Consider the following 57671-nt stretch of genomic DNA (forward strand, 5'->3'; position numbering starts at 1 on the left):
TTTGTTATTTTACCATTTTTTTGACTGCGACTGAAGTCGCGCGGGTCACTTTTCCGCCTCGCTCTAAAGAGACGAGGCTACCAAGTTTCCCGCTATTTTAGGGTGTTTTTAACTTGCACAATCTATCGTCAGGGCTGTTGACGGTTGACGGTTGACGGTTGACTGTTGACTGTTGACTGTTGACGGTTGACTGTTGACTGTTGACTGTTGACTGTTGACGGTTGACTGTTGACGGTTGACTGTTAACAGTCTTGATTAGTAGTTATGCAATTTAGACGCCTATTAGCTTACCTGTAGGGGCGAATAGCCTTTCATTGGTGTCAATTTAAGCTAAAAGCTATATACGGCGAGTGTTGTACAAAAACCCTCGCCCTCATCCCCTCACCCCTTCTCCCCCAGGAGAAGGGGAATTAAATCTCTTGCTCCCCTCTCCCTCAGGGAGAGGGGCTGGGGGTGAGGACATAACCTTTTCACCAAGCGGGTTTCACATTAAGTTGACACCAATGATAGCCTTTCGCCTGTATCGCACAATTTCCCAAATAACCAGCGTCTTAGGGACTTCCAAATAAAAAAACATCCCAATCATTAACTTACCAAGCCCGCAACTCGTAGGGGCGGGGTTACCCATACGTGTCAACTTAACGCAAAACCCCCATTCCATCTAGCTCCCATGCTCTGCGTGGGATCTGAGATTTATGAGGCTCTGCCTCAATTTATTAGAAGACGAGGCGGAGCCTCGCAATACGCATTTCCAGCCTCCGGCTGGAAACGAGATAGAAGCCTTGCAATCAGCCATCTGTGACTTAAGTTGACACCAATGGGGGTAACCCCGCCCCTACAATTTGGGATAATTTATTTTCTGGAGTTCCCTTATTCCTCTTGGGTTTCATCTGATTCCAGCAATTCCCAAATTAAAATGGCTAATTCAATCGCAATTCCTGAACCGGGGAACAATAAATCAGCAATTAGGGGAATCAGAAAAAATAAAACCGCCATTAACTTCTTAGCTGTCATTTGTTTTACCTCAAGCTTTGAAGCCAAGGTAAATTTGGGGTAATACTGGGAAGCAAAAACGGCTGTATATTGGCTGCGATCCGTGAATCTGCCAAGATTTGAGTTTGGGGATGCTAAATTGAGTTTAGGGAATCCCTAAACTTTGTCGCAAATTTGGGTAAAAATCAGCGATGGCGCGTGTTAGCTATGGTGATGATGTCAAAACGCGGGTAAAAATACTGTTAGAAAGCTTTTTGGCTTATGCTAATTACGAGTTAGAAAACCGAGATCGCTTTAAAATTGACGACAACTGGGAAACACCGCAGCAAGTAATAGTCAGAACACAGCTAAGAGTCTTAGGGGAACTTAGCGGTTTAACCACAGAACAAGTCCGAGACTCACTAAATGCGCTTAAGGATTTTCTGAAGATTCTCGAAGATTTACGCGAACACAAGCAAGGTTCGGCAGACTGGCACTTTCGGCTGAAATTTTGGCATGATAAAAGCGACAAATACGGGAATTTGCAGAAATTTGATGCTGAATGGCAAAGTAAACGAGAAGAATTACCCGGTGTACAGCGTGAGAAAGGTAGAAAAGCTCAACTTTCGCCTACCCGTTACGAGAATATTCCCTTGAGTGGGGTAACAAAGTTTGTCGGACGAGAAAGGGAATTGCAAGAACTCCATCGATTATTGCAGGAAAATCAACAAGTAGCCCTCATTGCTGCTATTGCAGGAATGGGTGGAGTTGGGAAAACAGAATTAGCACTGCAATATGCGAATTCGCACCGCGTCACTTATCAAGGTGGAATTTGCTGGTTGTCTGCATTACAGAATGTGGGGGTGCAATTAGTGCAGTTTGCTAGAACTTATCTTAATTTGAACCTACCAGAAGATTTAACAGAAAACCCTAACGAAAAATTACTCGCGCAAGTTAAATACTGTTGCCAAAACTGGTGTCAGGGTGAAGTTTTACTGGTAATTGATAACGTCACTAACTATCGAGACGAAGTTGGGTATTATTTAGAGTCTGTTCCTTCCCGGTTTAAGCAGTTAATTACCACACGGGAAAAATTACATTCGCCAATAGTGCGATTAGATTTAGATGTGCTGACACCACTAGCGGCGATGCAGTTATTAAAATCTATTATTGGTGAGGAACGACTGCAACGTGAGGCTTTAATTGCAGAAGAACTTTGTCAATGGCTGGGATATTTACCCTTGGGTTTGGAATTAGTCGGGCGTTATTTGTTAGGTGATGAGGAATTAACCCTAGCAGAAATGCTGCAAGACTTGGAAAATGAGCGTTTAAAGCATCAGGCTTTAGAAGAAGTTCCCCAAGAAATGAAAATTGAATTGGGTGTTGCGGCTGCTTTTGAGTTAAGTTGGCGACGGTTGCGAGAAAATGCTCAACGTTTAGGCTGTCTTCTGAGTTTATTTGCTTTAGCTCCGATTCCTTGGGATTTGGTGGAGAGTGTAACAATAAATAATGCGGCTCAAGATTGGAAAAAAGCTAGACGAGAGTTGTTACAGTTGCATTTACTCCAGCCCAAAGGTGAGGGAATGTATCAACTACATCCCCTGCTGCGGGAGTTTTTTCAAGATAAGCTTACAGGTTTAGAGCAGAGAGAGGAATTTAAGCGAAGTTTTTGCAGGGTAATGGTAGCAGTTGCTAAAAATATTCCTTACGCTCCTACACTTCAGCAAATTAAGGATGTTACCCCCACCATACCTCATATAGCTGAAGTGGCGAACAATCTCTTTCACTATGTCAGCGATGATGATTTAATTTGGCCTTTCATCGGTAACGCTTGGTTTTACAGTGGTCAAGGTTTATATGATAGGGCTATAGCTTGGTGTAAGCAGTGTTTAGCAGTTACTCAAAAACTTCTGGGTGAAGAACATCTTCATGTTGCAACCAGCTTCCACAACTTAGGGAGAATGTACTTATCTCAAGGTCATTGCAACAAAGCAGAACGTTTATACCTGCAAGCTTTAAATCTCAGGAAACGTCTGCTGATAGAGGAAAATCTTGATCTTGCTCAAAATCTTAACGACCTAGCATTCCTCTACTTTTTTCAAGGTCGTTATAAAGAAGCTGAACCTTTAGACTTGGAAGCTTTAAATCTCAGGAAACGCTTGCTAGGTGAAGAAAATCTTGATGTTGCTCAAAGTCTCAATAACCTGGCATTACTTTACTCTTCTAAAGGTAGATACAAAAAGGCTGAACCTTTATACCTGCAAGCTTTAAATCTCAGGAAACGCTTGCTAGGCGAAGAAAATCTTGATGTTGCTCAAAGTCTCAATAACCTAGCATTATTCTACAAATTACAAGAAAAATATAATAAAGCTGAATCTCTTTATCAGGAAGCTTTAAGAATCCAAATACACCTGTTGGGCGATCAACATCATACTATTGCTACTACCCTCAATAACTTAGCTGGACTCTACGAATCTCAGGGCAAATACAGCGAAGCCGAACCCTTGTATAAACAAGCTTTAGAATTACAGCAACACCGACTGGGTGAAGAACATCCTAATGTGGCACAAATCCTTAACAATCTTGCTGTACTTTACAATTTCCAAGGCAAATACAGCGAAGCTGAAACCTTGTTTATCCAAGCTGTGGATATTTTTGAGCAACAATTAGGAGTGAATCATCCCAATACTGTAACTGTACATCAAAACTTAGCAGATTTACGCGATCGCCTTAACTCACAACAGTAAAATTCAAGTTCCCAACCTCATCAATCAAGCTTTTATCTCCAAGTTCCAAGTTCCGAACTCGAAGTTTCATGTTCCAAACACGAATGTTCCTGTTTCAAACGAGAACGTTCTTGTTCTGAGGAGGAATGATGGTGTTTACAAGGCGAAAGTTCGTGTTCTGTGAGGGAATGATGGTGTTCACAGTGCGATCGCTCCTATTCTGAGGGGGAATGATGGTGTTCAGAGTGCGATCGCTTTTGTTCTAAGGTGAAATTATAGTGTTCAGAGTGCGATCGCTTTTGTTCTGAGGGGGAATGATGGTGTTCAGAGTGCGATCGCTTTTGTTCTCAGGGAGAATTATGGTGTTCAAAGTGCGATCGCTTTTGTTCTGAGGTGGAATCATGGTGTTCACAGTGCGATCGCTTTTGTTTTGTGGTGGAATCATGGTGTTCACAGTGCGATCGCTTTTGTTTTGAGGTGGAATCATGGTGTTCACAGTGCGATCGCTTTTGTTTTGAGGTGGAATCATGGTGTTCAGAGTGCGATCGCTTTTGTTTTAGGGTGGAATGATGGTGTTCAGAGTGCGATCGCTTTTGTTTTAGGGTGGAATGATGGTGTTCAGAGTGCGATCGCTTTTGTTGTGATACCAATTTCAATAATCTGCGACACATCAAAATATTCTAGAGGGCATGGCAGTGCCAGTGCCCCTACAATCTGTCGCATTCTTTTTTCCAATTGGTATGAGGTGGAATGATGGCGTTCATAGTGCGATCGCTTTTGTTTTGAGAGGGAATCATGGTGTTCACAGTGCGATCGCTTTTGTTGTGAGGTTAAATGATGGTGTTCAGAGTGCGATCGCTTTTGTTTTGAGTTGAAATGATGGTGTTCAGAGTGCAATCGCTTTTGTTTTAGGGTGGAATGATGGTGTTCATAGTGCGATCGCTTTTATTCTGAGGTGAAATCATGGTGTTGAGAGTGCGATCGCTTTTGTTGTGAGGGGGAATGATGGTGTTCACAGTGCGATCGCTTTTGTTTTGTGGTGAAATCATGGTGTTCACAGTGCGATCGCTTTTATTTTGAGGTGGAATGATGGTGTTCATAGTGCGATCGCTTTTGTTTTGTGGTGAAATCATGGTGTTCACAGTGCGTAGGCGTAGCCCGTCGAAGACATCGCTCGACTTAAATTGTAGAATGATGAGCGCTCTAGTAAAACATTACTCAACTAAATCCGGTATCATAAGTTGCACATCTTGAGTGCATCTGTAATTTCCATGTCAAAACCTGCTGATATCAGCACCAAACGCTTAATTAGCCTCGCACCTAACAATTGGGTAAAATGGGTAACACAAATTCCTGATATTGTTGCTGGAGAAATTCTTAATTCTGAATTTCAGTGGATCAGTAGAGAAAGCGATGTACTGATCCGCGCCGAAAGTCAAGAGTATGGGAAATTTCTCGTCCTTAATGAATTGCAATTGCGCTACAATCCCGAAATGCCACGACGAATGCGTGCCTATGCAGGGTTAGCAGAAGAAAAATATAAATTACCTACTTATCCTGTACTCATCAATATTCTCAAAACAAGTGATGTAGAAATACCCACAAAATACGAGTCCAACATTGCTGGGTTACAAGTACGCCAAGATTACCGCGTTATTAACCTGTGGGAAGTAGATGTTAGCATTGCCTTTGAACAACCCTTACCCTCGTTACTGCCATTTGTGCCAATTCTTAAAGGTGGTCAAAACGAGTCTACCATTCGAGAAGCATTGCGTTTATTACAAAGAGATGAACAATTAAATCAACTTGAAACTGTCTTGGCATTTTTTGCTACGTTTGTAATAGATAGTGCCTTAGTCCAACAAATTATGAGGTGGGATATGACAGTATTACGCTCTTCGCCTTGGTATCAAGAAATTATGCGAGAAGATAGGCTATCCAGCATCGAATTAACTCTAGAAGTAAAATTTGGCAATGAAGGATTGAATTTCATGTCAAAAATATCTCAAATATCTGATATTGAAGAACTCAAAGCCATTCAACGTTCCATACTCGTTGCCCAGAATCTAGACGAATTAAAGCAATTACTCGAAAAATAAGGAAATGACAATTAAATTTATTAATATGAATTAGTGAAAACCTAACGATGAATCCAGAACTGACTCAAGCGATCGCTTCGGAAATTCAGTTATTTCAGAATATCGAACAGAAAGAAAACTTTCTTTTTTTACTCGGTGCTTTAACTGCTAAAGTAATTAGCTTAAAAAAAGCTGCGGAAGTTATGCAGCTAGAACCAGCAGAATTACTCAAAATTCTAGACTTGATGGGAATTGAGTTTTCCTATCTCAGTGAAGAAGATGTTGCTTTGAATTTTGAATTTTGAATTTTGAATTTTGAATTGTTAATGATGCATAGTAGTTTGATAAACTTTAATCAACCGATTAATACCCTTAAAACTATAGCTTCCCATTTCTTGAAAATCTGAGGGTTGTGAAAGCATATTGTAAGTCACTTCACTAATTACACATTCACCAGGAGGACAAACTGCTTCCATCCTTGCAGCTAAGTTAATCGTACCGCCTAAAGCTGTATATTCAACCCGTTGGGAGCTTCCCACATCGCCAACAACAGCTTTACCGCTATTAATTGCAATGCGTAGTTGTAAAGGTTCTTGCCAAAAACTATTCATATTCAGGCGTTCTAGGCGAGTTAGCATCCCTTTAGCAGCAGCTGTGGCGCGTTGGGCGTGGTCTGCTTGTGGTTCTGGTGCGCCAAAAAACGCCATAATACAATCACCGATATATTTATCTAAAGTGCCACCATAGGCGAACACTTCTTGCAACATTTCTTCAAATAAATTATTGAGTAATTGCGCGATCGCAGTTGGTGTTACCCTTTCAGAAATAGCCGTAAAACCCACTAAATCTGCAAATAAAATGCTAATTTCACTTTCTTCCGGTGGTAAACGTCCATCTGGTAACCTACCTACAGATATTAACTGCTGCACTACAGCCGGAGAGTGATAGCGTTCAAGTCGGTGACGAATTACCTCTTCTTGTTTCAATCTATCTAATAATAACCAGCGTTGCACGCTGGAAGCGACAAGATTAGCTAAAGCCGAAAAAAAGCTGAGTTCTTCTTCACCTTCATTTGCCCAATGGTAAGAAGATAAATGTGCATCTGCATACAGTACACCTACAACTTTATTTTCATCCCATAATGGCACAGCCATGACGCTGCGAATTCCCTTAACTAAAACGCTGTGTTCGGAAGAAAAGCGTTCATCTTTATGAGTATCAGCCGATTGAATCACAACTTGTTCGTCAAATACCTTTTGACAAATACTCCGACTAATCCAACTACCATCAGGCGCTAAATATTGTTGTTGCGCAGCATTTCTCGTAGCTGCATTCATTAATTCTAAATTACCATTACTACTCACATCAATTAATAATGCCAAGCGGTCAATACTATCAAGATAGCGAAATACTACTTCTTGCACTTGCGAAAAAATCGCTTCTATGGATGTAGCGGCGCACAGATTTTTAGCGATATTTACTAAGTCTTTTAATCTCGCAATAGTTGTATCTTTATTACTAACTTCACCATCTTTACTATCAGCAGCTATCCATTGCTGTTGCAGTTGTTGAACGTTGCGTAAAATTGTTTTTTGTTCGCTATTATCTATTTCATTCTGCTGATTTGTTAGCTGTTTAGCAGGGTCGATAATAAACACCATTAAACTCACATTGCCTAACCAAACAATGTCACCGTGATGTAGCTGTTGGGGTTTTGTCAGTATGCGTTCATTAACCTGCGTGCCATTTTTACTCCCCATATCCTCAATATTCCACACCCCATCGGCTGTCTTGACAATTTTGGCATGGTTACGAGAAACACCACCAAAAGGTAAGTATAAGTTACATTCTGGTAACCTACCGATAGTAAATACATCTCGATCTACTGAAACAACGCTTTCAGTATCTCCATCTTGTAGACGTAGTTTAAGTTCAGTCATGAGTGTGAATTATCTGTCCTGGGATCTGGCGGTTCAACCATGTTTAAGCTGGGAACTACTCAAAGGATAATAGGACTTACGCAGTGTCAGATATTTTTCATGCTTTTTGTCAATGGTCAATAGTCCATAGTCCAAAAACTTGAATTTTGACCATTGACTTTTGACTTTTGACCACCCTTGTGAGGGTTTTTGTGTTCGGTGCGTAAATCCTGGATAAGTCTTTGGCTTTATCTTTATGACATTATCAATCGCATTTCGACAACTAGGAGGTAGTAATTATTACGGAACAATTATATTTAGATATACATCAGCCTTCTTATGAAAAACCTAACAAACTTTTTCTTTCAGGAAAAAGTGTATTCTAGTGAACAGTGAACCTCAGTCCAGCTATAAAATGATCGGCAGATTACTAGACCAACGTTACCAAGTAGTCGAGCTATTAGGCAAAGGCGGATTTGGTCATACTTATATAGCTCAGGATACTCGCCGTCCTGGGAATCCTGCTTGTGTGGTGAAACACCTCAAGCCGATTACTAGCGATCCTGAATTTTTGCCTTTAGCGAGACGTTTATTTAATAGAGAAGCCGAAACTCTAGAAAACTTGGGGCATAATGACCAAATACCCCGACTTTTAGCTTACTTTGAGGAGAATGAAGAATTTTATTTAGTCCAAGAGTTAGTGGAAGGACATCCATTATCCTGGGAAATGGCTCCCGGAACTCGGTGGAGTGAGGAACAAGTAATTCAACTATTACAAGAAGTCTTACCAATTCTGGAATTTATTCACAGTCATGGGGTAATTCATCGGGATCTCAAGCCGGATAATTTAATTCGCCGTGCTAGCGACAATAAAATAGTCTTGGTTGATTTTGGCGCGGTTAAACAAATTAAAAGCTACTCGCTGATGACTACAGAACAGCTAAAAAATGATACTTTGGCTGTAGGAACCCCCGGTTATATGCCAAGCGAACAAGGACAAGGTAGACCAAGACCTTGTAGCGATATTTACGCACTAGGGATAACTTGTATCCAAGCAATTACTGGCTTAAATCCCAAACAGTTAGGAGAAGATGCTGTTACCGGGGAAATATTATGGCAACATCACGCGCAAGTGAGCAATCAACTGGCAGCTATTCTCAATAAGATGATCCGCCATTATTTTAAATATCGCTATCAAACAGCCACAGAGGTACTGCAATCCCTCACTTCTATTACTAATGCCAGTACACCTGGGGTTGTAGCATCTGTTATGACTCAAATGGTAGGACACTATTTAAAAGATGGCTATGTGACAGCTACTAAAGTCATGCAATATCTGCAAGAATTAGCCAAGCCTTGTTATGTTCCCCCAGAGAATGGTACTAATTCTGATCCGACATTACCCCCATTAACTGCTGCTTCTACCCTACGCGCTTCTGAGGTAAAAAGTAGTATCTCAAATACTACAACTACAAATCCAATTGCTACGCGATCGCCTAGTAAGTTTCAAGTTTACATTCGTTCTATTCCCCAATCAAAACGCAAATCGCGATTACTCATTGGTGGGGGTGCAGCAATTGCGATCGCAGCTTTGGGAATTATGTCTGCGAATAACTCACAAAAACTTGCTTCTTCTTCTAGCACTCCGCAAAATGAAGTCAAGCCTGTAGCAACTACCCCAAGTCAACCCGAACAAAAAACAGGTTGTTTAACTGTTATTAGTTCCTCAAATTTACGTGCTGGATCTGGACAAAGAAGAACCGGAAAAGTAATTAAAGCCGGGACTCAGGTAACAACTACTGGTAGACTTGACGGTGGCTGGGTAGAAATTAGCGCTCCCGAAGTAGGTTGGATTTGGAAAAGTCGCACCAGAAATTCTTGTGCTAAGTAATTTGTCATTGGTCATTGGTCATTTGTCATTTGTCATTTGTCATTTGTCATTTGTCATTTGTTATTTGTCAGGGTTTCAGACCGATGTAATCCCAATTAAAAAAATAATGCCACAGATTGTAGGGGCATGGCAGTGCCATGCCCTCTAGAATATATTGATGTGTCGCAAACATTAATATAAGTAAAAAAAACGCTTCAACATCGTGTTGATTGTCGTCAAAGTTGTTTTGATTGTCGTCAAAGTTGTTTTGATTGTCGTCAAAGTTGTGTTGACTGTCGTCAGAGTTGTGTTGACTGTCGTCAGAGTTGTGTTGATTGTCGTCAGAGTTGTGTTGATTGTCGTCAGAGTTGTGTTGATTGTCGTCAAAGTTGTGTTGATTGTCGTCAAAGTTGTGTTGATTGTCGTCAAAGTTGTGTTGATTGTCGTTCAAGAATCAAGTTCATAGCCAGATTATCAGGGTTTTTGGGTAATAATTCCCTAGCGACATCTTGCAGATCATTACATCTGGCTAATTTTAATGCTGCTTCTTGCTCTTCCAATCTCCAGAGAATAACACCAGGCGCATTTAATCAAACACGCTTTAAAACCTGCATAATGGAGATTAACTTGTCAACGCAGACAAATTAATTAGCAATTAAAAATAAAAAACGAGCGCGGAGGGATTTGAACCCCCGACCCACAGAACCGGAATCTGTTGCTCTATCCACTGAGCCACGCGCCCTTGATTTTTTGTATTATAGCACATTTTTTATTGGGCATTGGGCATGGGGCATTGGGCATTGGGCATTGGGCATTGGGCAAAAGTCAAATAGAATTCTTAATTTTGAATTTTGAATTTTGAATTTTGAATTGTTTGTCTCCCTTGCCCCTACAAATAAGCCGCCGGATCTACAGGCGTACCATTGCGGCGGACTTCAAAATGCAGATGAGGCCCGGTAGATAAACCGGTGGAACCGACAGCCGCGATCGCTTGTCCGCGTTGTACTCCTTGTCCTTCAGAAACATATAATTCACTGGTATGACCGTAAAGTGTGGTAATACCGTCGCCGTGATCGATGATCGCAGCTTTACCATATCCGCCATACCAGCCAGCAAAAATTACTGTTCCCGAATCAGCTGCGCGAATTGTACTACCATAGCTAGCCGCAAAATCTAGTCCGGCATGAAAGCGCCGATAGCCTAAAATTGGATGTATCCGCCAACCAAAGGGGCTGCTAGTCGCTGCATCGCTGGGATAGGCTAACATTCCAGTTCCGCGAATAATGACGCTTTTACTGTTGCTGTTGGTTTTGGCTTGGGCTTCGGCTATTTTTTGTTGAATTAAGGCTTCTACATTTTTAGAATCTTGCTCTAGCTGATTTTGTGCTGCGGCTAACGCCAAGCGATCGCTATTGAGGCGTTGAATTAACTCGGCTTGCGATTGCGCTTGTAATTGATAATCGGATTTTTGCGCTAGTAATTGCTCTCTAATTAAAGCAATTTGATTTTTTTGCTGTTCTACTGCGGTTTTTTGGGCAATAATCTCCTGTGCTTGTGCATTGAGTTGAGTTAAAATTTTCTGGTCTGCTTGATAAACTAACTTGAGTTGATAACGGCGACTGATAAAATCGCTGATATTTTCACTTTGCAGTAAAATTGCCCAACCGCGATCGCCTGAAGATCGCTGCAAAAACCGCAACCTTGCAACGGTAGCTACCTGGCGTTGTTCATAAAAACGTTCCGCAGCTTCCAAATTAGCCTGTAACTGCTGAAGATTTTCGGTAGCTAGCTTTAATTGCGATTCGCTGTATTGAATATTGTTATTAGTAATTTGCAGATTTTTGTTAATCCCCGTGAGGCGATTTTGCGCACCCTGTTGGAGATTATTTAGGCGATCGCTTTCTTGAACCACATTTTGACGTTGTTGCTGAATTTGTTGCTGTTGTTGTCGTAAATTATCAATAGTTGCTGTAGGCGTTGCACCCACAGGTAACCATACCAGCAGCCAGCAAAGTATCAACAGCCAGCCAAACTTAATATATTGAGAAAATGGCGCTTTCATGCCGTTTCCGCCCAAGAATTTCAAGCATAACCAGCATTGTTCCCAAAACTTCGGCAGAACTAACAACAAATTAGTTGACTGTTGACAGTTGACTGTTGACTATTGACTGTTGACTGTTGCCTAAGTGTATTGACTCATCCTCCATAGAGATATACAATTTTGAATGAATAGAAGGGGAGTAGCTGCTGGAAATAAAAACCAGCCCATCTGAATCAACATACTGGCGATAAGCCTGGTTCGGGTGACAAATATTTAATAATCAGAAAATATTTGCAAAAATATTTGGAAGCGAGACCTTCACTAAGTTCACACAAAAAAGTGTGGAGCTTGGTGAGGTCTTTGTGCTTTCATCGAGCTTCACATCGGTAAACGATTCTTCAGGAGCTTGAGAGAGTGCTAACAGCTTTCACCGCAGGTTTGTTATTAATTACAGTTTCCGAATTAGGTGATAAAACATTTTTTATCGCCGTCATTTTAGCAATGCACCACTCACGGCGGTTGGTATTTACCGGGGTGGTAGCGGCTTTAGCGGCGATGACAATTCTTTCGGTAATTTTGGGACAAACGGTATCTTTGTTGCCCAAGGTGTATATTCACTATGCGGAAATTGCTTTGTTTATTGCCTTTGGTCTTAAGCTCCTGTATCAAGGTAGTAAGATGTCTGCTGCTAGTTGCGACAAAGAAGTAGTAGAAGAAGCGGAAGCGGCGGTAAAGCAAGCCGATTTAGAGTTACCCAAACGCAGAACACCACTGTCAATTTTAATTGAAGCCTTTGTTTTAACATTTATGGCAGAGTGGGGCGATCGCACGCAAATTGCTACCATTGCCCTAGCAGCCGGGAATAATCCCATCGGTGTGACTGTAGGTGCAGTTTTAGGACATGCTATTTGTGCCGCGATCGCAGTCATTGGTGGCAAAATGATTGCGGGTAGAATCTCCGAGCGTCAGCTAACTTTAATAGGTGGATGCTTGTTTTTGGTTTTTGGTATTGTTGCCGCAATTGAAGGAGCCTGATCGGTATCACAATTTCAGTATTCTAGAGGGCATGGCATTGCCATGCCCCTACAATCTGTCGCATTCTTTTTTCAAATTGCGATCGCAAGCAAACATGAAAATCCCTCTTCCCTCATCCCTAATCCCTAGCCTAAGCGCCCCTATTTCCCACTTTCCGGTGAAGGTGTAGCAGATGTCGCCGGACTAGGACTTGGGGAAGCTTGAGCAGCTTTATTAATTTCGTCTCTGTACTGAGCAGGTGCTAAAGCTGAGGCATTATTAAACAAAGTTTTCGCTTCTGCAACTTTACCTTGTTGCTTAAATAGCATCGCCTTAGCCAAAACGGGACGAAAATCTTTAGGATCTTTTTTCGCTGCTTGGTCGTATACAGAAATAGCTTGGGTATAACTTTTCTGAGTGGCGTGAACTGTGCCTAAAAGCACCTGTACACCCACCGTATCTACACTTCCAGGCTGGATTTTATTGACTTGGGATGCAGCCGTCAAAGTATCTTGTAATAAACCAATAGCGGCTTCTGGGCGTTTTTGGCTTAAAAGCAAAGATACCATACCTTGTAAAGCCTTGAGGTCACCAGGTTTTGTGGCTAAAACAGAACGGTAAGCTTGGGCTGCACCTTCCTTATCGCCCAGTTGTTGCTTGGCTTGCGCCAGCAGAACCGCATATTCTGTTTGATCGGGGTTGAGCTTGGCTAGCTTTTCTAGAGGTTCAATGACTCCCTGAATATCACCTTCTTTGATACTTAACAATTCTAACCTTGCCTGGAGCAAGCCTTTAAGGGCAGTTTGATTTTCTGGTTCCCGTTGCAAAACCAGCTGATAACCTCTAACTTCATCCTGCAATTTTGATTTCTGGTCAGGGGAAGCTGAATTACCCTGAGTACTGGCATTATTCTGGGGTGGGGTTTGTGTATTATTATTATTAAGTGCAGAAATTAAGGGAACCAGAGAAATTCCCACAAAGGTAAGAACTGCCAAAGCTAAGATGACCTTAACTATCCAGCTGCGCTGTTGAGACACAAGACTAATTTCTCCTGAACTTGAATTGACATTATCATCTACATAAATCTGATAAATCCGAAAGTTAAAAATTTCCAAAACTTTGCGGAATACTCTCGATTGCCTGTGAATTTTATAACAAATAACTATACACGCTGCTAAAGTAAGTGATGACTTTAGGAGGAGCCGTCAAGATTTAACCTATGATATGCTTCCCGAAACTAGTCTAAAGACGCTAAATTACACATTTAGTGTACAACTGTGTCTTGAGAATGCTTGAGAGCGCTCAGTCGTGGTGGGTTGAAAGCAAATATACTTTCATCAGCCGCACAAACGCTCTTTTCAGCTGCCTTCGTAAAATCCCACAATGGGATGTGTCTCCGCCGCAAGGAGTTTTTTATGAATTCCGACCTGATGCCGTCGCCCGAATCTTCCAATTCTTCTGCCTCTAACCAAGGCCAAATTACAGCAGAGTCAATCGCTAGTGTTCCTACAGTAGCAGCCCAGGACTCTGAACCAGAAAATTCCTCTGTTAACCCTAGCGAAACTGCCTCAAATGGGAACTTAGCTAATCGGCAACAACCGATTCCGCCTCCCAGCGAGCCGATGCAGTACCGTGCCATTGGGTTAGTCCGAGGTCGTTACCTTGCTAGCGATGAACAATTCACTCAAGGTAATCTGCTAACTAGTGATGGTGTAGAACTCAATGCCGTCCTGCTAGGCCGGATTATGAGTTTAGTTAAGAATCATTTAGATTTGCAACAAGAACATCTGTGGGTAGTTTATCCACGTACAAGACAAGAAAATGACACTTTGCACCTCCAAATTGTCGGGGTTTGGGAGCCAGAAAAACTGGCTAAACAGTTGACAGAGGAGGACGATCAAGATTCGGGATTAGAAGAAGTAGATATCCCGGATAATACTGTGTCTGACAGTGCCAAAGAATCTCTAAGCACCCTCAAACCCTCATCAGAAATTCCTGATGGTGGTTTTTCGGTGCGTGGTGAAGTAGTTTATCAGTCTTTTGATGCTAAGAGCTTAGTAGTCAAAATCAAACAGGCTCCGCGCAAACCAACAGACAAGCCCAAGTATTTTAAATTAAAACTGACAGGTGTGCTGACGACCAAAGCAGTAGGCAAGTTTTGGGACTTTCAAGTAAAGCGACAAGCTGACCTATTACTGATCGAAAGTGCAGAAGCGATCGCGGACTTACCCAAAAAGCGCAAACCGCCATTCAGAGGTGGCGGGCCTCGTGGTGCTGGCGGTGGTGGTGGTAGAAGACCATTCCCCCCCAGACGCGGCAGCGATACCCCACGCCCAGTCAAGAAAATCGGCGGTGGCGGCGATCCCTCAGCTGTATCAAAGCCTGTACCAAAAACGGCTCCTCCTAAGCCAATTAAGCGTCCGAAACCGACTCAGGAGTAGGGCATGGGGCATGGGGCATGGGGCATTGGGCATTGGGCATTGAAACAATTTTGGATTTTGGATTTTGGATTTTAAATTTTAGATTAGAATCCAAAATCGCAAATCTGTCTTGAAAAGTGACGCTCCTGCGTCGCTAACGCTGCGCTAACAGATCGCCGGAAGCCGGCGCTCCGACTTTTCGCAAAATCTAAAATTCCTTGTCTCCCTTGTCTCCCTTGTCCTCCTTGTCCCTCTTCCCTTGTCCTCTCAAATCAAAACTCTGTCCATCGGTCTTGAGGAAGAAATGAACGATCCATCGGAATTGGAGAAACTGGTTCAGTAAGGGTAAATTTCCCTGCTTCGATCCATTCTTTCAATTCCAAGGCGACTTGCCGCGAGAAAAACAAACTGGCTAGCGGTGCAACGCGCACTGTTCTGCCTTCAATGGTGACACGCCCAGACTTGAGTTGGGCGTAGCTCACCAAACCAAATGTGGGGCGCACGCGCCGGGGAATAGAAAAGTCTACAATAGGCGCGACTAATTCTTTATCTTGCACTGCACAATGTTCCACCACTTCGGCTGATAATACCGGTAGTGGTACGCCTACGCCCAGCATTAATGAAGGGCCATAGCTTTTGAAATAACATCCCCTCACCCACCTAGCATCCATTTGCTTGGCATCACCAATTAAAGCTAAAGTTGCAGACGGGCCAATGGGTGTATTATTAGCTAGGCGTTTTTGTAAGGGGAAATGTTGAGTACCTTCCCAAGCAACATAACCAATTCCCCCACCTAAAAAAATTCGCGTACCAATGCCAACTAGTTGTAAATTGGGGTCGTTAAGTAATGGAGAAATTGCGCCAGGGTTTGAGTAAACTGCATTTCCTAAACGTGGTTGTAAAGGGCCGAGATAAGTAAAAAGCGGGCGATCGCCTCCATTTACCCCGACAATAAAATTTTGATAGAGATTACGGGGATTAAATAAATAAAACTGATTGATTGTTTCCCGCATAATTGTCGTTTCAAAGGTGGCTCTAGGGTAACAATCTGTTACTTGTCCTTGGGCGCGTACTTGTACAGCTTTACCTGCAATTAAATCTTCGATCACATGACCGCCACCCCGTTCCCGCACCTCTTCACCATCAATTACATCTACGGGACAACTCGCACCCAAATATAAATCTACTGCGCCAAAACCAGAGTATGCGGGTACGCCATCTAACCAACAACGGCGAATTTTAATTGGTGGGTCAGTGTGTCCCAGATTAATAATTGCACCACTGGATTCCATTGGCTCAAAAGTTCCTGTAGTAATCACATCAACTTCTTGAGCAACGCGATCGACTCCAACTTCAGCAACTCTTGCTTTTAATTCTTCAACTGTCAAAACTACTGCACGTTGGCTGCTGATTTTTTCGTTAATTTCCGCAATTGTTCGCATATTAAATGTAGCGAATTCCTATATTCATTGTGGAGCAAGGTGGAGCAAGATAGCTGCCACGTTAAATCATTATATTTATCTACATATTTGTCTACTTATCTGGGTTTTGAAAATAATAGGACTTACGCACCGAACACAAAAACCCTCACAAGGGTGGTCAAAAGTCAAAAGTCAATGGTCAAAATTCAGGTTTTTGGACTATGGACTATTGACCATTGACAAAAAGCATGAAAAATATCTGACACTGCGTAAGTCCTAAATAATTAAGCGATCGCATTAATTCTACTGTCTAAATAATGGTATTAGAAATATTTAAGGCAACCGTACAATTACTTATTTATGGCTGCCCAAGTGCAAATATACTGACTTTTTATATTTTTAGGATTAAAGTTGATTAGACAACTATTGGCAAAAGTAACTAATTATGAGAAAACTTTCTAATCAAGTTTATTCTCGCTATAATCTGCTACGAATAATTACGTATTAACGAGCAATTATATTTTTATAGTGGCGGTTTCCCAGTGTTAATGCGTATATTAAATTATTCAATAACCGTAGCAATGTTTAGTATGTTGAACTTTCAAAATTAGGGTGGTGAAGAAATGATTTCATCAGGAGTGGAAGTTAAAATTGGGCGATTGGAATCTATAGTTGAGCAAATTGGGGAAGCAGTATTGTCTACTACAGAGACAATTGAGAGTCTAGCGCACCGACTAGAGACTTTGAGCGTGCAAGTCGAAGCCCAAGGAAAGCAGTTACAGCAGCAAGGTTATCAAATTTTTGCATTATGTGACGCTGTACAGACCCTTGCAGAATCTCAAGATGATTCTTTACAAAAACTCAGCCATCTGACAGAAACACTAGATAAGCTGATGATTTTGTTACAAGGGTCAGATTAGGAAGGATAGGGATGATGTTGACTGTTGACTGTTGACTGTTGACTGTTGACTGTTGACTGTTGACTTTTGACTACTAAGGGATTATCCCTGCAATTACACTTTTAATTTGGTGACAGCAATGTTACCAGAAAAACAGACATCCACATCGCTACCAGGAGTGCGATCGCGTTTGCCATATTCCCCAATATAATAAAAACCATCGCCATCAACTCGATAGTTAATTGGCAAGGCTTTGGTACAGGGTTGGCAAAACACAACTTCCGGATCTGGTTCTCCTGGTTGCAGATGTGGTAAATTGACGTTCCAGAAATGTCCTGGTTCCAGAGGACGCTGAAGTAAATCGGCTAAAACATCAGTTGTGAACTTAGCCGCAAGTTCCCAGTCAAAACTTTGCTTGGCTTTGCGATAGTGAGAAATAGCAATTCCGGCAATTCCATTCATTGCAGCTTCTCGCACCGCCGCTACAGTACCGGAAATATAAGCATCTACGCCTAAGTTACCGCCAGCATTTATCCCCGATAACACGAGGTTGACATTTTGGCTAATTTGTGTTATGGCAATTCTGACACAATCAGCAGGAGTTCCCGCGATCGCATATTCAGTTTCTGAACGTCGCTCAAGAGTTATGGGGCGAGTTGTGGTAACTTGATGTCCACAGCCAGATTGATGATCTCTCGGCGCAGCGATAATTACATTTTTGTCTTTGACAGCATTGAGCAATGCTTTAATTCCAGGTGCATCGATACCGTCGTCGTTAGTGAGGATGATAGTCATATATTTGAGGAAAGCCAGTGGAATTCTATCGTCAACCGTCGCCAGAGTCTAGCAATCTCTTGTCACAGCTACCCCAGCTAAGTGATGAGCAATTGCAACGAGATTACCTCAATTACCTGCAATGGACAGAACCCATAGCGCAGATGTTAGCACAGTTAGAAGATGAGGCTCAGGCATTAAGAATCGTGAGATTAGCCTTAGAGGTAGATTTGCAATTGGGGGCAAAGTTAGCAGGAGCAGTAAAACCAAGGTTTCAAGTGCAAACTGTGGGTTTGATAACTACATTACCAGTCCCTGAAGTATTGAAAGTTCAACTTTTGGGCATTACAGGTTCTGACTATGGGATTCCATATCTGGTAGAAGCATTGAATGACGAGGAAAGCTATATTCCTGGGAGTGCTACCTTTGCCCTTGGTGAAATTAAATCTGAAGTAGCAGTAAGAGCATTGATTCAAGCCTTAAATCATCAAAACTCAGATGTCTATTGGCTAGCTCCTCACATCTTGGCGCGAATTTGCTCTGAGTTAGCTGAAGCAGGATTAATTCATGCTTTGAACCATGAAAATCCTTGGGTTCGTGGTAATGCTGCTGAAGCATTAGCAGAAATAGGTAGAGAAGAAATTGTATACTTATTGATTCCATGTCTGAGCGATCAAGACCCTTATGTTGTAAAAATGGCTGCGTCTACCTTGGGAAAAATTGGTCATGAGGTCGCTGTACCAGCATTAATTGAAGTATTGCAGCATAAAAATCCTAAAGTTCGCATAAAAGCTGCTTCTGCGCTAGGGAAAATTAAATCTGAGGCAGCTGTTCCTTCATTAATTCAAGCCTTAAATGATGAATCTCCTTCGGTTGATTGGTATGTTGCTGATGCATTAGGAAAAATTGGGTCTCAAGCAGCAGTTACAGCACTGATTCAAGCCTTACAACATGACAACTATCTAATTAGATATAGTGCTACTTCTGCCTTAGGAGAAATCAAATCTCAACAAGTAGAGGAAGCATTAATTCCATTGCTTTTAGATGAAAACTGGATGGTTCAGGATCGTACTGTTGCTGCCTTGGGAAATATCGGCTCTGATAAAGCACAAGCAACTTTAATAGAAGCTTTTAATAGCGGATATCTTTATCTAAACGCTATTTGTTCTTTAGGAATGACTGCACCCCTATTAGCAGAGAGACTACTAATTCAGTTGTTGAATAATCAATCTCATCAGCTTGATGCTATCCGTGCTTTAGGGCAAATTGGTTCTCAGGCTGCGATTCCGCTACTAATTCAAGCTCTCAACCATGTAGATTTTCAAGTTAGTCAAGCTGCTGCTTTTGCTTTAGGCAACATTGGCTCTGATGCAGCTGTTCCATTTCTCATCGAAGCTATGAACAATAAGAATGAATTTGTTCAGGAGAGTGCTGCTATGATTTTGGGAGAACTTGGCTCAGAAGAAGCAATTCCGGCACTCACTCATGCGTTAAAGTACGGATGTCCTTTAATTAAATCAACAGCAGTAAAAGCATTAGGAAAGATTACTTCTCAAGCAGCTATAGCAGCATTGATAGAAGCTTTGAATAACTATTTAACCTATGATGATATTGATGATAGTGATGATATTTCTATAATATTTGCTGCGGAAGCATTAGAAAAAGAAGGTACTCCGGAAGCGCTACCTTATTTAGCGAAAATACTACTAAAACTAACTGGGTACAAATCTACGTTTATTGAAACTGTATTTAATACGATCGCTGCCATTCAGCATCGCTGTGGTTACTATAACTATGCGATCGCTCATTCGTAAAACTTTAGTATTCAAAAATCCTCACAAGTCTATCAGTCTTATCGCCTAGCTAAACTTGCAATTCAAATCCAGGTAATACATCTTCGCCAGAAAGAATCACTGACATTTGCACAACTTCTACAGCTTGATTAATTCGATAAATTTCTACTGTGGCATCTTGAGGATTAATCAACCAACCCAAATGCAAACCATTCTCTATATATTCTTGCATTTTCTGTTGCAAAGCTTTGAGTGAATCTGTTTCCGAACGCAGTTCAATAACAAAATCTGGTACAAGGGGCGGAAATTTTTTGCGCTGTTCTACTGTTAAAGTTTCCCAACGTTCCAACTTTACCCAAGCTGCATCAGGAGAACGTTTGGCACCATTGGGTAATGTAAAAATAGTTGAAGAACTGAAAACTTTTCCTAATTTAGCTTGACGATTCCAGATTTCTAAATCAGTAATTAGCCCGGCTTCTTGATTGCCGCTTTCTCCTCCTACTGGTGGCACAATTATTAATTCTCCTGCTGCATTCATTTCTAAGCTTAAGTCTTTATTGGCAAGACACAATTGATAAAATTGCTCATCGGTTAAATGAGCGATTGGTTCAAGATTTAAAACAACAGTATTCATTGAACTTTTCTCAGTGCCTTTTTAGCTAACAATAGTTGCCTTTATTTACAAGTTTAGCAGTGTAAATTAATCTGCACTTTTCACAGACACAGGTTTGCTACATTGATCGTAAGGGAGCATCCCAAATGTGCAAAAACGCCCTCACCCTATAAGGGTGGGGCTAGAAATACGAAGCCTGCCTTCGCAGGCTAAAAGTTTGATAGCCTGCGAAGGCAGGCTTTGTTGGTATAGCAATACCCTAGAAGGGTATTGCGTCAAAATTGGGATGCTCCCGATCGTAATCCGGCAACTTTGAGGATGAAAAAATGCTTAGAGAGTACTCACCCCCGCTTCAAAGTGGCGATCGCTTAACTCGTCCAGAATTTGAACGACGTTATGCGGCTGCACCCCACATCAAGAAAGCTGAATTAATTGAAGGAATCGTTTACGTGGCATCTCCATTAAGACATGAACAACATGGCAAACCCCACAGCAGAATCATGACTTGGTTAGGAATCTACCAAGCAATGACTCCTGGTGTTGACTTGAGTGATGCACCCACGGTACGCCTGGATTTAGATAACGAACCCCAACCCGATGCAGTATTGTTTCTTGAATCTGCGGTAGGTGGGCAAACACGTGTGAGTAGTGATGATTATATCGAAGGCGCGCCTGAGTTAATTGTGGAAATTGCCGCCAGTAGCGCCGCAATTGATAGGGGTAGCAAAAAGCAGGTTTATCGCCGTAACGGGGTATTAGAGTATGTAATCTGGCAAACCTATGACAATCAAATTGAATGGTTTTACCTCACCGATGGCGACTATCAATTGCTATCACCTGGCGCAGATGGGATTATTCGCTCTCAGGTATTTCCGGGTTTGTGGTTAGCGGTAGAAGCGCTGTTAAATAATCAAATGGCACAGGTGTTGGAGGTAGTGCAAGCGGGGTTGAATTCAGCCGAACATACAACGTTTGTACAACGGTTGAGTCAAAGAACGTGAAAGGGCGATCGCTAATTCATCAAACTTGTATCTATGCTCAATAGCCAACAAAAGTTTAAGATTTTCTACCAAAAATAGTATAAACGTTTAATTGTATGGTATCATCCGCGAATGGTTTGCAAAATCCGCCCAATTAAAGAATTTATCTGTAAATGGGCGGAATTCCTCGAAAATATTGCCTACACAACTGAAAATTGTACAGACAAGGGTTATCGCGTCTCTAACAACTGATAAGCAAAGCTCAATAAAATCTATCTTTGGGATGTAGCGAAAAACTTTCAGCAGAAAAAAGCTATCAACCAGGTGATTTTGACATGGGTTGTGTAGTATTTTTGGTGCAAGTCTCTCTGTTGAGTTTATCAAATGAAACAGCTCCTCAACCAAGCAATTATCATTCCCAAATACTTAATTAAGCTAATTTTGCCATTAGTGGCGATCGCTCTAGTTTCCTTTTTCGTTGTGCCTTCCGCCTTAGCTACTGGTGTATATCAAATACCCAACCTAGCAGCAGATAACAGCACCTGGGTGGTAGATGAAGCCGACGCAATTAGTCGGGTGAATGAAGGTAAGATTAGCAGCACCTTGTCAGATTTGGCAAAGCAAACTGGCTATGAAACCAGAATTGTCACCATTCACCGACTTGACTATGGAGAAACACCAGAAAGTTTCGCCAAAGCGCTGTTTGAAAAGTGGTTTCCCACCAAAGAAGCACAAGCTAATCAAACCCTCTTGGTAATTGATACAGTCACCAACGGTACTGCCATTGTTACCGGAGATAAAGTCAAGTCCTTGCTGACAGATTCTATAGCCGAAAGCGTAGCCTCGGAAACTGTCATGGCTCCCCTAAGAAATGGTAACAAATATAACCAAGCCTTCTTAGATGCGAGCGATCGCCTAGTTGCAGTCCTCTCTGGACAAACCGATCCCGGCCCGCCAAAAGTTGTAGAGAAAGTACAGGTAGAAGGCACATTCAAAAAAGCCTCTGAAACCGACCAAAGTAATGCTACAGCTTGGGTAGTAGGACTGTTAATTGCTGCCACTATTATCCCAATGGCAACCTATTATCTCTATCAAGTTAATCAACCATCTAACAATGGTTAATAGCTAAGGGCATTGGGCATTGGGCATGGATGAGCCACTGCGGCTCAGTACAAGTTTTGGATTTTGGATTGTCATCTAAAATCCAAAATCCAAAATCTAAAATTCCTTGTCTTTATTGTCCTGCTACTGTCTTCAGAGTATGTCTTTAAATCGACACCATACAATAATTGGTCATTCATATTGACAAATGACCAATGACAAATGACAAATGACAAAATTTAATCTTTTATTGCCTATGTGCAATAAATTTTAATCTTGAATATACTCTTGCCCTGTCACTAAAGCCGCCTCAGCCCGGACAAATTCTCTGCCCAAATAAGCTGCATGGTCTAAAAGACTCACTGGACAGGGCTGAGTTTCTTCAAATATTTTGACGCAGAGTTCCTTAGCAGTTCTCCCACTAAATACAGTTGTGTGAGTTCGTTGCACTTTTCCTTTAGCAGGTATTACTTCTCCCGTTTCTGGATCTACAGCTAAACCGCGCTCATCAATTACATTTGTAAAATGCTTGGCATAAATTAATCTTGCCTCTCGATCCAAGTAGATAATAAAATATCCACTAGGGTCAAGGTCAATATGTCTTGCAGAAAGCTGTTCATCAATCGCGGCCAAATCTTCTACCATCAAATCCATAGTCATTTTTTAAAGCAAATTTTTGCCAAGTTTATACATGCTATTTCTAGTGTAATTTATTGTACTTAAATATCTCATTTACTAAAGGGCAATTCGGCATTAATCCCTTCAATTTCTTGTTGTTCGAGTTGATTGACTTCCTGGATATAAGGCAACAAAATTTGTCCTAAACGGTTATTGTAAAAGCGGTGCAAACTGTGATTAGGTTTAGCCGGAAACCCGCGCCGTTTTTTGTGTCTTCCACCAGCACCAGGGTCAAAAATTTGGATATTGTTAGCGATCGCCCATTCAATCGGTGCATAATAGCAAGCATCAAAATGCAAGCAATCGATTTCTTGAAAGCTTCCCCAATAGCGCCCGTATAGTCTATCGCCCTTAAATAAACAAAACGACATTCCTATTGGGTGACGGTTATCTTGCTCGCTATAAGCAGCAAAAAACAGCACCCGATGGCGGTAATTACCATGTAACTGTTCAAAAAACCGTTTTGTCAGGTATTTACTACCCCACCAGCCAAACTTATCACAAGTATCTGCGTAGAACTGATACATCAAAGGAAATAAAGAATGGGGAATTTCCTCGCCAGTCAAAGGTTGTAGCCGTAAACCCGCCTTTTCTACCGCTTTGCGTTCCCGCTTAATATTACGGCGCTGATTGGCGTTGAATACAGCTAAATAATCATCAAAATTCTGAAATGCGCTATTGTCCCAAATGTAACTATGATGCAGCCAACTGGTAAAGCCTTGTCTTTCTAACACTGGACGCCATTCGGGATCGACATATAGAAAATGACAGCCAGAAATGCGATGCTGATTGCAGAAAGAGTCAATTTCATGCAGCATCAAACCTGTAATTTCATCCTCATCTTCCCCAGGCGCAATTAAAAACCGATAGCCTTCAGCCGGAGTAAACGGCGTCATTCCCAATAATTTCGGGTAATAATCCACCCCAATCCGTTCAGCTAAACTTGCCCATTGGTGATCGAAGACAAATTCGCCAGCACTATGTCCTTTAAGATAAAGAGGAGCCGCCGCAATCAGCGTTTTATCGCGCCATACAGTCAAGTGATTGGGTAACCAGCCAGTTCTTCTAGTAGCACTGTGGGAGATTTCCAAATTATTCAACCACTCCCACTCTAAAAAAGGAGTTTTCAGAGGTAAAGCCAAAGCATCCCAAGCTTCTTGCGGGATTTCAGCAATTTTATCGCTCCAAACGATAGAATAGCGGGGTTTTAGTTTTTCTATCATCCTGTGGTTTTTGGTGAGGGACTAGGGGTTAGGGACTAGAGGCTAGGGGCTAGGGGTTAGGGAGAGGGACAAGGGAGACAAGGGGGACAAGGAGGACAAGGAGGAAAATAAATGATTATTAACCATTGACTATTGACCATTGACCATTGACTATTGACCAATGCCCAATGCCTAATGCCCCATGCCCAACCCCTAATAGAGTAATCTAATCTACAGTTTGTTGCAGCTTATAGTGTAAAAACACTTCTTGATCGACTTGGCGGACTTCTAAAAGTTGTAGGTGGGGGGCGAGATTTGCCAAAAATCCTTCACCTTGTACGGGTGTAGGCGCACTAGCACCACCTAAAATCAAAGGACACACAGTCAGCCATAATTCATCGATTAAACCTAATTCCAGCATTGAAGCTACTAATTCCCCACCCCCTAATATTGCTAGGCGTGTTATATGTAGATATGCCAGGTGTTTTAGCGCGGCAAGTATGTCAATCTTGCCCGTCGGGGTTTCAAAAACCAAAATTTGCTCGAATTTTGCCGCACATTTCAGTGTGGGAGTAGTTTCTGGCTGCGGAAGTTGATCTTCCCGTCTTTTCCAGAAAAGTTTCCCAGCTGTAGTTGTGAGCAACCACCTTTGAATTGGTTGTTGAAAAAAGTGAAGTTCCGGATTGAGGTTAGCAGAATGTGTAATGACTATATGAAGTGGCTGGGCAGATTTACCCTCCTGCAATCGATGTTGCAGCAGTGTTGGATGTGATACGGTAAGTGTCGTACCGTAAGCACGGAGAGTGCCAGCACCAAATAAAACGGCGTCAGAGGCAGCAATTTGTGTTTCCAGGTGTGCTTTATCAGCCTTTGAGCCAAACCGAGCAGGCGATCGCCTGAAATCTGCAATTTTGCCATCTGCACTCATTGCCAAAACTACTGTGGTATGAGGACGATGTTGCACCATTGATTTGCTTTGATAGTTTTAATATTTTGCTTGCTGGTGTGTTGAATTAACAAAAATCCATGCTTGCAAGTTCCTGTGTACTAATTTCCCAACCCTATGCATATACAACACCAGTCTTTTTTACATTTAACCTTAAGAGGTTTTGGTATACCATGTTTCATTTTGCAGATACCAGCTTTGATATGTTTAAAATTTGCTAATAAAGTAGACATAACTTCATAAAATGTCTCATTTGGCTGGATTAATTCCATATCTTTGGCTATTGTGGTTTGCAGATGCGAAGTGAGACATGCGATGGCAAAGCCTCGTCAATCATCCTTTAGACGTATATTATTAACAAGAATATTACTGGTGTTTGTGCCAGTATTATTAATAGGAGAAATAGTGGCCTTGAATAAGGCACGTACTAGCCTATTAAAAAATGCACGGCAGAACTTAACAGAAAGTGCTGTGATTAAAGGGGAAAAAATTCGCGATGCGATCGCTACCCTGAAAACTACTTTACTCATTATCAGTCGCACCAAAATAATCGAGTCGCCTTTGCCCATCGAGACGGAAGACTTTCTCACGGAGATTTCGCAACAACTGCCAACCCAAGTAGACTGTATTCAATTAACAGATGTCAAAACTGAGAAAATAGTTGCCAGTAGTTGTGGCGATCGCGAAATAGCAGAACCTAGTACCTCATTTCCTAGTCCAGGTGTTGACATCAAAGCTATATTACCGCCAAAAGCCGGCACCACAGGTTCTAGAGACGCGCAAAACCAACTGCAATTATTATTATCTGCCCCAGTCTACAATCAGAAAGGTGAATTGGCTTATAGTTTAAGCATTAAGTCAGCATTATATCAACAAACTAAAAATAATCCAGGCTCTTTATCAGGCTCGCTCCTAGCCTTCACTGAAGATGGCACAATCTTGGCACATCCCATACCAGAAAGATTGGGAACAAAAATTCAAGATTATTTGACTAACGAGCAATTTCAAAACTTAATTCAAAATGCCATTATTGAGCAACCAGGAGCGATGGATTTGTCCTTAAAACAAGGACAAGAACTGTTAGCTGGATATACGGTAATTGTCGATCCCACCAATCAAGAATCGCCGCAAAAATTGATTGTTTTAGCTGTGAGCAGTGTTGAGAATGCTCTATTTGGTTTGGAAGAAATCAAACTAATTATCATAGTATTAACAGTTGGCTTAATCGGTGCTAGCTTATTAGCATCTTTATACTTAGCGCCTTATCTAGCAGGGCCTGTAGAAGAATTGCGAGATTATGCTCTCAATATCGACAGTCGCAACAAAGCCCAACCAATACCCCACAATTTTAAAATTAGAGAATTTAATCAATTAGCACAAGCCCTAGACCAAATGGTTGAAAGGTTGAGAGCTTGGGCGGAAGAATTAGAACTAGCTTGGAAAGAAGCAAAAACTGCAAATCAAGTTAAAAGTCAGTTTTTAGCCACAACTTCCCATGAATTGCGCAATCCATTAAATATTATTATTAATTGTGTACGTTTAGTTCACGATGGTTTGTGTGATAGTCGGGAAGAAGAAATAGAATTTCTCAAGCGTGCCGATGAAACCGCAATTCATTTATTAGGAATTATCAATGAATTGCTGGATATTTCTAAAATCGAAGCAGGTAAACTTTCAGTAGTCACCGAACCACTAGACTTGCGACAATTACTTTTAGAAGTAATTAATATACAGTCAGTCAACGTTCAACAAAGACAGTTGCAGTTAAAAACTGATTTGGGTAGCGAAGCCATTCCCGTTGAAGCTGATGCAGCAAAACTCAAGCAGGTATTAATTAATGTAATTGGTAATGCGACTAAATTCACAGAACAAGGCAGTATTACCATAGCTTGTGAAATTGAACAAAGCAGCGATCGCTCCCAAGTATTAATTCATGTCACAGATACAGGCATAGGCATCGATCCTGCCCAACAGCATAAACTATTTCGCCCGTTTATGATGGTAGATGGTGCCAGCAGACGCAAAATTGAGGGTACAGGCTTAGGATTGGCGATTTCGCGCAACTTAATCGAACTCATGAAAGGTAGCATTACCCTCAAAAGTGCCGGACTTTATCAAGGTACAACAGTAACTATAGCCTTACCTTTAATTGATATTGCCCTGTTATCTCCTCCAGAAGCAGAAGAAAAGTTACAAGATATTGAAGTCCCCGTTACAGATGAAACAAAAAGGGGAATAAACGACTACCCTAAGTTACTGGAAGAATCTCTAGTCAATAGTACGGCAAAAACTGTGATAGATGAGCCGCAAGATACATCCATTTTAGATGAGACACGTGAAGTTACTAGTTCTGTAGGGTAAATTCGCGATCAAAATGAGAAACTTCTCGTTGTAAATCCCAGCCTTGAGGTTTTGAAGTCAAGCGATCGCCTTTATCACTTCATTATTACACCTCAGAACGCAAAACTTTGAGCCGGGAACAGGAAATATCGAGCTTCAAACACGGAACTTCGAGTTCAGAACATGGAATGTCGAGTTCAGAACATGGAATGTCGAGTTCAAAACACGGAATGTCGAGTTCAAAACACGGAATGTCGAGTTCAAAACACGGAATGTCGAGTTCAGAAAAAAATGCTTTAACATTCCATCATGGTAATTGACAGATTGTAGGGGCATGGCAGTGCCATGCCCTCCATCATATATTGATGTATCGCCAAAATTATTGAAATCGCGCTGAGTCTAACCAAAACAAAAGCAACCTCTCACCGCAGCGAAGAAAGGCGATCGCTAATATCTGCTAAACTTCCCCTAACAGTCACAGTATGAGGATGATTTACACCCCATACTTGCTGACAAATATCTAAAGCTTGCTGATAAAGTGGCTGTGCTTCACTATAACGCCCCGTTAATCGATAAATTTCGGCTAAATTATTGAGACTTTCAGCAACATAAGGATGATTATCTCCTAAAAGTTGCTTATCTAGTTCCAACGCCTTTACACACAAAGGTTCTGCTTCTGGAAAACGCCCTTGTTCTCGATACATATAACCTAAAGCATAAATTGTATCTGCTAACAGAGGATGCGCCTTTTGCAGTAAACGCTGCTTAATTTCCAAAGATTGCAAAAACAAACTCTCCGCTTCTTGATAACGTCCTTGAGCGCGATATATTAATGCTAAATTGTGTAAATCTGTTGCGACTTCAGAATTCTCATCTCCTAAAAATCGCTTATCTAATTCTATAGCTTGCAGCGATAATGGCTCCGCTTCTCCATAGCGTTTTTGATGATAATAAAGTAATGCTAAATTATTGAGAATAATGGCGATAGAAGGATGATTTTCACCAAGCAGATGCTTTCTAATTTCTAATGACTGTAGATAAAGCGGTTCAGCTTCGTGATAACGTTCTTGTTGATCGTATAGTAGCGCCAAATTATTGAGACTAGCAGCAACATCAGGGTGATGATCTCCTAGCAGGCGTTTTCGCAATTCCAAAGCTTGTTGATATAAAAGTTCTGCTTTACTATATTGTCCCGTAGATTTATAAAGACCGGCAAGATTATTCAGACTAGTAGCAAAAGATGGATGATTATCGCCTAAAAGATTTTGAGTCAATTCCAAAGCTTGTTGATATAAAGGTTCTGCTTCCTGATAACGTCCAATTGCGCGGTAAAATCCTGCTAAATTATTCAGATTAGCAGCTAAATCCATCTGCAAATCTAATTCCCTATTCAAATCTATCGCCTGACGCCAATACTTAATTGCTAATTCCTGTTCTTTTTGATAATTCTGAGATTCACCCCGATCTAACCGACTACGGTAAATATCACCCAACCTAGAATATAAAGTAGCCAAGCTGGGATCTTTGCTTCCTTTTTGCTGTTCAACTTTCTCGATTAACCTTTGTAAATCTTGGATAGGTAAACAAAAAGAGTAATTTTCATTAGTATCAATGCTAGCTAACTCCGTATCTCGAAAAACAAAGCGGATTGGCTCTAATTCCTTACCTGCGATCGCATTCGTTTTTTTAGACACAAATCGGAATACACCATTGCGCCAACTCCAAAAATCAGGGGCTTTTTTAATTAAATTAAATAAGATTTGATTCGTTACCCAAAGTACAATTGCAAAAGGAAATTCCCGCAATCCTTCCCTAGTCCATTGTAAATAACCAAAAAACTTTTCTTGCTCTGATTGCTCATCACCCAATTTGAGAAAATAAAGTTGTTCAGCACCCATCATCGTTATGACTGCTGGATTTCTTTGACGTAGATATTCTTCTTGTTGAACTAATTGATTGAGAGCAGATTTTAAACTCGGTTCCTGTCGTGCTAATATCACCCGATATGGACGAAAATTTGGTTGTAGTTCTGCTTCATATTTATCAATAATATCATCACGAAAACTTGCATCATCACATACAGCAATTAGCAAATTTAATCCTTGCTTTTCCGATTCTATAGAAACAATCAAATCATCATAAGCATCTTGATTTTCTTGCTCATCATCTAACTCTCCATCATCGCTAAATCCTTCATTCAACATGGATAACACCTTTATTCTTCAAACTTTCTATCAGGATTGGATGCACATCATACCAAGTTTCATCAGTGCGATATTCCAAAACATATAACCCATGTAGTAAATCTAAAAATTCCGGTTGTTTGGGGTCATTAGGTATAAATTGTTTATATACGTTTTGGAGAATGTCTATGTCAATTCTTCCTAGACGTATAGAAAAATCATTCCGAATTTTATTAATAGCTTGAAATAAAATATTATCGTCAATTATAATAGATTCTGCTGAATTTCTCCGAATTAAACGCAAACAAATGCGACAGCATTCTTTTGCAATACGGATTAATTCTCGTAATACTCCACCACTGTAAATCACAATTTTTTCAGCAGTTTGTTCGGCTATTAATTCACTAGCAATCCGCTTCTGTAAAACCTCACCGAGAATCTTAATTGTCTCAGGACGAGGTTGAGCATGAGGGAGACGATTTTTACCCTTCTCGAAGATTTTTAAAACAGGCATGACTACAATCTGGTCATTAGTTTCTGTAGTCAGAATCGTGCTAATAAATGTTTCCCTTAATACAGCAATAGGGATAGTATAAATTATGCGGAAATTCGGCTGACAAAGAGCTTTGATATTATCTTTATAAATTTCATTAACTCTGCCTAAATCGAGTTTATCTAAATCATCAATAATCACTAAAACATCTTGTTTGGTCGCAGTTTGAATCAGCGCAGCAATTTCGTTAATTCTCGCCACTAAATCTGATATTTTTCTTTCAAATTCTTGTTTAATTTCATCTCTTACCGCGGCATCAGCTTTTAATTTAGAACTAATCAGCTTGAGTAAATCAAAACCAATTTCGGCTTCCGCTTTCAAATTTAATTCTTCAGTGCGAGTGCGGGTAGCAAACCATTGATAAAGAGCCTCTTTAGTCGATTGGGGAATTTCCACCTGACGCGCTTCCGCTTCCGACATTAAATTAACTGCGATCGCAAACAGGATATTAATATGATTAACGGCTGACATTTCAATTTTGTCAGCAATAGAGAACAAGACTACAAAATACTTATTTTGAATTTGTCTGCTAAACTCAGCTAACAAAGTTGACTTACCACATCCGCGATGTCCCGTAAAGATAATTTTACTATCACCATTGGGACTATCTTCAACCAATTGGTTTAGATCTGCAATCAAATCATCACCATATTCTACTCGAAACTTTTCCATTTCATTCTTTTCCATCAATGGAAATAGTTCGAGATTGCTATATGCTTCCTGAAACAATTCTAATAATTCTTTAGACATTCCCTATCCCCGTAAAAGTGCCAACTATTCATATCATGGCTTATTTTCTTTTACGGTAAAACAACAGTTTATTGGACTGCCCAAGCTATACCAAATAATATTTACTAAGTAATCAATAGCTTAGGTAATTAAAATCAAACTTTGACTTCCAGAATTACAACAGATAGATTAGGAATCAATACAGTTCACTTAGCGCTAAAAACCTTAACCTATGTAGGTTGGGTTGAGGAACGAAACCCAACATTTCCAGGGTTTTGTTGGGTTTACACACGGTAAGCCCAACCTACAATTATCCTTAAGTGAACCGTATTGGATTAGGAATAGATGAGAAAAGTAAATAAAAATTGATAATGAATTATACATCTAGTAAATAGGCATAAATTTTAGTTTATACATTTACAATAGTGAAAGCTACTTAACAAATAAATAAAATAAATTTTATCGCTAAAAAATTTATTTTCAATATCCTTTACATCTGTACAAATTTCTTAGCCTTGAAAGGTTAAGTGTTTCTATGTATCTATGCGATTCAGTGCTAGGCTTTGTTAGTAAAATTATCATGCGATCGCATTTACAACCCCATCATTCCACCTCAGAACAGGAAATTTCTCGTTCCACAGTCAAGCGATCGCATTTCCAACCCCATCATTCCACCTCATAACACAAAACGCCGCACTTGAAACAGAAACGTTCTCACTTGAAACAGGAACATTCTCGTTTAGAACAAGAACGTTCTCGTTCAAAACAGGAACATTCTCCTTTGAAACCGGAAACGTCGAGTTTAGAACTGGGAATATCGAGTTTAGGCGATCGCGCTTGAGAATTTCCTCATAAATGTTACTTTTCTGAGGAGAGGCGATCGCGAAGAAATACAAAACTTTCACTAACAGTGGCGCTGAAATGTTGCATTAGGTGTAGGTTGGGTTTCGTTCCTCAACCCAACGCCAGATAAATGTTGGGTTTCGCAAAGCCTCAACCCAACCTACAATTTTTTTGCTGAACGTGAAGAAAATTAATATTTTTTAAATTATTTGCTGTTTAGCTCTGATTAGTTGATAGCAGAGAAGATAATGAATTACTTTGCAGCCATACGCACAGTTTTATGTTTTTTGAATCATCTGCTTTTGGTTTATATTCACCGCTTTTAATTTCTTCTATAAGTTTGGCATTAAATCTTGAATCGAGGTTACCTCTCATCAGGTCTTCAAACATAGCTAGTGGTAGCATTATACTTTCAATTTCTATCTCATCTTCGTTGAATACAACAGTCTCAAATCTAAATTTATAACCGCACCATCGGATAGTGGGTAGCCTATCTACCATTCTTTTTAAATTTTCTACCACGCAATTGTACTTTGGATCGGGATTTTTATTGTTATGTTCTATCCACCAATAAACATTGTGTCTAACAAAATGTTTCCCATTTTCACTAGTACACACCTCTATTTCTACATCATCCGCATATAAAAATTGACGAGTCATTATTCTAGATTCACTATCAGCCATTGGTTCTAATTCCTCCCAAGGTTCAACTTCAATTACATCTTGACGATTACTATTACTCTGACTTTTCTTATCAACAAGTTCTATGGGGATAGGATCATCTTCTAAAGCCTCTAAACCTGAAGCTTCTTCCTTAAACTCTGGTGTATTTTCCAGAATTATTTCTAGTTGTTCGCTGCTAAAAGCCATAAGTTCAACCCCGGCGATAGTGCGACGAGTTGAATCATCCATAAAGTGAACTAAACCCTGAAACGGAGCTACATCTATTCGTATACCGTTGTATTCCGTCTCCCAATATCCGAATTTTCCTGCCGATTTCGGCTCTGTATGGTACTCTTTCCACTTCAGTGTGCTAGCTTTTTTGTTAATATTTTTTAGTGCAGATCTTATGCTTCCTGATAAACCCCGCCTATCGTAAACAGGATAAACTAAATATATTGTTGGCGGTTCTTCATCAGCAATTGGATCGAACCCAAATATCATAGTGTTATACTTAGCTAATTGCTGAAGACTCTGCTGTAATGCTGTCTCGGCTGGAGTTATTTTTCTAATTGGTGCGACTACTTTCGACCAATTAAGCGGCGGCTTGTATAAATTTATTAACTCATTTTCGATAGTTGGCAGAGCATTTATCTGATGATTGCAATTGATCCAGCTAATACTAATAGTATCTTTGCGATTAAATCTTTTTAGCTGTTTAAATCGATGATGTTCTCGCCATCGTGTAACTAAGTTGATTGTTCTACCAATATAAAGAATTTGACCTTTGCTATCAGATACAAAGTAGATAGCTGCACAATTTGGCAGTTTGTCTTTGTCTAATAAATAAACTGATGGTAGTTCTGAGAGTTTGAGATTTGCTAATAAATCCACTGATTATTCAGAAAAATGTAACATTTAGATTTGAGACAATTTAGCTCTTGACAAAGTAGATATAATCACTCTTATTTACTAATAAAAGTAGTGACATCATCTCATTATGTAAAAGCTATATTGATAGCTTTCCCTCAAATTCTCCCAAAGTAACATTTTTCAAATATCTGCAAAAGCTATGAATCCTATAAAAAGTTGGTCAACTTAAAATTAGATGTACCTTCCCAACAGTGATTTAAACAGACATTAACCCTAGCATTGGGAGCATCAGCAGCTTCACTCACCGCATTAAACTGTACTGCTGTAACAATGTACTCAAAAATAATTACGCACTGCTTCATGGGGGACATCTTCTCAACAACAATTGTCTCCCCAATTCTGGGAATTTGCGGTAAATCCACAACAAAGGTTTCCATTTTAGGCTTTTCTAGCGGATTTTTAAAATTGAAGTACTTACAGTAAACAAGAACTTTCACTCAGAAACCCACCATTAACAACTCAAAATGCAAAATTCGCTTGTTTCAAAACTAAAAACTTTACGAGCGAGTTTACAAATATTCTCGCTGCTTAACAACAATCTCAATCAACCCACCCCTACTGACAACTAACAGTTACTTAACTCCCAAAAAACCGCGTAAAAACATCATTATGTTGACAAATACTGTTTCTAACCAAACCATAATCCCATCTAGCAACTCTAAAATTCTTTGTAAGATGTGTTTTTCATAACTGACGAATGTGGCTGTTGTTTCTATCCAATCTGGCTTGGCTTCTACTTGATTGTTTGTTTTGCGATCGCTCTCAGTTTGAGATATGGAAGCAGAATTTTGGCTACTAGAGGTAACTTTAGCAGATTTTCGCTGATTGCGGGAGATATTCGGCGCTGTTTTCTTCTTTTGTACCAAATCAGAACTAGAGGCTGATGTTTGTCTAGATTTTTGCTGACTCTTAACTAAATTTTGAGGAACAGTAGAAGTAATTGATAAACTTGATGGAGTTTTAACTGAAGGTTTGACAATTATCTCAGACTCGCCATACAAATCGCTCCAAGTTAACCAAGCATCTGCGCCTATATTTTGATTGACTAACTGGTTATTTGTTGATGTCACCTCAGAACTATCGGCTAATCTTTTACTTGGTGCTTTAATTTCTGCATCGCTAATATCTAGCTTTTTATAATTTCCCACACCCAAAAAGTAATTGAGTGCAGCTTCAATCAAGGCTGCAAAATTAACATTACTAGTCGCTGTAATTTCACCTCTAGCGGCTAATTCCTCTTTCCCATAAAGAAATATCTGCAACTGAGTTTGAGCAATTTGCATCATTTCCTGGCTGCGTTGCTGTATGGGAACTATAGCCTTAGTTTCTAAATTGGCTACTGCTGCATCGATAAAAGTTAAGGCTTTTTGATAATTTAATAAATCTTGAGTTTCGTTAAATTTACTTGCATTTAATACAGAAATTTCTGGCGGATTACTACCAGTAAGCTTTGCTAATAACCGCTCAATTTCTGGTAATGGGTTAGTTTCTTGCTTACTTGCCAATAATTTTTCCGAATTCCTGTAATTTCCAATTTCACTAATAATTTTTGCTTCTAATTTTGCTTGCTGTTGCGGTGTTAAAATATCCAGAATTTCATTATCCGCAGTAATTAGTAATAAATTCCGCTTTTCTATATCTGTGGCAATTCCTCGTACCATTAAATACATAGGCGCAGGGTTGAGACTCTGAACCTGATTTTTTGGCGGAGTTGTTGATAAAACTAAGCTAGATTCAGTAGTTGATTGTTGCGGAGAAATTTTCTCCTTGAGAAATTTTAGGAAATCTAAAGAATTTGGCAATGATAATCTGTCGTTTGAGGGGGTGGCAGTATCATCGGTAAATGGTAAATTTTTGACAGTCTCTAATACATTTACAATGGGTTTGTCAACTTGTGGTTCTAACTGTGGTTTGGCTTGAGTTGGTTGACCATCTAAGGTTCTCTCTGATGATTGACTAGAATGCAACCACATATATACAGGATACAGTATGGCTTCAACACCCCATTTAGTAGCCACTTGTACGTAGCGAATGGTGTGTTCTAATTGTTCTGTCAACCGCCGAGATTGCTGGTGGACAAAGTTAAAGATTCTGCTTTGATAACGACCAGAGGAACCGAAAGACATGGTAGTGATTTGTTAGTTAGAACTTGATTGATCTGCGAGACTCCCACTGCACAGTCACAACGACAAATTTTTAATTATCGTAAGTGCCATAATCTTAGCCAAAATATGACCCCTTCTGTAAACCAATCTCATACTAAATTAATCTCTGAGGCAATTGAGCAATTACGTGCTTGTTGTCAAGTTAATGTTCAGTTTCAGTGGTTATACTGTGAAAGTGACAGTAATATTGCTGGTGTAATGGCGGCTGATTTGTCGCAATGGGCACCTGTGAATCTCAATGAAAAAGGCAATATTGCTTGGAATGGAGGGAAAAAAGTTGTCTGGTTGCTGCAAAAGTTGGTGGTTCCTCAAGATTTACAGCGTTATCCTTTGGCGGGGTTAGCTTTGCGGTTGGCGTTGCTTTGGTGGGCTGATGTGGCTGAGGTTTATGTGAATGGGGAGTTGGTGCTGGAAGGAGATTTATTTGATTGTGCGCCTAGAGTTTTGTTGAGTCGGGGGGTAAAGCCAGGTGATGAGTTTACTGTGGCTTTACGGTTGGTGAGTCCGGGACACGATCGCGGTGCTTTGGTGCGATCGCTTTTAATTTACGAGTCTCCTGATTATAATTATCCCGATGCGGGTTTTGTGGCTGATGAGTTGGCTTTGGTACAGCTTTATTTGGAAAGGTTTGCGCCGGAGAAGTTGACTGTGTTGGCGGAGGTGGTAAAAGGGATAACGAACCGCAGAGGCGCAGAGAACACAGAGGAAGAGAGGGAAGAGAAGTTATTATCTATTCGCGATCGCTTAATTAAATCTAAAATCCAAAATCCAAAATCTAAAATATATTTGTTGGGTCATGCGCATTTAGATTTAGCATGGTTATGGCCTGTAAGTGAAACTTGGAATGCAGCACAGCGCACTTTTGAGTCGGTGCTGAAGTTGCAAGCGGATTTTCCCGATTTAATTTATTGTCATTCTACGCCAGCTTTGTATGCTTGGATTGAAGAACATCGCCCAGATTTATTTGCGCAAATTCAAGAAGCGGTAGCTGCTGGAAAATGGGAAGTTATCGGGGGTTTGTGGGTAGAACCGGATTTAAATTTGATTGCGGGAGAAGCGATCGCGCGTCAGTTATTATATGGTCAAAGATATACCCAGGAAAAATTTGGCAGAATTTCGCCTATAGCTTGGTTACCCGATAGTTTTGGTTTTTGTGCGACTTTACCGCAGTTTTTCGCGAATGCGGGAATTGAATATTTTGTCACCCAAAAGTTGCGCTGGAACGATACTACTAAATTTGATTATCAGACTTTTTGGTGGCGATCGCCTGATGGTAGTCAAGTATTTAGTTATATGTCTGCACTCATCGGTCAAGGTATCGACCCCATGCAGATGGCAAGTTACGCCTATGAATGGCAAACTCAAACTAGTATACCTGATGCGCTGTGGTTACCGGGAATTGGCGATCATGGCGGCGGCCCTACCCGTGATATGTTAGAAATTGCCCAACGCTGGCAAAATTCGCCCTTTTTCCCCAATTTAGAATTTACCACCGCCGAAACCTATCTCCAACACCTCCTCAACTCTCCCCCATCCCCTCACCCTGTCTGGGATGATGAACTTTATCTAGAATTCCATCGTGGTTGTTATACTACTCACGGCGACCAAAAACGTTGGAATCGTCGTTGTGAAAATTTATTGTATCAAGCGGAATTGTTTGCAAGTTTAGCCAGCGTCAGTTTTGGTGAAGAATACCCGAAAGCAGAGATAGAAAAAGCTTGGAAACAGCTATTATTTGAGCAATTCCACGATATTTTACCCGGTTCTGCCATTACTCAAGTTTATGTAGATGCTTTACCGGAATGGCAAGAAATAGAGCGAGTCGGCACAAAGATATTAAATGAATCACTTTTAGCGATCGCATCTTATATCAACTTACCACAACCACCACAACCAGATAGTTTACCTGTTGTCGTCTTTAATTCCCTTAATTGGCAACGTTCAGAAGTAGTTGCTGTTAACTTACCCACACCAGTAACTTCTCACCAACAATGGCAAGTTTACGATAGTTCGGGAAATAAGGTCATATCTCAGCTAAAAGACTCATCAACCTTATTATTTTCCGCCACAGCTATTCCCTCCGTCGGATATCGGCTATTTTGGCTCGTTCCTACTGCTACTGTCTCCCCTTCTTCCCCACCTTCCGCAGACTGGGTTCTCGAAAATGAATACCTGCGCGTTGAGGTGAATCCCCAAACCGGAGATTTAGCCAGTGTCTTTGATAAAACTCATCAACGAGAAGTATTAAGCGGTGCGGGTAATCAACTCCAAGCTTTTCAAGATAGCGGTCAATATTGGGATGCTTGGAATATTGACCCCAATTATGCGCAACATCCTTTACCGCCAACTACCCTCAAATCAATTGAATGGCTAGAACAAGGCGCAGTCCAAAGTCGTTTGCGAGTGATCCGCCAATTAGGTAAATCGGAATTTTGCCAAGATTATATATTATCTGTCAGCGTACCTGTACTCAAAATTGCCACCACTGTTGATTGGCAAGAAAGTCATGTATTGGTGAAAGCTGCTTTTCCTCTCAACATCGAAGCAGACTTTGCTACCTATGAAATACCTTGCGGTGCGATTCGCCGTTCCACTAAACCGCAAACCCCCGCCGAAAAAGCTAAGTGGGAAGTTCCCGCCCTGCGTTGGGCTGATTTGACAGGAGAAACCCTTGGATTATTTTACGGTATCAGTTTACTAAACGATTGTAAATATGGTTATGACGCTCAACCTAACCAATTACGCCTAACTTTACTACGCAGTCCCCACTGGCCGAATCCTGAAGCTGACCGAGGTTTTCACGAATTTACCTATGCTTTATATCCCCACGCCGAGAGTTGGGAATCAGCCCAGACAGTGAAGCGCGGTTATGAGTTAAATATCCCATTGCAAGTAATTGTTAATCTGCCAAATCATCCTAATTCAGCTTCAAAGACTCCCGAAACCAGAAGTTTCCTCAATTTATCGGCTGATAACTTAATCTTAATGGCACTCAAACAATCTGAAGACAACCCACAGCAATTAATTCTGCGTTGTTATGAATGTCACGGCGATACCGCTCAGTTATCTTTGCAAAATGATATGGGCTTCATTCTTGGCGATGCTGTAGATTTATTGGAGCATTCTCAAACCAAAGAATTCTCATCTGGGCAACAAATCTTCACGATTAGCCCTTGGAAAATTAACACTTTCCAGATTATACCAGAAACCAACCCTTGAATTTACAGACGCGACGATTTGCGTCTGTAACCTAAGCTAGCTTTAGTCTTCGTGATCTTCAAAGGGATCTGACAATTCCCTGCTGGGAGGGCCAAAGGAGATATAGATTCCCCAGCCAGTAATGCCGATAACAGCAACGGCGACAGAAATGATAAGAACTATTGCGGGTTCCATAATTGAAAGATTTATTATGAGTGCTATTCTTATAGAATATTACAGAAGATTAAAAAAAGCTTTGGCAAGTAATCTTAGGTGAACTATGGCACAAAGGACAAGGTTGGGAGATATACTGAGACCCCTAAACTCTGAGTATGGTAAAGTTGCTCCTGGTTGGGGAACTACACCAGTAATGGCTGTTTTTATGCTATTATTTTTCGTTTTCTTGCTGATTATTCTCCAAGTCTATAACAAGACCATCCTCATTCAGGATGTATTGGTTGATTGGCGCAGTCTAGGCCGTTAATCTAGACAAAGCTCAATAGCTTAAAGAATAAGCGTAGTGACACCCGGCTCATCCGGGTTTTTTTGTAGATTTGATAAACAAAAGTTAATCAAAAACAAGTCAACATATATATAGGAAGACTGCATTCTTCTTGTTTAATTCAACTGTCAATTTAGCGGAACAACACCATGAATATCTTTGGTATTGGCTTGCCAGAAATGGCTGTAATTTTGGTAGTAGCACTACTAGTATTCGGGCCGAAAAAGCTACCAGAAATTGGGCGTAGCTTAGGTAAAGCTATTCGCGGCTTCCAAGAAGCTTCTAACGAATTTCAAACCGAGTTCAAGCGCGAAGCCGAACAACTAGAGCAAGCGGTGAAAACCACTGCGGAACTCGAACCCAAGCAAATCGAAGCCGCTCCATCAGAACAGCCGAAAAGCTAACTAAAAGCTAAAATGGGTAGTTGGCAATTTTAGATTTTAGATTGCCGATTTTAGATTGTTATCAAATCTCAAATCCTCAAGCTTCAATTATTACTGGCGTCGCGCCAAACCTCAAATCCAAAATCCAAAATCCAAAATCCAAAATTGAATGACAGAGGCTGTTACAAAACCAGCTTTGGTAATTCCCCAGCTAATTGTCGGGTTGGGGAATCCAGAGCCAAAATACGACCAAACCCGCCACAATATTGGCTTTGCGGCTATTGACGCCATAGCACGGGCGTGGAAAATTCCCTTAGCAGAAAATAAGAAGTTTCAAGGCGAGTACGGTGAAGGTGTTGCGCCTGTTGGCGGTAAAATCCGCTTACTCAAGCCCTTAACTTACATGAATCGTTCCGGACAATCTATTCAAGCAGTGACTAGCTGGTATAAATTGCCGCCAGAGTCAGTGTTAGTGATTTATGATGAGATGGATTTACCTTTAGGTAAGACTCGTCTGCGCATGTCTGGTTCTGCTGGGGGGCATAATGGAATGAAAAGTGCGATCGCACATTTAAGTTCACAAAATTTCCCCAGATTGCGTATTGGTATCGGTAAACCCAAAAATTCAGCTAATGATGATTCTGGCGCTGTTTCTCATGTATTGGGACGTTTCTCGGCTAACGAAAATCAAGTCATGTCTCTAGTACTGCAGTTTGTGGTTGAGTGTGTAGAACTCAGCCTCAAACAAGGTGTAGAAAAAGCAATGAACCGTTGTAACAGCCGCAGCATTGAAATTCCTGAATCTGAGTCAGCTTAAACACAGGCTGTTCAACGGTTGTTCTGGTTATTTTCCCATTCTTGTGGTTGATGGACAGCGATTGTCGCTGTCTCCATCTAACCGTAATTCAGGCATTTCACCCGCCCCACATTTGGGTAAAAGAATTCACTCACGCCCCAAATCAGGAGTGCGATAAATCTTTGTTAATTTTCGTCAGCATCATGACAACGTCTTGTTGCTTGTTTAAGAGCTTGTCTTCAAACAGCGCTACTACCAAAATAGGTTTATTTAAAACGTCTCTTGCGTCTAGCTGCCACTGCTTTACGTTTACGCTTTTCCAATGGTGTTTCAAAGTGCCGATGATACTTTACGTCAGCTAATATACCAGCTTTGGAAACCTGGCGCTTAAAGCGACGTAGTGCTGAGTCTATTCCTTCGTTCTCTCCTAAAACCACTTGGGTCATTCTTGCTGTATCCTCACGATCGATTAGTTTCCATTGTAATAGCACCCCCTAACTTAGCAAAACTCCCCTAGCCAATAACGATGCAAAAATATAGTTTTTCACATTGGGCTAGGTTGTTTGTTACTGGAGCGTGCAAAATTTTACTACATTAGCATAATTTTTGCGCTCTTTGAGAAAATGAAGCGATCGCATCTTCACATTCCCCAACTAAAAAACAGGGATTAGGGACTAGGAGCTAGGTGTGAGGAGATAGAGAGGTGAAATTTAGAAATTGATTCTCCCCTGAGTCAACATTTTATAGCCAGCAACCAAGGCTGCAAAAGCTACAAAAAAATTCCACAAACTAGTTGGTTTTAAAATCACTCCACCACTGAAAACAACTAAGACTATTCCTACACCTAAAAGAATCCATCCCAAATTCTCCGTTTCTTTACGGAAAAAGATTAACGTCATAACACCAGCCATGATGGCCAAAAATGAACCAATAGCAGGTATCTTGCTATAAAAGTACGGATAATAACCAGTAGCAAATATAATATTTTGTCCCAAAAAGTATATACCGAGAAACAATAAGTCTAAACCTAAGAGTTTGATTAACAGCCTGCTCATATTTTTCTCTTAATAGTAATTCGATTATATATTGAGCTTTTCAGTTGTTACAAAAACTTCAGTTAAGTCCGTATAAAAATATATTAATTTTTTCTAAAATTTTCTAAAATTAGCTAACTTTATTTAAGAAAATATTTATAACGTAAATATTAAGTACGGTGAGTTACAGCTATGCAAGGATTGGGTAACTCAAGAGAGTGAAAATTACCCGTAATGCAACTTCCTTTTTGGTGCGTTAAGCGTTGTTATAACACAACCTACAATTTAAGGTTTATTTTAGAAATTATCACAAAGTTGGTGAGGTACAGATAATCGTTGATTGTAGGGGCATTGGCACTGCCATGCCCCGAAGCGCGTACCTCATTTACCTGAAATATGCTGTAAATAAATTCCTAGTCGGCTAATCACCAAAAAATCTCTTGTCTCTAGCCCCTAGTCACTAGCCTCTAGCCCCTTATTTTCCGAGAATTCTGTGCAGAAGATATCAAGTCTATCAGTTCGGTAAACCTCATCATTGATCTGACCATCAGCCCTCAAAGTCAATCTATCTCAAGAGCAGTCCGGAAAATAGCTGGAGTACGGTAAACTACAATACTAAACTGAGATAGTAACCGTTACAATCAAAGCAATAAAGCAAGTGGAGGAGCCACCAGGATGCAAATTACATACGATTCTGATAAGCGTAAATTGCTATCCTCTCTATGTCATGGGGCGATTTTCTTTAGTACAACATTATTGTCGGTGGGAGTGCCAATAGTCATTAACATCATTTCCGACGACCCAGTTGTTAAAAGCAACGCCAAAGAATCGATTAATTTTCACTTCAATGTTTGGTTTTGGGCAACTGTAATTGGCGTACCTATTGGAATTTTAACTTGGTTAACCTTTGGTATCGCCGGATTTTTACTATTTCCCATTATCGCTTTAGGCTTTTTACTGCATTGGGGACTGACAATTTGGGCGCTATTTCACTGTCTAACTAATCCAGATGAGCCGTTCCGTTATCCGTTCATTTTTAGACTGTTGTAATCACCAAATTAATTTGAAAATCCCCAGAAATAGATTAGTTAAATTTTAAATAATGAGGGTGCGTCAGTTCTAGAAATTGAACATACAGCGATGTCTGTATTTCCGACACACCCTTAAATTTTATATAGACTTGAGATCCTTACCAATGACCAATGACCAATGACCAATGACAAATAACCAATTCCTAAGCCAACGGAACTTCGATATTTTCTACTTTGAGTAAAATTTTCAGTAAAGCGACGACACCAATTTGGGTGGACACTTCATCAGCATCCCATTTACCATCGCTTTTATATTTACCTTGAGTGTAATGATTAGTAGCTGACCAAAGGTAAGGACTAAAGACTTCTGGATGGTACATTCTATAGCCAAAACCGTTAAATCTTTCTAGCTGCCAAAGCTGTGCTGCTAAACTCCAGTCTTTTACTTTATCAAAATCTTTTAAAGTTAAAGCATCAATTGCACTTTCTTCCCAAGTATATCCTGATTCCCAGCCATTGATAGGTTCGGCTAAGGGTCTACCCGGAGGGGTGTTAACAGTACGTTTTTTTAGCGAATCGCCATTATGCAGGTGTCTGGTGAACTTGAGAGAAGATTCCATATTGTGGATAACTGCGATAAAGTACCAGGGAACATTAATTTGTCGCTGTATTGCTCTGTAGCGTCGGCGATATGAGGAGATTTGCGTCACTATATCTTGAACCAGGTTCAATTTCTCTGGCTTAATTTCGCAAGTACTCCAAAGTCTTTGATATTCCGGTTTGAGGTCGCGCAGTCTAACTGATATTTCTGTTGTCATGTTGTTATGCACTAAGTATTAGCACTAGTTTTTTGGTGCCATAAAGTTAACTTATTTTTTCCGAATTTCAGTTTTTTGATACAAAAAATTAAATTTTTCTTATTTATCGGCTAGTCGCTAATGTTACCATCGACAAAACATGAGCGCTAGTTTAAAACTGTTAAGCAGACAGAAGTAAATTCGCTAAATAACTTCAGGGAAAATCATAAATCAATCTAGATGATTCCATCGGGACGCAGTAATTTTGCGGCTACAAGTCTCAAAATAAATACTTTTTGCTTTTCATATATAAGCTGGGGGGTTAGACCCTTTTTATAGCTTCTGTCCTCTAGCTTCTGGCTTTCTGTGGTCAACATATCTAGATAGCAATTAGTTTTATTGACAGTAATCAGCTTTAGTTATGACTTAGGTTTATAGCGATAGTTAAATTTACATTATGTAACTGCTGCAATCTTGTATTTAATAAGATCCTTCTCATACACTATATAAGTGCTTTTTCAGCATAAAATATATACTTGTATATACTGATAGCGTATATGATAGGTAATAATTTTGACGAGAATTCCTATCTCAGGTATGTTCTCACACAGAATTAATCGATACAAGCATATTTGTAGCTACTTAGTAAGTAGAACAAGGGAGGAAAGTAAAAAATGAAACTACAAGATTTTTTAGGAACGCAAGAGAAATGGAACTTTGAAGCGATCGCAGACGATATAGATCTCACTCGTCAAATTCAGGTACTGTTAATAGGCTTGGATTTATTAGAACCACCAGCCGATGGTAAATTTGGGCCAGTTTCTGCGGCGGCGCTAAGAGAATTTCAGGAATTAACTAAGTCGGGAGAAAAAGATTATTTAGGCTCAGTCACAGCCAAAAATTTAATCGAAACTAAACCAGGAGATTTACCGCAACCTCCCTTAAAACTTAGCAGCAACATTGCCAGCAGAATTATCAAATATTTGCAGATTCAAAACTATCAAATATTCACTGGCGCTAAACAATACAACATTGTTTATATCGAAGGAATGAATGAAGATTGGACTCTCAATAGCGATACACCCAATCAATTCAACGACCGTCGAATTGTGATTGAAATTGTCGAAGGTGTTCCCAAAATTGTCAACCACTGGCAAGCCACTACCGAGCCAGGTAGCTATTATACATACAATCCCATGAATCCGAAAGGTGCTGCCAGAATTAAGTTTGGACAGTATAAAGCTTGGGCGGTTGGCTTTCATGGTAATGCAGATCGTCACGAAGCTTTAATTCAAGTTGCACCAATTACCGTTCACCGCGATTTCGACAAAAACTTTAAACGTACCAACGATAAAGTAGACACAGGACTGTTTGCAGTTAATCAACATTGGGGCTATGATGCACCAGTCAACGATATCAAAAACGCCAGTGCAGGTTGTTTAGTCGGACGTAGGCGAGACGGACATCGCGAATTTATGGCAATCATTAAACAAGACCGTCGCTATCTAGCTAATAAAGACTATGTCTTCTATACTAGTATTATTCCTGGGGATGATTTAGTGAAAACTGTTCCTGGGTGAAATTAAATTAATTTTGCCCAAATTGCATTAACAATTATTTAACCACCTCAATCCTGTGAACTCGATTGAGGTGGTTATTAGTCATTAGTCAATAGTCATTAGTCAATAGTCATTGGTAAGGGTTGATAGTTAGTCAATCACGAGAAAATCTCACAACCAAATATGAAAATCTTTTTCTCCTAGCCCCTAACCCCTATTTTCAAGCTATTTTGCATTTCTTCCCATAGTTGTGTTTAATTCTACTGACTTACTTAGTACAACATTTCATTAATTCCTAGCTGATTTCCGCGTACCTACCCTGTGGGAACGCCTAACGGCAAATGCGCTTACCTCTGCGCCCCTTTGCGTTTAAATTTCAACTCTCAATGAATCACGATTATATGCAAAGCTGTACTGAGAATATATTTTTGTAAAACTAACGGAACGCCCATTAAACTAACCTCATCCTCCTAAATCTCTCAGTAATGCTTCTACTCTAGCGACACCATCAAAATCATTGCGTCGCTGGTATAAGTCACGGGCTTTATTGAGGACGTTTACAGCTTGTTTAGCTTGTCGTCTTTGCTTATACATTGAACCCATTAACTCATAAGTTTGGGCATTATTCCGATCTAAATTAATTGCTTGTTCATAAGCCCAGTTAGCTGCTTCGTAGTCACCCAAACGCGCTTGGGTGACAGCTAATCCTAAATAAGCATTCACATTATTGCGATTTAGTTGAATCGCACGCCGATAAGCTTCTTTTGCTCCGGCTGTATCGCCCATATTACCTTTAATGTAACCGACAGCGTAGTAAAAATCGCCGTTGTTAGGACTAATAGCCAATGCTCGACGGTAAGCGGCTAATGCTGCGGGAAAATTTCCTTGTTGGGCATATAAATAGCCAATACCTGAATGAATTTTTGCGTTCTTAGGTTCGAGAGTTGCGGCTTGTTGGTAAACGGAGATTGCTCCATTATAATCACCAGCATCAACTAATCTGCGCCCCTCTTCTAGCATTTGCTTTACTTCGGGAGTTCTCGCTTGTGCGAACAAAACTTGAGCTTGAGCTGCTGGCGATATAGTTGCAGCAAAACTACCTAATAACAAAATGCTTACTATAAATGTAATCGGTTTGTACACAGTAAATTTCCTGAGTTTCTAGGGAACTTTTTTCTTGTACATTAAAACAGAAATATTGAGTTTTGCAAACTGTATTTATTCTGGTTTATAAAATTTTAATAATGTTTTATCTACATTGTCAGTACTGATGGAGAAAAATCAGAGTTTTTACGTAATTGTTCAGCAAGACATAGTCAATCGAAGGTATATTCCACAGTATTGTTAAAGGACAGTCTTTGAGTCCAGCAATCCTGTTAAATTTATACTATGATTATCATCATTCATCCTTGATGAAATCAAATATTTATACAGTTACAAAGTTAAATATTAGACATTATAAAACTCACTCAAATCATCTCTTGAAGAGGGATATTATATTGATGATGACAGCAATTAGGAGCGATTGTCAGCCAATTTAGTCTCGGAATGCAAAAGGTTTTACATGTAATCAATATTCTGGAGTATGTGTTGATTATTTTCATATTTTCCAGGAAATTGGCAACACACTTAGTAATAAATAACAACTGAGCCAAAGCTGTACGATATAACGCTTGGTGAATGAGGCAACTATTGTGAATCAGAATCAAGCACAATAGAGAGAGCTAATTGATAGATTTGCCGCCGGGGTAGGGAAGTAAACTTGGCTAATTGACGGCTAGCTTGCGATCGCGAAATTCCCTGACGCATAATTTGTTCTAATTCAGCTTTGAGTTCGGCTTCTGTTAGTTGGGGTTGACTAGCTGGCATTCCCGCTACCACTAGAGTATATTCTCCTTGGGGTTCGCGCTGGCTGTAATGACTGATGGCTTCGGCAATTGTTCCCCGCCAAAATTCCTCGTAAAATTTGGTTAGTTCTCTAGCTAAAACAATTTGGCGATCGCTTCCTAAGCTTTCTCCTAAGTCTTGTAAAGTATCGCGTAATCGGTGGGGCGATTCGTAGAAAATTAAAGTGCGAGATTCTGTCTGCAGAGATTCTAAATATTCTCGCCGTTGTTGCGTCTTGGCGGCAAGAAAACCTTCAAACACAAATCGATCCGTTGGTAACCCAGAAGCACTTAAAGCCGCAATTGCAGCACTCGCACCGGGAATGGGTACCACTGTTATCCCCGCTTCCACACATGCTTTCACCAATTCATAACCCGGATCGGAAATTCCTGGCATACCTGCATCGCTAACCAAGGCAATGGCCTTACCATTAGTTAAATGCTCTAACAATTCCGGGATGCGGCTACTACGGTTATGTTCGTGATAACTAATTTGCCCAGTCTGAATTTGAAAATGTTGTAATAGTTTCCCTGTATGGCGCGTATCCTCCGCCGCAATCAAATCCACATTTTGCAAAATCCGCACCGCCCGAAAAGTGATATCTTCGAGATTGCCAATTGGTGTACCGACAACGTAAAGTGTTCCTGGTTTGGGATCGGTTTGCATGAGAGACTAGGGGCTAAGGGCTAGGGAAGAAATAACAATTGTACAGACGCGATTCATCGCGTCTCTGACTAATGACAACTGACAATTATGGTTTATTTGTAGGTTTAGTTACCTTAGATTTAATTTATTTAGCTGAATCTGCTCCCCAAAATAATCAAAAGCTGGTAGCTATTGACTATACTGTAGCAGCAGGAGGCCCGGCAACAAATGCGGCGGTGACTTTTAGCTATTTAGGAAACCAGGCTAAAGTTTTGGGTGTGGTAGGTTCGCATCCAATGACGCAACTAATTCGTACAGATTTAGATAATTATCAGGTAGCGATCGCGGATCTTCAACCTGACGCGACAACCTCTGTACCAGTATCTTCGATTATTGTCACCGAATCTACAGGCGATCGCGCTGTAGTTTCCATTAATGCGGTAAAAACTCAAGCCAGTATTTCCGCCTTACCGTCAGATATTTTGCAAAATATTGATATATTGCTGATTGATGGACATCAAATGGCAGTTAGTATTGCATTAGCGCAAATGGCTAAATCTCAGAATATCCCTATCGTCATCGATGGCGGGAGTTGGAAAGCTGGGTTTGAGGAAGTTTTACCTTTTGTCGATTACGCTATTTGTTCGAGTAATTTTCATCCTCCTAACACTCACTCTACAACAGAAGTTTTTGCTTACCTGAGTGATTTTGCCATTCCCCACATCGCCATCACTCACGGAGAACAGCCAATTGAATATATAAGTTGTGGTAATAGAGGTGTAGTAGATGTGCCGCAGATATTAGTAGTTGATACACTAGGGGCTGGAGATATTTTTCACGGGGCATTCTGCCATTATATTTTACAGGAAACTTTTACCGATGCTCTGGCGCAAGCCGCAAACGTGGCTGCTAAAGCTTGCCAATTTTTTGGTACTCGTCGGTGGATGGATTAGGGGCTAGAAAATAGAGATGTTTTGATAATTGGCTGATTAAAGAGTTAACTTAGACAAGGCATAATTCATGAAAGATTTATCAGAAATATTAGCGATCGCGCGTCAAGTAGGATGGGGTGCAGCAGATATACTCAAGTCTTATTATCATGGCACAATTAAAGACGCTAATTTAGCAGTTCAATATAAACAAAATGAGCCTGTTACGGCTGCTGATATCGCTACTAGTCAATATATTTTAGAAAAATTACAAGCAGCTTTAGGTAATGAAGATTTCGCCTATATTAGCGAAGAAACTTATAAAGCACAACAAATTAAAAGTAATTCTACATGGGTATGGATTATCGATCCGTTAGATGGCACAAGAGATTTTATTGAAAAAACAGGCGAGTATGCAATTCACATTGCTTTAGTTAAAGAAAGACGCCCAGTACTAGCAGTTGTTGTTATTCCTGAAGCACAAAAATTATACTTTGCTACTGCGGGTGGGGGTACATTTGTGGAAACAAGTAATGGTGCTATTCCCTTACGAATGTCTTTAGAAGGTAACAAAAAATCTTTAGAAGATTTAACTTTAGTTGTGAGTCGTTCCCACCGCAACCCAAAATTAAATTACTTACTAGAAAATCTTCCTTGTAAAAATCAAAAAGCTATTGGTAGTATAGGTTGTAAAATTGCCGCTATTGTTGAGCAACAAGCAGATATTTATATTTCTCTTTCTGGTAAATCTGCGCCTAAAGATTGGGATATCGCCGCACCAGAATTAATCTTAGCCGAAGCTGGCGGACAGTTTACCCATTTTGATGGCTCGCCATTACAGTACAATACCGATGATATTAATCAATGGGGTGGTTTATTGGCGAGTAATGGTCAATATCATCACTTACTTTGTACAGAAGCAGAAGCTATTTTATCGCAATTTTCTGAGTCAGAGTTTGATGGTAAATAAGATTTTGCGGATAAATTACGGCGATCGCCAGCTGATTTTGCAGTCGCAGTAGAATGCAATTGATCTTTTACGCTTGTTCAAAAAACCAGCAATTGTGTAATAATAGAGTAGGCTTACAAATATGCATGTCATCAACTAACCTTCGTTGCTGACCTTCAAGTATATTGAGTTAGAAATCAGACTCCGTAGGAGTCAATTTTGAAATGCTGTGCTATAATAGCGGATATAAAGATTATTTTCGGTTGAGTTATTCGTTTTGATTTCTCTAAAGCGTCTCTCCGAATCTAACTCTCTACAATTTCTGAATTCGGAGACAGAGCATGTCAATTTATGTTGGGAATTTGTCCTATCAGGTTACTGAGGAAGACCTGAAGCTGGCATTTGCAGAATATGGGAAGGTTAATCGCGTTCAGTTACCAACCGATCGGGAAACAGGCCGTCCTCGCGGATTCGCATTTGTAGAAATGGAATCGGATGCTCAAGAGCTAGCTGCCATTGAAGCACTTGACGGTGCGGAATGGATGGGAAGAGATCTCAAAGTTAACAAAGCCAAGCCACGTGAAGAAAGAAGCTCTCCTCGTGGTAGCTGGGGTAACAACAACCGTAATAATCGCCGTTACTAAGTTTGGCATCAAAAACTTAAAAATCTAGAGTCTCCAGCAGTTAAAGCCAAAGGCTCGATGCTGCTGGAAAATTTTATTTTGTCTATTCATCCATATAGAGGAGGAATGAGAATGACACAAGTCGTATTAGGAGAGAATGAAGGTATTGAATCAGCTTTACGTAGATTTAAACGGGAAGTTTCTAAAGCAGGAATTTTCCAAGATATGCGCAAAAAACGTCATTTTGAGACGCCTTTAGAGAAAGAAAAGCGCAAAGCAGTAGCTAGACACAAGCAAAATCGTAGACAACATTCTCGCTACAGATAAGATTCCTAAAAATTTGCTCTTCGACTTAATTACCGTGTTTTACTACCATGTTTGGTAGCATTAGTCTCGGGAAGCGCAAACGCAAATAACTAGGCAGACATCCATACATAACTATTGTAGTAGTAGCACTGTTTTAGCTTTCAGTGCTACTACAAATGTATGTAATCATAGATTATTGGCAGTATAGATATTTTTGTCCGATTCATAGATTTTTGTTTGTGGAACTTATAGCTTAGTAGATATATCTTGTTTGTATACTGACAAATATTGTAGTTAGTTGCATAACGCAATCTCTGATTCTGGATTTTCAGACAAATGTTGCGCCTTTATCATTTATTAATTGCTGCTATCTTAGTGGCACTAATCCCAGTAGGATTGAAATATGGTTCTAATTTTATTCCGAAAAATCAGACTGAGCAGCCCCCCGCAGTAGAACCATCAGCAAAGCCTAAACCCGTACCGACAGAGGGTAATATTTGGCGGAATATTCTGGGTAACGCCTCAGCACCAACAGATTGGGAAGTTGCGCCTTGTGAAGGAAATGCGCCACTGTTATGTGTTTCAACGGAAGGCAAAGTTTTAGGTACAGTTGAGATTGGTGTTTACCCCTTGGAAAAAAATTCAGCTTTTCAAAAGCAGCTAGAAGCAGCAGGTATTCCCGCCAAGAGTAAAATAGATTACCAAAATCCTCAGTATCAAACCCAGCTATGGACAGCGTTAAAAGCTTGGGTGACAGATTATTATACTGCGATCGCCAAAGACCGTCAGGTAAGTTATGGAAAGGAGACTATTTTTTCCAGCCATCCCCCACAACTAGTAACAATTGGTAAACTTCCAGGAATCCGCTACGGATTTACGGGACTTAAACGCGAGGGTGGAGTCAAAGAGCAACATATAGGTCATGTTACCTTTGATGGTAATGCATTGTATGTGATTACCAGTGCTTTCGATCCCAGTTCAGCAACAGGTAAATTTGACAAATTAGAAGATTTGGCAATTTTTCAACCATACCTTTATGCGATCGCAGCCGATATGAAGTTACCTAACTAATGCGGTTAGTATTTCTTGAAATAGATGCTCAAAAATCCTCCCAAACCATTGACTAATGACAGCCCTTGCCAGTTATATTTAATTACACCTACCTACTTATAGCAATCAGATTATTTGTCAGATAATACCAATTTGAAAAAAGAATGCAACAGATTGTAGGGGCACTGGCACTGCCATGCCCTCTAGAATATATTCATATATCGCCAACATTATTTGAATTGTTATAAGTTATGGCAACTCGCAGTTTTTGCTAATTGGTGTGAGTAATAGATAATTAAAAATATTACCCATTACTCATCACCAATTAACGCCAAACTTAAATTTCAGCTATGGCTCTTTCAATCAGACGACGCGCTAGAGTTTGCGTACCAGTGTGTTCATAGTAATTGGTTGACACATCCAAAAACGCCGCTAAATAATCCAATTTGCTATCAGAAAATTCGACAAAACCTTGCAAATGGCTGACAACTTTTTGCGGTGTCAATCCATTGGATACAACAAGACCGTTCATCCAACCTTTGACAGAATCAAAGCTTTCACCAATAAAGTTCAGTTTCCCAGCAGAATTACCCCCAGGAATTGCATCTTTGATATTTTGAAAAGTTGTGTTTTGTTCTAATTCTTGTGGGCTGGTTTGACTTAATCCAGATATAGCCTTACTGATAAAGTCAGGCCCTAATGGAATTAAACCATCAACGCAGACTAAAGCTACCAGACGGATTAAAGACTCACCACTATACTCACCCAAAGATACGACAAAATCGCCAATGCTATCGCCAGGAATACCGTTAATTTGGCAGAAAGCTACTAATTCAGCCACTAACTTTAAGGTCAAGTCAATAGTTTGGGCTTTGTCAGGTTTGGGAGTAACACTATTTAAAAAACCCAACAAAGGAATCTTTTCACCCACCTTATTGGCTAAAGCTGCTGCGCCCAGAATTTTATCTGTATTATCAACAGTTTGATATAGCCACAAAGCTGTTTGGTAGCCTTGAGATTTATCATTAAAAAGATAAATCGCTCGTTCGCCAATTTGCTGAATTAAACCTTCGTCAGTTTCCCCTGTAACAGTCTTAATTGTGTTGACAAAACCTACAGTATTATGCCATTGACCTGGGGCGACAAAATCAAGGGCGTTCAACATATTAACAGTCAATCCACCTGTTGGTAGTTGATCCACCAACTCAAAAATCGATTTACTCAAAATAGTCTCCTTATTTTGGTGTAGTAAGTTTTATTTCTGGATTACAGCTTATTTGAGTTTAGCTAGACCATCAAGATTGAATTTTTCTATCCAAGCTTCCCTGTCTGCTGAGGTAAATCCTGGATCTTTAGAAAGCACCTTGACTTGGTACTTACCCACCAAAACCGAAGTTTGAGTATTACCTAGTTTGACTGAGGGGTAACCGCCAACTTGTTTGGTGCTATTGGAGAATTTAGCCGCCGCACCAGGAATACTAGTGGTGTCGGAAATAGACAATTGGGCGACAACTTTGCCATCTTTTTTCAAATTCGCTTCGGAAAAGCCTTTTTTCTCTTGAGTGTAGACACGTTGGTAACCATCACCCCCAGCCGGGAAGAATTGGTTTAATTTGCTACCTTGAGTCGCATCTTTAGCAACTGCTTGTCCGCTTTTTTGCCGACTGCTTTCTTGCTGTGCTTGATCGAAACGTCCGGGAGTTTTTGGCGAACATGCTGTAGTCAGTAGTAATACTGAAAGTAATACAGCCGCTAAAATCCTCCGCCCACGTGGGAAAGTCATATTTTGCTCCTCCTGATGCTTGAGCTTTGAGGCAATTATCAGCGCTTGTTTAGCTTTTAGCCAGAAAATTTATTTTTTGATAATGATTTGGTGAGTATTGAGTATTACAATCAAAGACAAAAAAGTAGGGGCGCATGAGGAGGATAAGGTAAGCGAGAGGAAATCAGTTATAAGAGGAAAATTTTTCCGAAATTACCGGATATTCTCTTGGAATCAATTTATGTAACTGCCAAGAGTACATCTACAGGTGATTCAAATGTATTTTTTAACTTTTTCCCTCCATTTTGATAGAGAACCTGGCCTAGATCAGGGTCGTTTATGCTTGCGCCATTTAGAAAAAGGGACTTTACGAGTTTGGCAAGCTACGTCAGCTACAGATAAAAAGCAATACAAAGACAATTTTCATGAGAGAGGAGGATTTATACCACCTGAGTATAGAGTGCCAGGTCTAAAATCTTGGACTGTGAATACCAAACCTATCTCCATGCCAGATAACCCAGGTGTTGATGGAAACTTCTACAAAATCGATCCACACGAAGTCAAAACCGATGAAGGTGGTATTAGAGGCGATTTTGGCATCCATAAAGATGGTAATGTTCCTGGCTCAATGGGATGTATTGTCATGAGTCCCGACCGGTTCCAGCAATTTGAAAAAGAAATCACTGAACTAGCTAAAGATGGTGTTACTTCTTTACCACTCTTTGTAACTTACAGCTAGAAACAATATATTTTTTAACAATCTCTGGCTAACTGCGTTGAAAGTTGACTGTTGACTGTTGACTGTTGACAGTCAACAGTCAACTGTGACTATTCTGCTTCAGTCCGATAAGCTATGACAGCATAAAACGGATCTCCCCCTGGCGCGCCTAACCATTGGAGAATAGATGGCATGGTTGATTTATGCACAATGACTTCTGGAGTAGAAAATCCGGGGACTGAGGCAAAGTAGTTTTTCACTAGTTCGACTCTGGTTTCTTCTGTACCATCTCGCCAAGCTTGAATCGCTTTTTGATAAAACATCCGGTTAGAAAAGCTCATAATCGCTACACCACCGGGTTTGAGAATGCGGTGAATCTCTGAAAATATTGCTTCTGGGTACTGAATATATTGCACAGAAACGCAATTGAGAACCGCGTCAAAATCTCCATCTGCTAAGGGTAGCTGGGGGTTATCGTTGAGATTTTGCACAAAATAATGATTTAATTGGGGATTACGTGCCAACTCTTCAGCATTTAATCCATGCCCTTCAACGTGGGAAAACTGCATTTCTGGCGGGAGGTGGGATACCCAACTACTCATCAGATCTAAGATGCGCGTGTTAGGTTTAAGTCGCTGACGATATACATCTGTTAGCTGTGTAATAAATGCTTCATCAACATGAGTAACAAATCGAGGGTAATTATAAAACAAATTGTCATTTGTGTCATCTAGCTTCAAGCGTTGATCTGGTCGCAAAATCATAACTTAAATCTTTATTTTGGAGGATTTTTTCGCGAACTGAATTAATTTCAGTTAGGATTTAAATCGAGTAATTGGTATGATGCCTTACATATTTTAAAGGCAGATTAACAATTAAATGCACTTAGCTCGCAACATTCAATTCGTACTAATTAATGTTGTACAAAACCCGAGTATTTCCGAGTATATGGCGGTCAATCTATTTATTTGTTAGATTGCCCTATGTGAGTTTGTTAGTTTGGCTGATTCCTTTAATATTGTGCAATTCTGGGCAAAATAGCCTGATGGCTCATGATGAAGGCTTTTATGCAGGGCGCGCAAGGCAAATGTTTGAATCTGGCGACTGGATAGCGCCTTGGGGAACTGCCCATCATAAAACTCCTGGCTCTTATTGGTTAATTGCGACGGCTTATCAGTTGCTGGGAGTGAGCGAATTTAGTGCCCGACTTCCCAGTGCGATCGCGGGAATTTTTTGTCTATTTACAATCTACGAAATTGCCAAAATTATATTAAGTCAAAAAGTAGCATGGCTCACAGCTATTATTTTAAGTGTGGAATTTCTCTGGCTACAATCATGTCGGCTAGCCGCTCCTGATATTCCCACAATTTTATTGGTACTTGTAGGGATTTTATCTTTTCTGAAAGCAGAATTATCTCCAGATAAAAGCTATTTTTGGCTGTTTATTACTGGCTTAAGTTTTAGTTTAGGTTTTTTATTAAGAAGCTTTGTAATTTTTCTGCCAATGGTGGCTTTATTACCTTATTTAATTGGGGAACATCGCCGTCATCAGCATCTTTTTAACCCTATTTTTTATGTGGGTTTAGTTGTGGGTTCAATTCCTACATTAGTTTGGTTGGGGTTAAGTTGGTTGCGCTTTGGCAATGATACTATTGGACAATTACTAGGGTTTGTGGTAGAGCTAGGTTCGGAAGACCGCAACCATAATGGATTTTTCTTCTATTTCTGGAATATTCCTTTAAAATCATTTCCTTGGGTTTTTTTCAGCCTTTTAGGGATGGCTGTAGTTATAAAACGTCCTATTCCTCGCTACCAGTTACTTGTAGTCGGTTTTCCTGTAGTTTTATTTACTGAACTGAGCATTTTCTCTACTCGTCTTTCTCACTACGCGCTTTGTCTATATCCTTTTATAGCTTTATTAGCGGCTGTTGGTTTAGATTGGCTGGGTAAGCTGTATCAGCAAGGATTTACACCTCAGACTCAGGCGAAGAAATATCTTCCCCGAAATTTTAGTTACGCTTTTGGAGTTTTCAGTATTGTCTTGCTGTGCGCAGGAATATTGGCTCTGAATTACGGCGATGCTTACCTTAAACAACGGGCAATTCCCTGTTTAATTTTAGGATTAGGCTGGTTAACAGTACCTTTGATATGGATTGCGCGTCACAGATTTGGGCAAAAGTTTTTGAGCGATCGCTATTGGTTAGCTAGTTGGTTAATTCCCTGTTGGCTAACTTTAGTTATGGCTGGTAATTTAGGGTTTTTAGGTGATTACAATCCAAATTTTAAGGCTTTTTTCCAACGGCCAGCGATCGCCTCTATTCTCCATTCTCATCCGGTTTATTTTGCTCAAGTCGAAGATAAAAACTCTGTATTGCTGAATTTCTACACTCCCATACCTGCTGCTAGGGTTAGCGCTATTTCTCAAGTCCCTGTATTGAGCTATGCTTGGATATCTGCAAATAACCAGCAATTATCCACGCCTTATCGCGTTATTGCTACACTACAAGAGTACCAGCTGATTCAAGTCCTACCTTAAGGCGGATGGCGCTCGGTTGTTGCAAACTAAAATTTAGTTAGTTAAAATAATAGTACGCGCACTAAATAATTATTGGCTATGGTGTCTATATCTAAGGATTCTGAAATATTGGAGTCGTGGCAGCAAGTTCTGGCACCATACAGCATCGGCTACAGAATTAAGCTACTCTCGCAGCTGCTGACTCGCAAGTTTACAGAAAAGCTAGAACCTTTTGGATTGACACCCTTTCATTGGTTAGTATTGTGCTGTTTGTGGCAAGAAGATGGCTTACCTACTTCCAGTATTGGCGATAAGCTCAAGCAAGTGGGCGGAACTTTAACAGGCGTATTAGATCGGATGGAAGAACGGGGTTTAGTGCGTCGCGAAAGAGATGCGCACGATCGCCGCATCTGGAGAATTTGGCTGACGGATGCGGGTAAGGAATTAGAAAAAGTTTTACCACCCCTGGCGGCAGATTTGCGCGATCAAGCCATGATGGGGATTTCGGCTTCAGAACGAGAATTATTTTCCCAGTTATTAAATCGGGCGATCGCGAATTTGGGCTAGGGGCTAGTTAAGAGTAAGCTAATGCGCATATCAATTGCATAAATACTAATAAGGGCTGTCAACAGTCAACAGTCAACAGTCCTCACAATGGATTTTGCAACTTAAAAGCAGAATAGCTTAGAGACTCTTACTTGAGAATCAGCAACAATCGCCCAATTGGGTGAAGTACTGTAAAGTTTTGTTTTGCATAATAATAGTACGCACGCGAAGGGAACGCTATATAAAGGCTAGTAGTTAAATATTACGCATACTAAATAAAATTATTCAATCATTGAGTTAGGGGAGTTAACAATTATGGGCGCTACTACTGGTAACGGATACAAAAAAAGCAGTATTTCTGTGATCGAGCCAGAATTAATTACTGATATTGAGAGTTTGGAAGCTGTTACCGCTAGTCCAGAAGCAACAGTTGTCACTCCCGAGGCTCCCACAGAACAGCAGCCAGAGTTAGAAACAGAGAAAAAAGCTGAGAAAAAACGCAAAAAACCAATCGGTTTGATTTTAGCTGGGTTAGGTGTAGGAGCGATCGCGGCTGGTGGTTTTGGATATAACTATTGGCAATATGCT

56 protein-coding genes and 1 tRNA gene (1 of these 57 running past the window's edge) are annotated in these 57671 nt (G+C 40.3%); 30 read left to right on the plus strand and 27 right to left on the minus strand.

The window, feature by feature from the left end; all coding sequences use genetic code 11:
- Positions 1-870 precede the first annotated feature (870 nt).
- Complete coding sequence (locus H6G08_RS16735; protein ID WP_190544874.1) at positions 871-1014, minus strand: hypothetical protein; 144 nt, start codon at positions 1012-1014, stop codon at positions 871-873.
- 170 nt (positions 1015-1184) lie between these two features.
- Here H6G08_RS16735 and H6G08_RS16740 point away from each other — a divergent pair, with 170 nt between their 5' ends.
- Positions 1185-3719: a tetratricopeptide repeat protein gene (locus H6G08_RS16740; RefSeq protein ID WP_190544877.1), complete on the plus strand. Its 2535-nt coding sequence runs from the start codon at positions 1185-1187 to the stop codon at positions 3717-3719.
- Positions 3720-3960: 241 nt separating this feature from the next.
- On the opposite strand, the gene H6G08_RS16745 is transcribed toward H6G08_RS16740, so the two are convergent.
- On the minus strand, positions 3961-4227 hold the full coding sequence (locus H6G08_RS16745) for a hypothetical protein (protein WP_190544880.1): 267 nt from the start codon (positions 4225-4227) through the stop codon (positions 3961-3963).
- Positions 4228-4438: 211 nt separating this feature from the next.
- On the opposite strand from H6G08_RS16745, the gene H6G08_RS38200 reads away from it, so the two are divergent.
- Complete coding sequence (locus H6G08_RS38200; protein ID WP_277877837.1) at positions 4439-4573, plus strand: hypothetical protein; 135 nt, start codon at positions 4439-4441, stop codon at positions 4571-4573.
- Positions 4574-4606: 33 nt separating this feature from the next.
- On the opposite strand, the gene H6G08_RS16750 is transcribed toward H6G08_RS38200, so the two are convergent.
- The gene (locus H6G08_RS16750) at positions 4607-4831 is read right to left on the minus strand and encodes a hypothetical protein (protein WP_190544883.1); all 225 of its coding nucleotides are present in this window, start codon (positions 4829-4831) and stop codon (positions 4607-4609) included.
- A gap of 138 nt (positions 4832-4969) precedes the next feature.
- On the opposite strand from H6G08_RS16750, the gene H6G08_RS16755 reads away from it, so the two are divergent.
- Positions 4970-5797 (plus strand): RpnC/YadD family protein, encoded by an 828-nt coding sequence (locus tag H6G08_RS16755; RefSeq protein ID WP_190544886.1) that lies wholly within the window; start codon positions 4970-4972, stop codon positions 5795-5797.
- A 47-nt stretch (positions 5798-5844) separates the two neighbouring features.
- Positions 5845-6081, plus strand: a complete 237-nt coding sequence (locus tag H6G08_RS16760; protein WP_190544889.1) for a hypothetical protein — start codon at positions 5845-5847, stop codon at positions 6079-6081.
- Positions 6082-6099: 18 nt separating this feature from the next.
- On the opposite strand, the gene H6G08_RS16765 is transcribed toward H6G08_RS16760, so the two are convergent.
- Positions 6100-7716: an adenylate/guanylate cyclase domain-containing protein gene (locus tag H6G08_RS16765; protein ID WP_190544894.1), complete on the minus strand. Its 1617-nt coding sequence runs from the start codon at positions 7714-7716 to the stop codon at positions 6100-6102.
- A gap of 394 nt (positions 7717-8110) precedes the next feature.
- Here H6G08_RS16765 and H6G08_RS16770 point away from each other — a divergent pair, with 394 nt between their 5' ends.
- Both H6G08_RS16770 and H6G08_RS16775 read left to right on the plus strand, forming a co-directional pair.
- Complete coding sequence (locus tag H6G08_RS16770; protein WP_190544898.1) at positions 8111-9586, plus strand: serine/threonine protein kinase; 1476 nt, start codon at positions 8111-8113, stop codon at positions 9584-9586.
- Between the two features lie 202 nt (positions 9587-9788).
- Positions 9789-10031, plus strand: a complete 243-nt coding sequence (locus tag H6G08_RS16775) for a hypothetical protein (RefSeq protein ID WP_190544901.1) — start codon at positions 9789-9791, stop codon at positions 10029-10031.
- Between the two features lie 203 nt (positions 10032-10234).
- On the opposite strand, the gene H6G08_RS16780 is transcribed toward H6G08_RS16775, so the two are convergent.
- Positions 10235-10307 (minus strand) — tRNA-Arg (locus H6G08_RS16780).
- Positions 10308-10454: 147 nt separating this feature from the next.
- The gene (locus H6G08_RS16785; RefSeq protein ID WP_190544904.1) at positions 10455-11627 is read right to left on the minus strand and encodes a murein hydrolase activator EnvC family protein; all 1173 of its coding nucleotides are present in this window, start codon (positions 11625-11627) and stop codon (positions 10455-10457) included.
- 393 nt (positions 11628-12020) lie between these two features.
- Between H6G08_RS16785 and H6G08_RS16790 the strand changes: the two genes are divergently transcribed.
- Positions 12021-12641 (plus strand): TMEM165/GDT1 family protein, encoded by a 621-nt coding sequence (locus H6G08_RS16790; protein ID WP_190544907.1) that lies wholly within the window; start codon positions 12021-12023, stop codon positions 12639-12641.
- 140 nt (positions 12642-12781) lie between these two features.
- On the opposite strand, the gene H6G08_RS16795 is transcribed toward H6G08_RS16790, so the two are convergent.
- Positions 12782-13657 (minus strand): tetratricopeptide repeat protein, encoded by an 876-nt coding sequence (locus H6G08_RS16795; RefSeq protein ID WP_190544910.1) that lies wholly within the window; start codon positions 13655-13657, stop codon positions 12782-12784.
- Positions 13658-14035: 378 nt separating this feature from the next.
- On the opposite strand from H6G08_RS16795, the gene patR reads away from it, so the two are divergent.
- Positions 14036-15061: a heterocyst master regulator PatR gene (gene patR, locus H6G08_RS16800; protein WP_190544912.1), complete on the plus strand. Its 1026-nt coding sequence runs from the start codon at positions 14036-14038 to the stop codon at positions 15059-15061.
- 251 nt (positions 15062-15312) lie between these two features.
- On the opposite strand, the gene H6G08_RS16805 is transcribed toward patR, so the two are convergent.
- Positions 15313-16482 (minus strand): homocysteine biosynthesis protein, encoded by a 1170-nt coding sequence (locus H6G08_RS16805; RefSeq protein WP_190544915.1) that lies wholly within the window; start codon positions 16480-16482, stop codon positions 15313-15315.
- A 602-nt stretch (positions 16483-17084) separates the two neighbouring features.
- On the opposite strand from H6G08_RS16805, the gene H6G08_RS16810 reads away from it, so the two are divergent.
- Positions 17085-17381, plus strand: a complete 297-nt coding sequence (locus H6G08_RS16810; protein WP_096643970.1) for a hypothetical protein — start codon at positions 17085-17087, stop codon at positions 17379-17381.
- 93 nt (positions 17382-17474) lie between these two features.
- Here the strand turns inward: H6G08_RS16810 and surE are convergent, their stop codons facing one another.
- Complete coding sequence (surE, locus tag H6G08_RS16815; RefSeq protein ID WP_190544918.1) at positions 17475-18155, minus strand: 5'/3'-nucleotidase SurE; 681 nt, start codon at positions 18153-18155, stop codon at positions 17475-17477.
- 17 nt (positions 18156-18172) lie between these two features.
- Between surE and H6G08_RS16820 the strand changes: the two genes are divergently transcribed.
- Positions 18173-19948, plus strand: coding sequence for a HEAT repeat domain-containing protein (locus tag H6G08_RS16820; RefSeq protein WP_190544921.1), 1776 nt, complete (start codon positions 18173-18175; stop codon positions 19946-19948).
- A gap of 49 nt (positions 19949-19997) precedes the next feature.
- Here the strand turns inward: H6G08_RS16820 and H6G08_RS16825 are convergent, their stop codons facing one another.
- Complete coding sequence (locus tag H6G08_RS16825) at positions 19998-20561, minus strand: Uma2 family endonuclease (protein ID WP_190544923.1); 564 nt, start codon at positions 20559-20561, stop codon at positions 19998-20000.
- Positions 20562-20866: 305 nt separating this feature from the next.
- Here H6G08_RS16825 and H6G08_RS16830 point away from each other — a divergent pair, with 305 nt between their 5' ends.
- Positions 20867-21541 (plus strand): Uma2 family endonuclease, encoded by a 675-nt coding sequence (locus H6G08_RS16830; RefSeq protein ID WP_190544926.1) that lies wholly within the window; start codon positions 20867-20869, stop codon positions 21539-21541.
- 363 nt (positions 21542-21904) lie between these two features.
- Positions 21905-22642 carry a photosystem II repair protein Psb32 gene (gene psb32, locus H6G08_RS16835; protein WP_190544929.1) on the plus strand — a complete coding sequence of 246 codons (738 nt, stop codon included), beginning with the start codon at positions 21905-21907 and terminating at the stop codon, positions 22640-22642.
- Positions 22643-22891: 249 nt separating this feature from the next.
- Here the strand turns inward: psb32 and H6G08_RS16840 are convergent, their stop codons facing one another.
- The 3 genes from H6G08_RS16840 to H6G08_RS16850 form a co-directional block, all read right to left on the minus strand.
- Entirely contained in the window at positions 22892-23275 is a 384-nt protein-coding gene (locus tag H6G08_RS16840) for a DUF4346 domain-containing protein (RefSeq protein ID WP_190545052.1), read from the minus strand.
- 74 nt (positions 23276-23349) lie between these two features.
- Positions 23350-24522, minus strand: a complete 1173-nt coding sequence (locus H6G08_RS16845) for a GNAT family N-acetyltransferase (protein ID WP_190544932.1) — start codon at positions 24520-24522, stop codon at positions 23350-23352.
- Between the two features lie 205 nt (positions 24523-24727).
- Entirely contained in the window at positions 24728-25468 is a 741-nt protein-coding gene (locus H6G08_RS16850; RefSeq protein ID WP_190544935.1) for a RibD family protein, read from the minus strand.
- 294 nt (positions 25469-25762) lie between these two features.
- On the opposite strand from H6G08_RS16850, the gene H6G08_RS16855 reads away from it, so the two are divergent.
- A complete protein-coding gene (locus tag H6G08_RS16855; RefSeq protein WP_190544938.1) occupies positions 25763-27808 on the plus strand; it encodes a hybrid sensor histidine kinase/response regulator in 2046 nt (681 codons plus the stop codon).
- A gap of 401 nt (positions 27809-28209) precedes the next feature.
- On the opposite strand, the gene H6G08_RS16860 is transcribed toward H6G08_RS16855, so the two are convergent.
- On the minus strand, positions 28210-29991 hold the full coding sequence (locus H6G08_RS16860) for a tetratricopeptide repeat protein (protein WP_190544940.1): 1782 nt from the start codon (positions 29989-29991) through the stop codon (positions 28210-28212).
- The gene (locus tag H6G08_RS16865) at positions 29981-31273 is read right to left on the minus strand and encodes an ATP-binding protein (RefSeq protein WP_190544944.1); all 1293 of its coding nucleotides are present in this window, start codon (positions 31271-31273) and stop codon (positions 29981-29983) included. Before H6G08_RS16865 ends, H6G08_RS16860 begins: the two co-directional genes overlap by 11 nt.
- A gap of 514 nt (positions 31274-31787) precedes the next feature.
- On the opposite strand from H6G08_RS16865, the gene H6G08_RS16870 reads away from it, so the two are divergent.
- Both H6G08_RS16870 and H6G08_RS16875 read left to right on the plus strand, forming a co-directional pair.
- Positions 31788-31934, plus strand: a complete 147-nt coding sequence (locus H6G08_RS16870; protein WP_190544947.1) for a hypothetical protein — start codon at positions 31788-31790, stop codon at positions 31932-31934.
- A 15-nt stretch (positions 31935-31949) separates the two neighbouring features.
- On the plus strand, positions 31950-32093 hold the full coding sequence (locus H6G08_RS16875) for a hypothetical protein (protein ID WP_190544950.1): 144 nt from the start codon (positions 31950-31952) through the stop codon (positions 32091-32093).
- A 218-nt stretch (positions 32094-32311) separates the two neighbouring features.
- Here the strand turns inward: H6G08_RS16875 and H6G08_RS16880 are convergent, their stop codons facing one another.
- The 3 genes from H6G08_RS16880 to H6G08_RS16890 all read right to left on the minus strand — a co-directional run bounded on the left by H6G08_RS16880 (position 32312) and on the right by H6G08_RS16890 (position 35814).
- Positions 32312-33649: a GIY-YIG nuclease family protein gene (locus tag H6G08_RS16880; protein ID WP_190544953.1), complete on the minus strand. Its 1338-nt coding sequence runs from the start codon at positions 33647-33649 to the stop codon at positions 32312-32314.
- Positions 33650-33834: 185 nt separating this feature from the next.
- Entirely contained in the window at positions 33835-34065 is a 231-nt protein-coding gene (locus H6G08_RS16885) for a hypothetical protein (RefSeq protein WP_199322625.1), read from the minus strand.
- 195 nt (positions 34066-34260) lie between these two features.
- Positions 34261-35814: a hypothetical protein gene (locus H6G08_RS16890; RefSeq protein ID WP_190544955.1), complete on the minus strand. Its 1554-nt coding sequence runs from the start codon at positions 35812-35814 to the stop codon at positions 34261-34263.
- 105 nt (positions 35815-35919) lie between these two features.
- On the opposite strand from H6G08_RS16890, the gene H6G08_RS16895 reads away from it, so the two are divergent.
- Positions 35920-39072: an alpha-mannosidase gene (locus H6G08_RS16895; RefSeq protein ID WP_190544958.1), complete on the plus strand. Its 3153-nt coding sequence runs from the start codon at positions 35920-35922 to the stop codon at positions 39070-39072.
- A 42-nt stretch (positions 39073-39114) separates the two neighbouring features.
- Here the strand turns inward: H6G08_RS16895 and psbN are convergent, their stop codons facing one another.
- The gene (psbN, locus tag H6G08_RS16900; protein WP_096642281.1) at positions 39115-39246 is read right to left on the minus strand and encodes a photosystem II reaction center protein PsbN; all 132 of its coding nucleotides are present in this window, start codon (positions 39244-39246) and stop codon (positions 39115-39117) included.
- 85 nt (positions 39247-39331) lie between these two features.
- Here psbN and psbH point away from each other — a divergent pair, with 85 nt between their 5' ends.
- The 3 genes from psbH to pth all read left to right on the plus strand — a co-directional run bounded on the left by psbH (position 39332) and on the right by pth (position 40753).
- Positions 39332-39535, plus strand: a complete 204-nt coding sequence (gene psbH / locus H6G08_RS16905; protein WP_190544960.1) for a photosystem II reaction center phosphoprotein PsbH — start codon at positions 39332-39334, stop codon at positions 39533-39535.
- A 167-nt stretch (positions 39536-39702) separates the two neighbouring features.
- Positions 39703-39957 carry a TatA/E family twin arginine-targeting protein translocase gene (locus tag H6G08_RS16910; RefSeq protein WP_190544962.1) on the plus strand — a complete coding sequence of 85 codons (255 nt, stop codon included), beginning with the start codon at positions 39703-39705 and terminating at the stop codon, positions 39955-39957.
- A gap of 148 nt (positions 39958-40105) precedes the next feature.
- Positions 40106-40753: an aminoacyl-tRNA hydrolase gene (pth, locus tag H6G08_RS16915; RefSeq protein WP_190544964.1), complete on the plus strand. Its 648-nt coding sequence runs from the start codon at positions 40106-40108 to the stop codon at positions 40751-40753.
- Between the two features lie 245 nt (positions 40754-40998).
- On the opposite strand, the gene rpsU (H6G08_RS16920) is transcribed toward pth, so the two are convergent.
- Together rpsU (H6G08_RS16920) and H6G08_RS16925 are read right to left on the minus strand one after the other, a co-directional pair.
- Positions 40999-41178, minus strand: coding sequence for a 30S ribosomal protein S21 (gene rpsU / locus H6G08_RS16920; protein ID WP_008226419.1), 180 nt, complete (start codon positions 41176-41178; stop codon positions 40999-41001).
- A gap of 264 nt (positions 41179-41442) precedes the next feature.
- Entirely contained in the window at positions 41443-41787 is a 345-nt protein-coding gene (locus H6G08_RS16925) for a hypothetical protein (protein WP_190544966.1), read from the minus strand.
- A 654-nt stretch (positions 41788-42441) separates the two neighbouring features.
- Here H6G08_RS16925 and H6G08_RS16930 point away from each other — a divergent pair.
- Positions 42442-42816, plus strand: a complete 375-nt coding sequence (locus tag H6G08_RS16930) for a DUF4870 domain-containing protein (protein ID WP_190544968.1) — start codon at positions 42442-42444, stop codon at positions 42814-42816.
- Positions 42817-43000: 184 nt separating this feature from the next.
- Here H6G08_RS16930 and H6G08_RS16935 read toward each other — a convergent pair whose 3' ends face one another.
- The gene (locus H6G08_RS16935) at positions 43001-43615 is read right to left on the minus strand and encodes a hypothetical protein (protein ID WP_190544970.1); all 615 of its coding nucleotides are present in this window, start codon (positions 43613-43615) and stop codon (positions 43001-43003) included.
- 653 nt (positions 43616-44268) lie between these two features.
- Here H6G08_RS16935 and H6G08_RS16940 point away from each other — a divergent pair.
- Positions 44269-45174, plus strand: coding sequence for a peptidoglycan-binding domain-containing protein (locus H6G08_RS16940; RefSeq protein ID WP_190544972.1), 906 nt, complete (start codon positions 44269-44271; stop codon positions 45172-45174).
- A 441-nt stretch (positions 45175-45615) separates the two neighbouring features.
- Here H6G08_RS16940 and H6G08_RS16945 read toward each other — a convergent pair whose 3' ends face one another.
- Entirely contained in the window at positions 45616-46296 is a 681-nt protein-coding gene (locus H6G08_RS16945; protein WP_190544974.1) for a tetratricopeptide repeat protein, read from the minus strand.
- A gap of 546 nt (positions 46297-46842) precedes the next feature.
- Positions 46843-47706, minus strand: coding sequence for a 16S rRNA (cytidine(1402)-2'-O)-methyltransferase (gene rsmI / locus H6G08_RS16950; RefSeq protein ID WP_190544976.1), 864 nt, complete (start codon positions 47704-47706; stop codon positions 46843-46845).
- 71 nt (positions 47707-47777) lie between these two features.
- Between rsmI and H6G08_RS16955 the strand changes: the two genes are divergently transcribed.
- The 5 genes from H6G08_RS16955 (at position 47778) to H6G08_RS16975 (ending at position 51563) form a co-directional block, all read left to right on the plus strand.
- Entirely contained in the window at positions 47778-48638 is an 861-nt protein-coding gene (locus tag H6G08_RS16955) for a sugar kinase (protein WP_190544977.1), read from the plus strand.
- 67 nt (positions 48639-48705) lie between these two features.
- The gene (locus H6G08_RS16960) at positions 48706-49584 is read left to right on the plus strand and encodes a 3'(2'),5'-bisphosphate nucleotidase CysQ family protein (protein WP_190544979.1); all 879 of its coding nucleotides are present in this window, start codon (positions 48706-48708) and stop codon (positions 49582-49584) included.
- Between the two features lie 320 nt (positions 49585-49904).
- Positions 49905-50207: an RNA-binding regulator gene (rbp, locus tag H6G08_RS16965; protein WP_190544981.1), complete on the plus strand. Its 303-nt coding sequence runs from the start codon at positions 49905-49907 to the stop codon at positions 50205-50207.
- Positions 50208-50318: 111 nt separating this feature from the next.
- Positions 50319-50513 carry a 30S ribosomal protein S21 gene (rpsU, locus tag H6G08_RS16970; RefSeq protein ID WP_096642267.1) on the plus strand — a complete coding sequence of 65 codons (195 nt, stop codon included), beginning with the start codon at positions 50319-50321 and terminating at the stop codon, positions 50511-50513.
- A 315-nt stretch (positions 50514-50828) separates the two neighbouring features.
- A complete protein-coding gene (locus H6G08_RS16975) occupies positions 50829-51563 on the plus strand; it encodes a hypothetical protein (RefSeq protein ID WP_190544983.1) in 735 nt (244 codons plus the stop codon).
- Between the two features lie 316 nt (positions 51564-51879).
- Here the strand turns inward: H6G08_RS16975 and H6G08_RS16980 are convergent, their stop codons facing one another.
- Both H6G08_RS16980 and H6G08_RS16985 read right to left on the minus strand, forming a co-directional pair.
- Positions 51880-52767: a hypothetical protein gene (locus tag H6G08_RS16980; protein WP_190544985.1), complete on the minus strand. Its 888-nt coding sequence runs from the start codon at positions 52765-52767 to the stop codon at positions 51880-51882.
- Positions 52768-52815: 48 nt separating this feature from the next.
- Complete coding sequence (locus tag H6G08_RS16985) at positions 52816-53325, minus strand: hypothetical protein (protein WP_190544987.1); 510 nt, start codon at positions 53323-53325, stop codon at positions 52816-52818.
- Positions 53326-53788: 463 nt separating this feature from the next.
- Here H6G08_RS16985 and H6G08_RS37205 point away from each other — a divergent pair, with 463 nt between their 5' ends.
- Entirely contained in the window at positions 53789-54043 is a 255-nt protein-coding gene (locus tag H6G08_RS37205) for a hypothetical protein (RefSeq protein WP_206758297.1), read from the plus strand.
- A gap of 89 nt (positions 54044-54132) precedes the next feature.
- Here H6G08_RS37205 and H6G08_RS16995 read toward each other — a convergent pair whose 3' ends face one another.
- Positions 54133-54786 (minus strand): class I SAM-dependent methyltransferase, encoded by a 654-nt coding sequence (locus H6G08_RS16995; protein WP_190544989.1) that lies wholly within the window; start codon positions 54784-54786, stop codon positions 54133-54135.
- Between the two features lie 152 nt (positions 54787-54938).
- On the opposite strand from H6G08_RS16995, the gene H6G08_RS17000 reads away from it, so the two are divergent.
- The 3 genes from H6G08_RS17000 to H6G08_RS17010 all read left to right on the plus strand — a co-directional run.
- A complete protein-coding gene (locus H6G08_RS17000) occupies positions 54939-56558 on the plus strand; it encodes an ArnT family glycosyltransferase (protein WP_190544991.1) in 1620 nt (539 codons plus the stop codon).
- Between the two features lie 78 nt (positions 56559-56636).
- Positions 56637-57104 (plus strand): MarR family winged helix-turn-helix transcriptional regulator, encoded by a 468-nt coding sequence (locus H6G08_RS17005; protein WP_190544993.1) that lies wholly within the window; start codon positions 56637-56639, stop codon positions 57102-57104.
- A 294-nt stretch (positions 57105-57398) separates the two neighbouring features.
- A protein-coding gene (locus H6G08_RS17010) for an HlyD family secretion protein (RefSeq protein ID WP_190544995.1) crosses the window boundary here: on the plus strand, positions 57399-57671 show its 5' end (the start). Its footprint extends 1212 nt past the window's final position; the window shows 273 of its 1485 coding nt (coding positions 1-273); it begins with the start codon at positions 57399-57401; its stop codon lies beyond the right edge, outside the window.

The sequence above is a fragment of the Calothrix anomala FACHB-343 genome, assembly GCF_014696435.1.
GTDB classification, from domain to species: Bacteria; Cyanobacteriota; Cyanobacteriia; order Cyanobacteriales; family Nostocaceae; genus Aulosira; species Aulosira anomala_A.

Bases quoted from the DNA above. Each gene is read 5' to 3' on its own strand.
- patR (WP_190544912.1), top strand. From the start codon at position 14,036: ATGAATTCCGACCTGATGCCGTCGCCCGAATCTTCCAATTCTTCTGCC.
- H6G08_RS16735 (WP_190544874.1), bottom strand. From the start codon at position 1,014: ATGACAGCTAAGAAGTTAATGGCGGTTTTATTTTTTCTGATTCCCCTA.
- pth (WP_190544964.1), top strand. From the start codon at position 40,106: ATGACAGAGGCTGTTACAAAACCAGCTTTGGTAATTCCCCAGCTAATT.
- H6G08_RS16895 (WP_190544958.1), top strand. From the start codon at position 35,920: ATGACCCCTTCTGTAAACCAATCTCATACTAAATTAATCTCTGAGGCA.
- H6G08_RS16910 (WP_190544962.1), top strand. From the start codon at position 39,703: ATGAATATCTTTGGTATTGGCTTGCCAGAAATGGCTGTAATTTTGGTA.
- H6G08_RS16770 (WP_190544898.1), top strand. From the start codon at position 8,111: ATGATCGGCAGATTACTAGACCAACGTTACCAAGTAGTCGAGCTATTA.
- H6G08_RS16930 (WP_190544968.1), top strand. From the start codon at position 42,442: ATGCAAATTACATACGATTCTGATAAGCGTAAATTGCTATCCTCTCTA.
- H6G08_RS16975 (WP_190544983.1), top strand. From the start codon at position 50,829: ATGTTGCGCCTTTATCATTTATTAATTGCTGCTATCTTAGTGGCACTA.
- H6G08_RS16960 (WP_190544979.1), top strand. From the start codon at position 48,706: ATGAAAGATTTATCAGAAATATTAGCGATCGCGCGTCAAGTAGGATGG.
- rpsU (WP_008226419.1), bottom strand. From the start codon at position 41,178: ATGACCCAAGTGGTTTTAGGAGAGAACGAAGGAATAGACTCAGCACTA.
- rsmI (WP_190544976.1), bottom strand. From the start codon at position 47,706: ATGCAAACCGATCCCAAACCAGGAACACTTTACGTTGTCGGTACACCA.
- surE (WP_190544918.1), bottom strand. From the start codon at position 18,155: ATGACTATCATCCTCACTAACGACGACGGTATCGATGCACCTGGAATT.
- H6G08_RS16830 (WP_190544926.1), top strand. From the start codon at position 20,867: ATGCTTAGAGAGTACTCACCCCCGCTTCAAAGTGGCGATCGCTTAACT.
- H6G08_RS16885 (WP_199322625.1), bottom strand. From the start codon at position 34,065: ATGGAAACCTTTGTTGTGGATTTACCGCAAATTCCCAGAATTGGGGAG.
- H6G08_RS16745 (WP_190544880.1), bottom strand. From the start codon at position 4,227: ATGATTCCACCTCAAAACAAAAGCGATCGCACTGTGAACACCATGATT.
- H6G08_RS16985 (WP_190544987.1), bottom strand. From the start codon at position 53,325: ATGACTTTCCCACGTGGGCGGAGGATTTTAGCGGCTGTATTACTTTCA.
- H6G08_RS16840 (WP_190545052.1), bottom strand. From the start codon at position 23,275: ATGGATTTGATGGTAGAAGATTTGGCCGCGATTGATGAACAGCTTTCT.
- H6G08_RS16740 (WP_190544877.1), top strand. From the start codon at position 1,185: ATGGCGCGTGTTAGCTATGGTGATGATGTCAAAACGCGGGTAAAAATA.
- H6G08_RS16860 (WP_190544940.1), bottom strand. From the start codon at position 29,991: ATGTTGAATGAAGGATTTAGCGATGATGGAGAGTTAGATGATGAGCAA.
- H6G08_RS16805 (WP_190544915.1), bottom strand. From the start codon at position 16,482: ATGCGAACAATTGCGGAAATTAACGAAAAAATCAGCAGCCAACGTGCA.
- H6G08_RS16810 (WP_096643970.1), top strand. From the start codon at position 17,085: ATGATTTCATCAGGAGTGGAAGTTAAAATTGGGCGATTGGAATCTATA.
- H6G08_RS16890 (WP_190544955.1), bottom strand. From the start codon at position 35,814: ATGTCTTTCGGTTCCTCTGGTCGTTATCAAAGCAGAATCTTTAACTTT.
- H6G08_RS17000 (WP_190544991.1), top strand. From the start codon at position 54,939: ATGTTGTACAAAACCCGAGTATTTCCGAGTATATGGCGGTCAATCTAT.
- H6G08_RS16850 (WP_190544935.1), bottom strand. From the start codon at position 25,468: ATGGTGCAACATCGTCCTCATACCACAGTAGTTTTGGCAATGAGTGCA.
- H6G08_RS16755 (WP_190544886.1), top strand. From the start codon at position 4,970: ATGTCAAAACCTGCTGATATCAGCACCAAACGCTTAATTAGCCTCGCA.
- H6G08_RS16855 (WP_190544938.1), top strand. From the start codon at position 25,763: ATGGCAAAGCCTCGTCAATCATCCTTTAGACGTATATTATTAACAAGA.
- H6G08_RS16955 (WP_190544977.1), top strand. From the start codon at position 47,778: ATGACAACTGACAATTATGGTTTATTTGTAGGTTTAGTTACCTTAGAT.
- H6G08_RS38200 (WP_277877837.1), top strand. From the start codon at position 4,439: ATGAGGTGGAATGATGGCGTTCATAGTGCGATCGCTTTTGTTTTGAGA.
- H6G08_RS16925 (WP_190544966.1), bottom strand. From the start codon at position 41,787: ATGAGCAGGCTGTTAATCAAACTCTTAGGTTTAGACTTATTGTTTCTC.
- psbN (WP_096642281.1), bottom strand. From the start codon at position 39,246: ATGGAACCCGCAATAGTTCTTATCATTTCTGTCGCCGTTGCTGTTATC.
- H6G08_RS16825 (WP_190544923.1), bottom strand. From the start codon at position 20,561: ATGAATACTGTTGTTTTAAATCTTGAACCAATCGCTCATTTAACCGAT.
- rbp (WP_190544981.1), top strand. From the start codon at position 49,905: ATGTCAATTTATGTTGGGAATTTGTCCTATCAGGTTACTGAGGAAGAC.
- H6G08_RS17005 (WP_190544993.1), top strand. From the start codon at position 56,637: ATGGTGTCTATATCTAAGGATTCTGAAATATTGGAGTCGTGGCAGCAA.
- H6G08_RS16750 (WP_190544883.1), bottom strand. From the start codon at position 4,831: ATGATTTCACCACAAAACAAAAGCGATCGCACTATGAACACCATCATT.
- rpsU (WP_096642267.1), top strand. From the start codon at position 50,319: ATGACACAAGTCGTATTAGGAGAGAATGAAGGTATTGAATCAGCTTTA.
- psb32 (WP_190544929.1), top strand. From the start codon at position 21,905: ATGAAACAGCTCCTCAACCAAGCAATTATCATTCCCAAATACTTAATT.
- H6G08_RS16865 (WP_190544944.1), bottom strand. From the start codon at position 31,273: ATGTCTAAAGAATTATTAGAATTGTTTCAGGAAGCATATAGCAATCTC.
- H6G08_RS16940 (WP_190544972.1), top strand. From the start codon at position 44,269: ATGAAACTACAAGATTTTTTAGGAACGCAAGAGAAATGGAACTTTGAA.
- H6G08_RS16765 (WP_190544894.1), bottom strand. From the start codon at position 7,716: ATGACTGAACTTAAACTACGTCTACAAGATGGAGATACTGAAAGCGTT.
- H6G08_RS16995 (WP_190544989.1), bottom strand. From the start codon at position 54,786: ATGATTTTGCGACCAGATCAACGCTTGAAGCTAGATGACACAAATGAC.
- H6G08_RS16760 (WP_190544889.1), top strand. From the start codon at position 5,845: ATGAATCCAGAACTGACTCAAGCGATCGCTTCGGAAATTCAGTTATTT.
- psbH (WP_190544960.1), top strand. From the start codon at position 39,332: ATGGCACAAAGGACAAGGTTGGGAGATATACTGAGACCCCTAAACTCT.
- H6G08_RS16870 (WP_190544947.1), top strand. From the start codon at position 31,788: ATGTATCTATGCGATTCAGTGCTAGGCTTTGTTAGTAAAATTATCATG.
- H6G08_RS16845 (WP_190544932.1), bottom strand. From the start codon at position 24,522: ATGATAGAAAAACTAAAACCCCGCTATTCTATCGTTTGGAGCGATAAA.
- H6G08_RS16935 (WP_190544970.1), bottom strand. From the start codon at position 43,615: ATGACAACAGAAATATCAGTTAGACTGCGCGACCTCAAACCGGAATAT.
- H6G08_RS16785 (WP_190544904.1), bottom strand. From the start codon at position 11,627: ATGAAAGCGCCATTTTCTCAATATATTAAGTTTGGCTGGCTGTTGATA.